The organism is Bradyrhizobium sp. WSM2254 (genome assembly GCF_000472645.1).
Lineage (GTDB): Bacteria > Pseudomonadota > Alphaproteobacteria > Rhizobiales > Xanthobacteraceae > Bradyrhizobium > Bradyrhizobium niftali.
The window spans coordinates 166,860-222,661 of record NZ_AXAB01000013.1 but is presented as its reverse complement, the minus strand read 5'-3'; the positions used below and the strand labels follow the sequence as shown (position 1 = coordinate 222,661).

The following is a 55,802-nucleotide window of genomic DNA, read 5'->3' as shown; positions in this document are numbered from 1 at the left end:
TCGGCGCCGCTGCTCGCCGAAACCCACCGCGAATGGTCTGCGCGCACCGGGCACGCGGTGCTCGAGCGCTACGGCATGACCGAGACCAACATGAACACGTCGAACCCCTATGACGGCGAGCGCGTGCCCGGCGCGGTCGGCTTTCCCCTGCCCGGCGTCTCCGTGCGCGTGACCGATCCCGAGACCGGCAATGAGCTGCCGCGCGAGGAGATCGGCATGATCGAGGTCAATGGCCCGAACGTGTTCAAGGGCTACTGGCGCATGCCGGAGAAGACCAAGGCCGAATTCCGGCCCGACGGCTTCTTCATCACCGGTGACCTCGGCAAGATCGACGGCAAGGGCTACGTCCACATCCTCGGCCGCGGCAAGGATCTCGTCATCTCCGGCGGCTTCAACGTCTACCCGAAGGAAATCGAGAGCGAGATCGATGCGATGCCCGGCGTGGTCGAGTCCGCCGTGATCGGCGTGCCGCATGCCGATTTCGGCGAGGGCGTCACCGCGGTTCTCGTCTGCAACAAGGGCGCCGACGTCAGCGAAGCTTCGGTGCTGAAGGCGCTCGACGGCCGGCTCGCCAAATTCAAGATGCCCAAGCGCGTCTTCGTCGTCGACGAGCTGCCGCGCAACACCATGGGCAAGGTGCAAAAGAACGTGCTGCGGGATACGTACAAGGATATTTACGCGAAGAAGTAGGCACGCTCGTCGCGACCGCGCTCTCGGCGCTGCTGCGATCAAGACGAGTTCGTCACCACACAACAGGCTGTCATGCCCCGGCTTGACCGGGGCATCCAGTGCGCCGCGGCCTCTCGGCTCAATCACTGCTGTCTCTGGGATACTGGATCGCCCGCCTTCGCGGGCGATGACAGCGGAGTGGGTGGCGCAGGCTTCGCCTCAAGCCATCACTGCCCGCCCACGAGGCTCATCACAAACCTGCTTCCGACAATAAACAGATAGCACCCGAACGCCGCTTCCAGCGTCCGCTTCGACATCGCATGCGCGGCTCTCACGCCGAGCGGCGCGGTGACGAGACTCATCGGCATCACCAGCACGGCGCCGATCAGCGAGACATAGCCGAGCGCGAACGGGATTTGCAGCGCTGCGACGGCCGGATAGGTCCCTGCTGCCGGCCAGCCGGCATAGACGTAGCCAATTGCGCCGGGGATCGAGATCAGGACGGCGAGTGCCGACGAGGTCGCCACCGCCTGATGAATTGGGCGGCCGTAAAAGGTCATCAGGAGGTTGGAGAACAGCCCGCCGCCGATGCCCATCAGCGTCGACAAGATGCCGACGCAGAAGCCGTAGATTCGCATCAACGGGCCGTTCGGCAGATCGTCACCGAGCTTCCAGGCCTCGCGCGCGAAGATGAGCCGCACCGCGGCCGACCAGGCGACACAGACGAACACGATCTTGAACAGCCGCTCCGGCGCGTAGCGCGCGACGACGCTGCCGGCGGCGACGCCGATCACGATCGGCAGCCACCAGACGCGCAGGATCGCCATGTCGACGGCGCCGCGCTTGTAATGCGCCTGGAACGAACGGATCGAGGTCGGGATGATCACGGCGAGCGAGGTGCCGACGCAGAGCGGCATGCGCACCTCGAGCGGGACGCCGGCAATGCGAAAGCATTCGTAGAACACGGGCACGAGAATCGCGCCGCCGCCGATGCCGAACACACCGGCCAGGAATCCCGAGAGCGCGCCGGTTGCAATCAGCAGCAACGCGAGTTCGACGATCTCCTTGATATCAAGTCCCGCCATCGGCACGCCCAAAACCTGTCCTGAAGGACAGGGATAGACCCTTTCGTATTGCGCTACTATCGGCGAAGTTGGGCAGACTATCTTGCTGAAAACGGAAGGATGGCCATGGACCAGCTCGCGGCAATGGCGACCTTTATCCGCGCTGTCGACACCGGCAGCCTGTCCGCGACGGCGCGGTCATTGCCATGCTCGCTGACGGCGGTGAGCCGGCAGATTTCGGCGCTTGAGCAGCACTTCGGCACGCGCCTGCTGGTGCGTACGACGCGGCAGCTGGCGCTCACGGACGAGGGCCGCATGCTCTACGAACGCGCCAAATCGATCCTCGGCGAAGTCAAGGAGATCGAGGAGGCGCTGGCAGGAAGCCGCCGCGAGCCGTCGGGACGCCTGCGCGTGAGTGCGCCGACATTGATGGGGCGCCTGCTGATCGCACCGCTGCTGGGCGACTTCCTGCGCGCCTGTCCCTCGTCATCGGTCGATCTGCTGCTGGTCGATCGCAACGTCAATTTGATCGAGGAAGACATTCATCTGGCGCTTCGCGTCGGGCGCATTCCCGATTCCCAGCTCGTGACGCGGAAACTCGCGGAGGTGCAGATGATCCATTGCGCCTCGCCCGGCTATCTCGCACGCCGCGGCGAGCCGCAGAGCCCGTCCGATCTGCCGCAGCATGATTGCCTGGTGTTCTCCGATGCGCCCGGCGCAGCGACCTGGCGATTCGGCCGCGACGCGAAGGGCGGATCGAGAATCCGGATAGCGGGACGGCTCTGGGTCAACAGTCTCGACGCGCTCGCCACCGCCGCAGAGAACGGCGCCGGCATCGCCCGCGTGCCGTCATGGCAGGTCGAAAGGCAACTTGCCGATGGGCGCTTGCGTCGTCTGTTGCGTGAGCATGAACCTGCTCCGGCCCCGCTCCATGCGCTCTATCAGCCGTCGCGCCTGGGGTCGGCGAAGATTCGCGCATTCATCGATTTCCTGGTCGAGCGATGGCACGGGAGTAACCCCCTCGGCCGGTGATTCCTGCGGTGGGGTGGGATGCAGGCTGCGCATATCCACCCGTCATGCGAAAATCCGGTGCGCGTCGCGGAAATTGGACGTGGCTCGTCGGCCATTCGTGGCGGCTCGGGGCGTCATGAACTGACTGGTTCGAACCGTGGCTGGCCCGCGGCGGCCTAGAGCCGTTCCAATAGTAATTTCAATGCGCCTCGCCCGTCGCCGCAAAGGATGAATATGTATTCTATTCTTAGTCGGCACACCATCGCTCTGGTATACCAAGCCCCTGATTGGCCTTGTTTCATCAACGCTGTAGCGCTGAACCACGGTTCGATTTATGGCGATTTGGTGATTGCGCAGGCCAAATCGACTCCGTAAATAGAGCCGACCTTTCGCGATCCCCGCGCGCCCCCTGCTGGGCCGCTACACAACATCAAAGCCCATGACCGCACGGATCGAACGACCGCTTTCACCACACATGCAAGTCTACCGCTGGACGTTGACGATGGCGCTGTCCATCGTCCATCGCGCCACCGGTATCGCCCTTTACGTCGGAACCCTGATGCTGGCCTGGTGGCTGATCGCTGCGGCCTCCGGCCCGGCCGCCTATTCCCACGTCCAGGCCTTCACCGGCAGCGTCATCGGCCGGCTGATCATGTTCGGCTACACTTGGGCGCTGATGCACCATATGCTGAGCGGCATCCGGCACTTCGTGTGGGACCTCGGCTACGGCTTCAAGGCCAATGAGCGCGAAGCGTTGACCTGGGGCGCACTGATCGGCGGCATCGCGCTGACGGTGCTGATCTGGATCATCGCCTACGCGATCGGAGGTGGACGATGAGCACGGCCGATACGCCGAAGCGCAGCATGCGCACCCCGCTCGGCCGCGTCCGCAACCTCGGCGCGGCGCATTCTGGCACGTCCGATTTCTGGCGCCAGCGCCTGACTGCGGTGGCGATGGTGCTGCTGATGATCCCCGTGGTCGTCGTCATCATGATGCTGCTCGGCCGCAACCAGGCCTATGCCAAGCAGATCCTCGGCTCGCTGCCGATCGCCATCATCATGGTGCTCTTCATCATCGCCAGCGCCTGGCACATGAAGATCGGCATGCAGGTCGTGATCGAGGACTACGTCCACAACGAGAAGCTGAAGCTCGCTTCGATCATGCTCAACAATTTCTTCTCGATCGCGGTTGCGCTCGCCTCGATCTACGCGATTCTCCAACTGTCAGCCGGAGTGTAACCCATGGCCAACGAGACGAATGGCAAGGGCAACGGCGCTCCCGCCACCAACGGAAAAGCCTATCCGATCGAAGACCACACCTATGACGTCGTCGTTGTCGGCGCCGGCGGCGCGGGACTGCGCGCCGTGGTCGGCTGCGGCGAGGCGGGCCTGCGCACGGCCTGCATCACCAAGGTGTTTCCGACCCGTTCGCACACGGTGGCGGCGCAAGGCGGCATCTCCGCCTCGCTCGGCAACATGCACAAGGACGACTGGCGCTGGCACATGTACGACACCGTGAAGGGGTCGGACTGGCTGGGCGACCAGGACGCGATCGAATACATGGTGCGCAACGCGCCCGACGCGGTCTACGAGCTCGAGCATTGGGGCGTGCCGTTCTCGCGCACCGAGGATGGCAAGATCTACCAGCGCCCGTTCGGCGGCATGACCACCGAGTTCGGCAAGAGCCAGGCGCAGCGCACCTGCGCCGCCGCCGACCGCACCGGCCACGCCATGCTGCACACGATGTACGGCCAGTCGCTGCGCCACGCGGCCGAGTTCTTCATCGAGTTCTTCGCCATCGACCTGATCATGGACGACCAGGGCACCTGCCGCGGCGTCATCGCGCTCAAGCTCGATGACGGCACGCTGCATCGCTTCCGCGCCCAGACCGTGATTCTCGCGACCGGCGGCTATGGCCGCGCCTACGCCTCCTGCACCTCGGCGCACACCTGCACCGGCGACGGCGGCGGCATGGTGCTGCGCGCCGGCCTGCCGATGCAGGACATGGAGTTCGTGCAGTTCCACCCGACCGGCATCTACGGCTCGGGCTGTCTCGTCACCGAAGGCGCGCGCGGCGAAGGCGGCTATCTCGTCAATTCCGAGGGCGAGCGCTTCATGGAGCGCTACGCGCCGTCGGCCAAGGACCTCGCCTCGCGCGACGTCGTCTCGCGCGCGATGACCATCGAGATCCGCGAAGGGCGCGGCGTCGGCAAGAAGAAGGACCACATCTTCCTTCATCTTGACCATCTCGATCCCGCGGTGCTGGCCGAGCGGCTGCCGGGCATCTCCGAATCCGCAAAGATCTTCGCCAATGTCGACGTGACGCGCGAGCCGATCCCGATCGTGCCGACCGTGCACTACAACATGGGCGGCATCCCCACGAACTATCACGGCGAAGTGCTGACCAAGAAGGACGGCGACGACAACGCCGTCATCCCCGGCCTGATGGCGATCGGCGAAGCGGCCTGCGTCTCCGTGCACGGCGCCAACCGCCTCGGCTCCAACTCGCTGATCGACCTCGTCGTGTTCGGCCGCGCCGCCGCGCTGCGCCTCGCCGAGAAGCTCACGCCGAACGCCAAGCAGCCCGAGCTGCCGGCGAACTCCGCCGAGCTCGCGCTCGGCCGCCTCGACCATTACCGCTACGCCTCCGGCGGCACGCCGACCGCAAAGCTGCGCGAAGGCATGCAGCACGTGATGCAGAACAACTGCGCCGTGTTCCGCACCGGCGAAGTCCTGAGCGAAGGCCAGAACCTGATCGAGAAGGTCCACAGCGGCATCACCGACATCGCCGTGTCCGACCGCTCGCTGGTGTGGAATTCGGACCTCGTCGAGACGCTGGAGTTCGACAATCTGATCGCGCAGGCGGTGGTGACGATGAACTCGGCCGCCAACCGCACCGAGAGCCGCGGCGCGCACGCCCGCGAGGATTTTTCCGAGCGGGACGACAAGAACTGGATGAAGCACACGCTGGCCTGGCTGGACGATGCCGGCAAGGTCAAGATCGAGTACCGCCCGGTTCACGACTACACCATGACCAACGACGTGCAGTACATCCCGCCCAAGGCGCGCGTGTACTGATCATTGCTTGTCATTGCCGGGCTTGACCCGGCAATCCATCCCTCAAAGATGGATGCGCGGGTCAAGCCCGCGCATGACGGAAGAAACCAGAGGCAGCACTTATGGTTGAATTCGCACTTCCGAAGAACTCCAAGATCACCGGCGGCAAGACCTGGCCGAAGCCCGCGGGCGCGACCGAGGTTCGCGAGTTCAAGGTCTATCGCTGGAATCCGGACGACGGCAAGAATCCGAGCGTCGACACCTATTACGTCGACACCCATGATTGCGGTCCGATGGTGCTGGACGGCCTGATCTGGATCAAGAACAACATCGACCCGTCGCTGACCTTCCGCCGCTCCTGCCGCGAAGGCGTCTGCGGCTCCTGCGCCATGAACATCGACGGCCAGAACACCCTCGCCTGCACCCGCTCGATGCACGACGTGAAGGACGGCGCGGTGAAGATCAATCCGCTGCCGCACCAACCGGTCGTGAAGGACCTGGTCCCCGACCTCACCAATTTCTACGCGCAGTATGCCTCCGTCGAGCCGTGGCTGAAGACGACCTCGCCGACGCCGCAGAAGGAATGGCGCCAGAGCCACGAGGACCGCGAGAAGCTCGACGGCCTCTACGAGTGCATCCTCTGCGCCTGCTGCTCGACCTCGTGCCCGAGCTATTGGTGGAATAGCGACCGCTATCTCGGCCCCGCCGCGCTGCTCCAGGCCAACCGCTGGGTGTCCGATTCGCGCGATGAAGCGACCGGCGAGCGGCTCGACAATCTCGAGGACCCGTTCCGGCTCTACCGCTGCCACACCATCATGAACTGCGCCAAGGCCTGCCCGAAGGGCCTCAACCCGGCGGAAGCCATCGCCGAGCTCAAGCTCAAGATGGTCGAGCGGCAGATCTAGACGCCATTCACGCCTCGTCCCCGGCCGAGATGGCCGGGGCTCTCCACGGCCGGCGTCAATTTGAGTAGATTTTTTCATCACCCCGCGCCGCGGGCGATTCCTGGGGAATACAACCACCGGTTCCCGTCATAAGCGGCTTCCTTCCCAGCGGGAAATTCAGTTAAGCTCAGGTCCGGGGACCGGAGCGACTGTGCAGGGTGCGCAACGCAATTCGTTGAAGCTGTTGCAGTGGATGATGGCGGCATCCCTGGCATTGCCGATTGCCCTGTTCGCGATCGCCGCCACGATCTCCTACACATCGACCAAAGATATCGCCGACCGGGAGATCGAGCGCACGCTCGACGTCGCGCATGAGCATGCGCTCAAGGTGTTCGAGACGATCGACCGGAGTCTCGCCGAACTCAACGAGGTCGTGCGCGGCCTTCCCGACGACCTTGTCCGGGCGCGCGAAGCGGCGCTGCACCGCCGCCTGAAGCGGCTGGCCGATTCGCTGCCGCAGCTCAAATCGGCCTGGATCTTCGATGCGGAGGGAAAGGCGCTGGTCAACAGCCTCGCCTCGCCGCCGCCGGAGCTGAGCTTTGCGGACCGCGACTACTTCTACGCCCATGTCGACCAGACCATCGGCACGTTCATCGGCATGCCCTTGACGCCGCGCCCGCCCTATCAGGGCGCCCGCTTCTTCGGCGTGAGCCGCCGCCGCGACTCCGACGACGGCAGCTTCATCGGGGTGATCCAGGCCTCCGTCCTGCCGGAATATTTCGAGAGTTTCTACGCCAGGATCGGCTCCGATCCCGGCAGTTTCTTCGCGATGGGTCGCACCGACGGCGTGGTGCTGACGCATTTTCCGCGGCTCGAGCGCGACCTCCGGCTCGATCCCGGCGGGCCGGTCGGCCGCGAGATCGCCGCCCACCCCGCGCACGGACTCATGACCATCGTCTGGCCGTCGGACGGGATCGAGCGCCGCATCGGCTACAGGCGTATCGCCGAATATCCGATCTATGTCAGCGCGGGGTTCGAGACCTCGGCGATCCGCGCACGCTGGTTCGCCACCATGGGCCAGCATCTGGTGTTCGGCATTCCCGCGACCGCATTGCTGTTTCTGCTGCTCGCCTTCGCCTTCCGGCGCACCCAGCATCTCCAGACCGAAGCTGCCAAGCGGCGCGAGGCCGAGGAGGCGCTCAAGCACAGCCAGCGCCTGGAGGCGCTGGGCCAGCTCACCGGCGGCGTCGCGCACGACTTCAACAATCTGCTGACCGTGATCCGCGCCTCCGTCGACCTCTTGAACCGGCCGCAACTGACCGAGGAACGGCGGCAGCGCTACATGACCGCGATCGCGGATGCGGTCGCGCGAGCCGCCAGGCTGACGTCGCAGCTGCTCGCCTTCGCGCGGCGCCAGACCCTGAAACCGGAGGTGTTCGACGTCGGCGAGCGGATGCGGTCGCTGCACGACATGCTCGCCACGCTGCTGGGCCCCGCGATCGAGATCGCGACGCAGCTGCCGGCGGAGCCGTGCCTCGTCAATGCCGATGCCAGCCAGTTCGAGACGGCGCTGATCAACATGGCGACCAATGCGCGCGATGCCATGCAGGGCAAGGGCCGGATCAGCTTCAAGGTCGAGGCGGCGACGACCGTTCCTGATGCGCTGGCGCATCTTCCGGGCAGTCGGGGCTTCGTCAGCGTCGTCGTCAGCGACACCGGAATCGGCATTCCGGCCGCGCGGCTCGGGCGCGTCTTCGAGCCGTTCTTCACCACCAAGCAGGTCGGCCACGGCACCGGTCTTGGCCTTTCCCAGGTGTTTGGCTTTGCCCGGCAATCCGGCGGCGAGGTGACGGTCGCGAGCGAAGTCGGCCAGGGCAGCACCTTCTCGCTCTACCTGCCGCGCGTGCCGGCGGACCTGCTGCCGCAGCAGCAGGCACCGAACACGGCACCGGCGGTGCCGGGCAGCGGCATGTCGGTGCTGGTGGTCGAGGACAATATCGAGCTCGCCAACTTTGCCGCCGATGGACTCACCGAGCTCGGCTACAGCATCACCCTGGTCGACAATGCCGCCGACGCGCTCGCCGAGCTGGTCGTGGACACGGATCGCTTCGACGTCGTGTTCTCCGACGTGGTCATGCCCGGGATGACCGGGCTCGAACTGGCGCGCGCGATCCGCGATCGCGACATCGGCGTGCCGGTCGTGCTGACCACCGGCTACAGCGAGGCGCTGACGCAGGACGGCAACCACGGTTTCGACCTCGTGCAAAAGCCCTATTCGATCGAGGAGCTGTCGCAGATCCTCCACCGCGCCGCGCGGGTGCGCGATGGCGCGGCCGAATAGCCCAGTCCCGGAACCGCAGGGAACCGACTGATTTCCCTTGCGTTGTCCGGCCATGCAGAAACCGGCCGGGAAGCGCGAACAGGGCAAGAAACCGCCCATCGTCGAAATCGAGGGCGAGACCGGCGAGGAGATGGCTCCGCCGCCGCCCGAGGTGGTCGAACCCGATCCCGAGCTGTCACCTGAAGAGGTCGAGCAGGCCCGCAAGGATTATCTGCTGACCCGCTTCTGGATCAGCGCGCGTGGCTTCTGGGGCCGCAAGGGTGATCGCCTCGCCTGGCCGTTCTCGATCGGCCTCGGCCTGCTGATCGTCCTCACCGTCGGCTTCCAGTACGGCATCAATGTCTGGAACCGCGCGATCTTCGACGCCATCGAGCAGCGCGATGCGACCAGCGTGTTTCACCTCACCGCGGTGTTCTTTCCACTTGCGATCGGCAGCATCGCGCTCGGCGTGGCGCAGGTGTTCGCCCGCATGGGCATCCAGCGGCGCTGGCGGGCATGGCTCACGGCGAGCGTGCTGACGCGGTGGCTCGCCAACGGCCGCTACTACCAGCTCAACCTCGTCGGCGGCGACCACCAGAATCCCGAATACCGGATCGCGGAGGATCTGCGCGTCGCGACCGATGCGCCGGTCGATTTCCTCGCCGGCGTCACCTCGGCACTGCTGTCGGCCGTGACCTTCATTGTCGTGCTCTGGACCATCGGCGGCGCGCTCACGATCGCGCTCGGTGGATCGACCATCACCATTCCCGGCTTCCTCGTGATCGCTGCGATGCTCTACGCCGCGATCGCATCGAGCTCGATCCTGGTGATCGGCCGGCGCTTCGTGCAGGTCTCCGAAGACAAGAACCAGGCCGAGGCCGATCTCCGCTACACCCTGACGCGCGTGCGCGAGAACGGCGAAAGCATCGCGCTGCTCGGCGGCGAGGAGGAGGAGCGCGGCGGCATCGACCGCAATTTCACCAACGTGCTGCGGCAATGGGCGCGGCTCGCCGGCCAGCACATGCGCACCACGCTGGTGTCACAGGGATCGAACCTCGTTGCACCGGTCGTGCCTCTGCTGCTCTGCGCGCCCAAATTCCTCGACGGCAGCATGACACTCGGACAGGTGATGCAGGCGGCGTCCGCCTTCACCATCGTGCAGAGCGCGTTCGGCTGGCTGGTCGACAATTATCCGCGGCTCGCCGACTGGAATGCCTGCGCCCACCGCATCGCCTCGCTGATGATGTCGCTCGACGGTCTCGAACGCGCCGAGCAGGGCGATGGCCTCGGCCGCATCAAGCGCGGCGAGACCAGCAACGAGGCGATGCTGGAGCTGAACGACCTCTCCGTCACGCTCGACGACGGTACGGCCGTGGTCGGCGAGACCGAGGTGGTGATCGAGGCCGGCGAACGCGTGCTGGTCGCCGGCGAATCCGGCACCGGCAAGAGCACGCTGGTGCGCGCCATTGCCGGGCTGTGGCCGTGGGGCGGCGGCAGCGTCAATCTCCACCCCGACCGGCGGCTGTTCATGCTGCCGCAGCGGCCTTACGTGCCCTCCGGATCCCTACGCCGCGCGGTCGCCTATCCCGGAGCCGAAGACGACTGGACCCTCGCAGAAATCGGGGAAGCCCTGCACAAGGTCGGCCTCGACCATCTCAAGGAGAAGATCGAGGAAGAGGGACCGTGGGACCAGACGCTGTCCGGCGGCGAGAAGCAGCGCCTCGCCTTCGCGCGGCTTTTGCTGCACAGCCCCGACATCGTCGTCCTTGACGAGGCGACCTCGGCGCTCGACGAGAAGAGCCAGGACAAGATGATGAAGATGGTCACCGACGCGCTGCCGAAGGCGACCATCGTCAGCGTCGCGCACCGCGTCGAGCTGGAAGCCTTCCACAGCCGCAAGATCGTGCTGGAGCGTCGCAAGGGCGGCGCGAAACTCGTCAGCGACATCGACCTGATTCCGCGCAAAGGCAGGCGCCGGCTGCTCGGCCGCTTCCTGCACCAGCGCAAGGCTCCGCCAGGAAAGGCGGCGTGAAGCACCCTCCGTCGTCCCGGACAAGCGCAGCGAAGCGGAGCGCCGATCCGGGACCCATACCCACAGGGAGATCTTTGGCGAAGACTCGGAGTGAGAGTTTGGCGTCACAACTCCTCCCTGTGGTTATGGGTCCCGGGCTCGCTTCGCGCCCCGGGACGACACCGGTGATCGAGCGTTGGAGTCCCCGGCAAAACCGGCTATGCATGCGCCGCTTGCAACGAGGACCACCTGCTTGACGCCCGACAACGCCCCTTCGTCCGCGCCATTCGGCACATATGCGCCGAATGCGGCGCAGGCCGCGATCATTCGCCTCGCGACGCAATCGGGGCTGAAGCGCGGCGCGTTCCGGCCCTGGCTGTCGCGGCTGGTCAATTTGCTGCGCGGCGGTCCGCTCGACGTGCAGTATCAGGGCGCCTCGTTCCGCTTCTACCACCAGGGCAGCGCGACCGAGCGCGGCGCGCTGTTCAACCCCGACTACAATCTCGACGAGCTCGACTTCCTGCGCCAGCACACCCCGCTGGGCGGCGTGTTCGTGGACGTCGGCGCCAATGTCGGCACGTTTGCCCTGGTGATGGCGCGGCAGGTCGGGCCCGCGGGCAAGGTGATCGCGATCGAGCCGCATCCGCTGACCTTCGGACGTCTCTCCTTCAACCATGCCGCATCGAAGGCGACGCAGGTCCGCCTGGTGCAGGCCGCAGCAGGCGACAGCGACGGCGAGCTGATGATCGAGAGCGGCGGCGGCAATCTCGGTGCCACCCACGTCGTCACCGGCGCGGCCAGCGCCGATGCGATCAAGGTCCCGTCGCTGCGGCTGACACGCATTCTCGACGAGGCCGGCGTCACGCAGGTCGATGCGCTCAAGATCGACGTCGAAGGCTTCGAGGACCGCGTGCTGATCGGCTTCTTCCGCGACGCGCCGCAGTCGCTGTGGCCACGCGCGGTGGTCATCGAGCATCTGTCACAAAAGGAATGGCAGCAGGATTGTATTGCCGACATGGTCGCGCGCGGCTTTGCGATCGCACGCAAGACACGAAGCAATACGTTCCTGTCACGCTGATAGGGGTGAACAACGGAGGTTGCGATGATCGACCATTTGGGTTTCTCCGTCTCTGACTATGAGCGCGCGAAGGCGTTCTATGCGAAGGCGCTGGCGCCGCTCGGCTACAGCCTGATCATGGAGGTCACGGCGGAGCAGACCGGTCACGATCCGGCCGCCGGGTTCGGCGCCGATGGCAAGCCGGATTTCTGGATTGGCGGCGAAGGCGCCATGAACAAGCCGGTGCATGTCGCGATCGCGGCCAAGGACCGCGCCACGGTCGACGCCTTCTACAAGGCGGCGATCGCGGCCGGTGGACGCGACAACGGACCGCCCGGCATCCGCCCGCACTATCATTCGAATTATTACGGGGCCTTCGTGCTGGACCCTGACGGCCACAACATCGAGGCCGTCTGTCACGCGCCGGAATAGGCGCGCATTCCGGGACGACGCGACAGGGAACATCGGCACGGCATCATCGTTGTCGTTCTCTGGACAACCGAACTCGATGATGCCGATGCCGATCGAACCGCCCGAGATTCCACCGGCAACACCGGGGACTCCCACGGAGCCGCCGCCTGGAATTCCGCCGGGCAATCCGCAGCCCGAAATCACGCCGCCGGTGCGCGAGCCCGGCGAATCACCGCGGCCCGACGAATTGCCGGGCCGCATGCCTGAAGAGATTCCATCGCGCGCGCCGAACGGACCGCCCGGCCCTGCGACGGACGTAGCTCCGCGATGGGATCACACATGAGGCGAACCATCACATGTGAGGCGATTGCAACCCACGCCTGAATGCGCAATGAACGTCGGCATAATGAGGTGATTTGCGTGCAGAAATAAATCAGGCCGCGCCCGCTTCGCCCGCCACATTCCGGCCTAACGCGTAGCTGTTCATCCCACCACTTCGTCAAAGAACCTTCCGGGGAAGTTCACCACTATGACCAATCTTCGTTTCGTGCTGCTTGCCACCACGGCCCTGACCGCGATGCAATTGGCAAACACCGCATCGCATGCGCAAGGCGCTTCGCCGCTCGTGATCGCGCAGGCCCAGCCTCAAGAGACGGGCCCTGACGGAAAACCGAAGCAGCCGCCGAAGGGGCCGCCTGCGGCCGCGCCGCCTGCAGCGCCCGCACGCCCGGCCGCACCGCCGCCTGCGGCTGCGCCGCCCCACCCGCCCGCTGCGCCTCCGCCGGCTGCCGCACCGCCGCGCCCTGCGGCACCGCCTCCACCACCGCCTCCCCCTGCGGCACGTCCCGCGCCGCCGCCGCCACCACCGCCGCCTGCTGCTCCGAAGCAGCCGTCGCCGCCCCCGGCCGCGGCCCCGCAGCAGCACGCCCCGACACCGCCGCCTCCCGCACCGCCTGCGGCACGTCCGGCGCCCGCGCCGCCTCCCGCCGCGGCTCCGCAGCACACGCCGCCGACCCCGCCTCCTCCCGCGGCACGTCCGACTCCGACGCCTCCGCCTCCGCCGCCTCCTGCGGGCCCCGCGGCGCGGCCCACGCCTGCGCCCACACCTGCGCCCACGGCGACGCCCGCGGCTCCTCCGCCCGCAGCGCCGACGGCCCGACCCGGCGCGCCTGCGCCGGCAGCCACTCCGACGCCGACACCCGCACCGACAGCAACACCTGCGCCGACCGCGACGCCGGCTCCGGGCAGCACGCCCGGCGCTCCGCCGGTTGGACGCCCCGGTGCACCGCCGCCCGGCGTACGTCCCGGTTCGCCTCCGGCGGCAGGATCGCCGCCAGCTCCAGGCGCTACGCCCGCTCCAACGGCCACGCCGGCTCCCGGCGGTGCTCCAACCCCGCCGCCCGGACGTCCGGGATCGGCGACGCCGGCCCCCGGCGCGACCCCAGCCCCGACGGCTACACCGACCCCAGGCCAACAGGGCGGAACGCCTCCTGCTGGCGCGCCCGCGGCCGGAACTCCGGCTGCCCCGCCCCAGGCCGGCGGCCTCCCGGCCCGGCCCGCGGCCGGTGCCGCAACGCCGAGCACAGTGCCGGGTTCGGCGGCCGCAACGCCGCCACCCAACAGGGCGCAATTCGCAGCACCGACGGTTACGCCTGCCTTCCAGGCCGCGCCGACAGTCGTCGCACCGCTGCCACCTCCGCCGCGGCCGCCGCAGCGTGACCTGACACCGCTCGCGATCGGTGCAGGCGTCGTGGCTGGCGCAGTGATCGGCGCGACCATCGCCGACTACCGCAACCAGCGACACGAGAGCATCGAGGGTGGCCGCACCATCTACACCGAACCGGATCGCATCATCATCCGCGATCCGGGCGGGCAGGCCTACGTCCGCGGCAACGATCTCTATCGCTTCCGCTACGGCGCCCGAGATATCCGCACCGACACCATCGGCGGCGATACCCGCACCGTCGTGATCCGTCCCGATGGCAGCGAGATCATCACGGTGGTCGGTCCGGACGGTCGGTTGCTGCGGCGAATCCGCAGGGACCCCGCCGGACGCGAGATCATCATCATCGACAACAGCTACCGCGATCCGCGGTCGGTTGGCGGTTTCTATGTCGATGCGCCGCCGCCGGTCGTGAATATTCCCTACGATCGCTACATCGTCGACGCCCAGGAAGCGTCGCCGGACGTGATCTACCAGACGATGGTGGCACCGCCGGTGCAACGGATCGATCGTCGCTACACGCTCGACGAGATCCGCTACAGCCCCAATGTTCGCATGCAAATGCCGAGCATCGACGTCAACACGATCAACTTCGAAACGGGATCGTGGACGATCCCACCGGATCAGGCGGAGAAGCTGCAGGCGATCGCCGACGGTCTCAACCGTGCGATCCAGGCCAATCCGCGCGTGGTGTTCCTGATCGAAGGTCACACCGACGCGGTCGGCAACGAGGTCGACAATCTGTCATTGTCGGACCGTCGTGCGCAGTCCGCGGCCGAATTGCTGACCCAGCAGTTCAACGTGCCGTCGGAGAACCTGACGTCGCAGGGCTATGGCGAGCAGTATCTGAAGGAGCAGACGCAAGGGCCGAGCCTGATCAACCGGCGCGTCACCATCCGCAACATCACGCCGCTGCTCAACGGCGGGCAGGCCTCGCTGCCGCCGCCCCCGCCCGGCACCGCGCCGCCGCGGTAAGGCGACCCACAAAATGCAAAATGGCCGGGAGCAATCCCGGCCATTTTTGTTTGAACCGCGCGGGGTGGCTAGTGCCCGGCGGCGAGCCCAAGCGCTTCGACCATGACGCGAAAGACTTCGGTATTGTCCATCGAGCCGTGCACGCGCTCGCTGCCCGGCCCGGTCGCCGTCAGGATGACATCCTCGCCCGAATGCACGCTGGCACCGATCATCGCCGACAGATTGCCGGGACGCAGCACTGCTCCCGGGACATCCTTGTATTTGTCGTTGGCCTTGAAGGTCCCGTCGTCACCGGCCTTGACGGTCGGCTCGTTGGGATTGTCGAGCTTGGGGCGGAAGGTCTCATAGTGGTCCGGCAGGCTGGCCGAGAAGATGGCGAGCCGGCGGCTCACATCGACGCGTGACGGATAGCCCTCGGCATCCGGAGCCGGATAGTTCGGGAATCCGGCCTGCTCGTAGACGCCGACGCGCTCGCGCAGCGGCACGTTGGGCGTCGTGCCCATGTCGTCGTTGACCGTTCCGACAAGGCTGTTGGGGTGATTGTGGTCCGCCAGCACCAGGATGAGGGTGTCGTCGCCGCGCGCACGCGCCCATTCGCGCGTCTGGCGCACTGCATTATCGAGCATGATCGTATCGTAGACCGCCCGCTCCATGTCGAGCAGATGCGCGTATTTGTCGATCAGCCCGGATTCGACCATCAGGAAGAAGCCGGTGTCGTTTCTCGAGAGGATGTTCAGCGCGGCCTGCACCTGCTCGGTCAGGTCGGGCTGCTCCGGAAACTTCTTCACGCCGCCGCCCTTGAGGAATTTGCGGTCGAGCACGCCGTCCATGTTTCCGGTGGCGAACAGCCCGAGCAGCCTGCCCGTCTCCGGCTTTGCGGCAGAAACGCCGAGCTCGCTTGCGGTCGTCGCGACCTGATAGCCTGCGTCGCGAAACTTCGCGATGTAGTCGGCCTCGTCCTTGCGTTTGGAGCCTGTCGCGGACTTCGGCAGGAAATTCGCGCTGCCGCCGCCCAGCAGCACATCCGGCTTCGCGGCGAAGAGCTGTTCGACGATCTCGTCATAGGCGGCGCGCCGGCGCGTGTGCGCTACCATCGCAGCCGGCGTCGCGTCTTCGATCTCGGTGTTGGTGACGATGCCGATCGCCATGCCGTTACGTCTCCGGGCAAGGCTGGTGATGGTTTCGACCCTGGGATCGTCGAACGGGCTTGTGGTGCGGTCCGCATAGACGCCTAGCGCGTTGACGGCGCTCTTGTGGCCGGTCGCATAGGCACTGGCCGAGTTCGCGGAATCGGTGATGATGGAGTCCGAGCCAGCGGTCGCCACCAGCGCCATATGGGGCATGTCGTCAATCGCGAGCTTGCCGCGGCTCTTGCCCTCCGCAATGCCCTTGGACAGGATTCGCGCTGCGACCCGATGCGCCGGCGACATGCCGTCGCCGATGAACAGGATGACGTTCTTCGCCTTGCGCGGACCGGTCTCGTAAACCGTCCACGCGATGCTGCGCTGATGCGTGCCGTCGCTCACGTCCACCGTGACACTGCCCGGCTTGGTCAGCGCGACGTCGCGCAGGATCAGCGCCGACTGGTCCTTGCCGTCCTCGCGCTCGACGAAGGTCCCGGCGCGGCCGAACATTTCGGCATAGTCCGCACCGTTCACCGTCACCTTCAGCCTGGCCGGATCGACCGGCCCGGGAAATTCAACCTTGAAGTCGAATTGGGCGCCGGCCAGAATCTCGGCGCGATCTATCGGATAGATCGTCTGCGCCGACAATGACGACGTCCAACAGAGGACGATGAGAGAGGCTAGTGCCGATCCCTTGACCATGCTCGATGCTCCGCGATTCCGTTCCGGACAGGAGCAGGAAGCCTAGCGATCGCGCATGACACCGTCATTAAACCGTGCGTCGCCCGGTCGGGCGACCAAAGGCCTCAGCCCTTGTCGTTCTCGAGCCGGAAGATCTGCGAGCCTTCGCTGCCCGAGAGCAGGCCAGTGTCGCTGTAGAGCTTCAGCTTGGTGCGCGTATCGGCGATGTCGAGGTTGCGCATGGTGAGCTGGCCGATGCGGTCGGCCGGCGAGAAGGCAGCGTCCTCGACCTTCTCCATGCTGAGCCGCTCCGGCGCATAGGTGAGGTTCGGGCTCTCGGTGTTGAGGATCGAATAGTCGTTGCCGCGGCGCAGCTCCAGCGTGACCTCGCCGGTGACGGCACGCGCGACCCAGCGCTGCGCGGTCTCGCGCAGCATCAGGGCCTGCGAATCGAACCAGCGGCCCTGGTAGAGCAGGCGACCGAGACGCATGCCGCTGATGCGGTACTGCTCGATAGTGTCCTCGTTGTGGATGCCGGTGACGAGGCGCTCATAGGCGATGTGCAAGAGCGCCATGCCGGGCGCTTCATAGATGCCGCGGCTCTTGGCCTCGATGATGCGGTTCTCGATCTGGTCGCTCATGCCGAGGCCGTGGCGGCCGCCGATGGCATTGGCTTCGAGGAACAGCGCAACGGGATCGCTGAAGGTCTGGCCGTTCAGCGCCGTCGGCTGGCCTTCCTCGAAGCGCACCACGACCTTCTCGGCCTTGACGTTGCAGTCGTCGCGCCAGAACGGCACGCCCATGATCGGGTTGACGATCTTGATGCCGCTGTCGAGGCTCTCGAGATCCTTGGCTTCATGCGTGGCGCCGAGCAGATTGCTGTCGGTCGAATACGCCTTCTCGGCGCTCATCTTGTAAGCGAAACCCTGGGCGGTCATGAACGCCGACATCTCGGCGCGGCCGCCGAGCTCGTCGATGAACTGCTGGTCGAGCCAGGGCTTGTAGATGCGCAGGCTCGGATTGGTGAGCAGGCCGTAGCGATAGAAGCGCTCGATGTCGTTGCCCTTGAAGGTCGAGCCGTCGCCCCAGATGTTGACGCCGTCCTCCTTCATCGCCGCGACCAGCATCGTGCCGGTGACGGCACGGCCGAGCGGCGTGGTGTTGAAATAGGTGATGCCACCGGTCGAGATGTGGAAGGCGCCGGACTGGATCGCGGCGATGCCTTCGTGGACGAGCTGCATGCGGCAATCGACCAGTACGGCCTTCTCGGCACCGAATTCCTGCGCCTTGCGCGGGATCTCGTTGTAATCGGCTTCATCGGGCTGGCCGAGATTGGCGGTATAGGCGTAGCAGCGCGCGCCCTTCTGCTTCATCCAGAGCAGTGCCGCGCTGGTGTCGAGACCGCCCGAAAACGCGATGCCGACTTTCTCACCCTTGGGCAGGCTTTTCAGGATCGTGGTCATGGGGCTTCCAATCGGGTCTCAAGGGGCTGATGGCGGTTGCGGGTTGACCGGGCGAATATCAAATTTCGCAGGGCTCGGCACGCATTTAATGGCTCAAACTGACGGCTCGGGACCCGTCTTGCGGCCAAACAGGCGCTGGCGGAGCCGGTAGCCGGGCGAGGCCAGCCGCGTCAGGGCGGCATCGACGGCCGCGTCCGAGAACCGCGTCCGCGGCCAGCGGTAGATCAGCGCGTAGGCGAACCAGATCACGACGAAGGTGACCAGGCCGGCGATCGAGACGTCGGTGAAGAAGTGCCCGCCGAAGGCCATGCGCAGCCCTGACGTCACAAGACCAAACACCACGGCGCCGGCATAGGCGAGCGGCCGCCATGCCGGCGGGGCCAGCGCGGCAGGGGCCAGCGTCCAGAACGCGGTCGCGCCCTCGCCCGAGAAGAACGAGCAGTTGCGCGCGCAGCCGCCGCGCGGATCCCACCACGGCACGAACTGCTGATCGCCGGCAAACTGCGTCACCACCACCGGGCGCGGCCGGCCCCAATAGGTCTTGAAGGTGAGGTTGGTGAGGATTCCGGCCGACAGCGTGATCGTCACCAGCAGGAAGATCACCGCGCGCCCCGACACCATCAGCGGCCGGTCCGGGCGGAACAGCTTGACCACGAGCGCCACCAGCGAGGGCAGCACGAACGCCCAGGCGATCCACATCGCCGCATCACGCGCGACGCCGGCCCAGCCGCTCGATTTGAGCGGAAAGGTCCTGGTTGCGGGATCGAAGAACAGCGCGGCGAGCTTGAGATCGAGTTCGGGATAGAGGCCGAAAACGACGCCGATCACGAGCCACAGCGCCAGGGCGATGAAGAGTCCGGTCCGGTTCATGCCGCGCGGTTTAGCGGAGTGGGGAGGGGATGAAAACCCCGGAATCGGTCGCGGCTGGTGGCGTAGGCGACAATGAATTTTGTCGGAACGAGATGGCTCTACACCGTCGTCCCAGCGAAGGCCGGGACCCATAACCCCAGGGAGTGGTTTGGCGAAGACTCGTCGTCCGGTACTGCTATCGAGCCTCCACGGATAGACCTCGCGGTATGGTCCCGGCCCCCCGTGCGCAATTGCGCACTAGGCCGGGACGACACTGAATATGTGGCGCGTTGCGTCGCGTCTCAGTGAGGTGCGCCAGTCACCGCGCATCCGGCCGCGAATGCGACGGCAACGGCGGAGGCGGCTTGTGCGGGGGCGGCGGATTGCGCCAGGCGCCGGCGTTGCGGCCGGCGATCAGCCAGTAGACCACGCCGGCGACGATGCCGGCGCCGGTCATGATCTCGAGGTGACGCCGCACGACGCCTTCGAACTGGAACGTGTCGGAGTGAAAGGGAACGAGGCCGAGGTAGCAGGCGAGCCCCACGAGGCCGCCGCCGACGGCGTAGGCCAGCGCGCTGCGGATGTAGAGCGCTTCGGTGATCGCGACGATCACCGCCGCCGGCACCAGCGCAAAGCCGGAGACGAAGATGAAACCGAATCCGAGCAGGACGTCGATCGTGCCTTGATCGACGGGACCGGCGCCAAGATCGGCGAATTCCGGAAACAGCAGCGCGACGACCACGATCATGCCGCCGACGAAGCAGGCGGCGAGAAAGCCGATGAAGATGACGACGAGGCGGCCGATGAGTGCCATGAATAAAACCTATCCTTGCGACCTCAGCTCGCCGGCTCCGCTCGTCCCACCTTGCGCCATAGGCCGGCCGTGCGCCCTGCAATCAACCAATAGGCAGCGCCCGCAACGATCCCGGCGGCGACAATCGCGATGGGATAGGGTCTAATGAGTCTTGGCGTGTTGTGCCCCGGCGGGATGAGTGTCTCCTCAAACGGAGCGACCACCAAATAGCAGACAAGGGCTGTCGCCGTACCGGCAACGAGATAGACCCATAAAGCGCGCCGATCCGTCAGTTCCGTGATCGTCACCGCGACGATTGCAGGCAACACTGTCGCGCCACATAGCACCTTGAAACCGAGGCCAAGCAGCACGCTCATATCTTTCAGAAGGTGCAGGTGTGCGAGCCTTCCAAGCGCCAGAAACGCTTCATATTCCAGGACCACGATGGCGTAGAAGATCTCCGCGATCGTGCAAGCGGCCAGAAACGCGAACGCGATGATCGGCAGGCGGCGGATCAGCGCCATCCTTAGTCCGTCATCGCCATGGCGCGCAGTGTCTGGCGTTCGCGGGCCGAGAGCTTTTCGGTCTCCGACTTGAGCTGGCCGCAGGCGGCGAGGATGTCACGGCCGCGCGGGGTGCGCACCGGCGAGGAATAGCCGGCGTTGAAGATGTATTCGGAGAACTTCTCGATCTGGTCCCAGTCCGAGCATTCATAGGCGGTGCCGGGCCAGGGATTGAACGGAATCAGGTTGATCTTGGCGTGAATGCCCTTGAGCAGCTTCACCAGCAGCTTTGCATCGTCGAGCGAATCGTTGACGCCCTTGAGCATCACGTATTCGAAGGTGATGCGGCGCGCGTTCGAGGCGCCGGGATAGTCGCGGCAGGCCTGCAGCAGCTCCTTGATCGGGTATTTGCGGTTGAGCGGCACGAGCTCGTTGCGCAATTCGTCGCGCACCGCATGCAGCGAGATCGCGAGCATGACGCCGATCTCCTCGCCGGCGCGCACGATGTTCGGCACCACGCCCGAAGTCGACAGCGTGATGCGACGGCGGGAGATGCCGATGCCTTCGTTGTCGCCGACGATGAGCAGCGCATCGCGCACGGCGTCGAAATTGTAGAGCGGCTCGCCCATGCCCATCATCACGATGTTGGTGACGCGGCGCGTGCCGTCCTCGCGATCGGCCCAGTCATTGAGGCGATCACGCGCAACCATGATCTGACCGACGATCTCGCCGGCGGTGAGGTTGCGCACCAGGCGCTGCGTGCCGGTGTGGCAGAACGAGCAATTCAGCGTGCAGCCGACCTGCGAGGAGACGCAGAGCGTGCCGCGATCGGTCTCGGGGATGTAGACGCACTCGACTTCATGCGCCTTCTCGACATTGTCGCCGCTCGGCAGCCGCAGCAGCCATTTGCGGGTGCCGTCGTTGGAGATCTGCTCGGCCACGACTTCGGGCCGGTCGACGGTGAAATGCTGTGCGAGCTCGGCACGAATGCCCTTCGAGATCGACGTCATCTCGTCGAAATTCTGGGCGCCGCGGAAATACATCCAGTGCCACAGCTGCTGCACGCGCATCTTGCGCTGCGCAGGTGCGACGCCGATCTCGCCGAGCCGGTCGGCAAGCTCGTTGCGCGACAGGCCGATGAGCGAGGGCCTCGCCGGCGGCACATAGGTTTCGAGCGGAGTCTTCTCCACCAATGTTGCGTTGTGCGGCTCGGTCGTCGTTTGCATCAGATGGGCCTAATTACTTGGTCGTTCCGGGATGGTCCGAAGGACCAGACCCGGAACCTCGAGATTCCGGGTTCGATGCTGCGCATCGCCCCGGAATGACGGAAAAACTTGGAACCGGCCCTATATAGCAACCGCAGCCGCCGATTACGACCGTAGAGCTACTGTCGGCAGATAAAGCCTTAACGCCGGCAATCCTGAGAGATCTTGTCGAGCGCCTGGGCAAGGCCCTTCAGCGAAAACGTGTCAGTCGTCTCCGTTCCCTTGGCCGAGACGCCTTTGACCACGAGATCGGCGGATTTGCGCATGGCTTCGACCATCCGCTCCTCCTCGGCCGCGTTCTTGATCCAGAGGCCGTCGCCCTGCGTGTACATGGCGAAAGCGGCGCCCCCGACCTCGACCGAGGATTCCGATCCCGGCTTCAGCGCGTAGCCGATCATCACCGAGACTTCGTTGTTCACCTTCTCGGCCGGCCGGGTCGAGACGAAGGCATAGGCGGGATCACGCGGCCGGTTCGGCGGATTGGTCTTCGACGACGAAGGCTTGGCCAGCGCAAAGCAGACCTTCTTGCCGTTGGGCGTGGCCGAATAGGCGCCCCAGGTGCCGAACTGGCCGATCAGGGTCGGCTCCGCGCCGCCCGCAACCGCCGTAGCCGGGGCCACCGGCTTGCTCTCGGGTTTCGTTGCGGTCTTTGCGGTCGTATTGGGGGCCGGCGCAGCCGCTTTCGGTGCAGCCTCTTTCGGTGCAGCCTCTTTGGGTGCCGACTTGGGCGCCGGTTGCGCCGTCTGAGCCCGCGCGGAATCGGTGATTCCCCACGCCGTCACGCCGGCCATCAAAGCCAAAAATAGCACCCGCCACATGCTGGAGTGGTTCCCTCAATATTGTGACTGGAAGATGGCCCGGCCGCGCATTGTCCCCGCGGCAGGGATAACCGGGAAAGTCCAATTTGGGAAGGCAGTTAGCGGGTTAGCAACAGCTAGCCTCGGGATCGCGCGGCGCGCTGGTCGGCCCATTGCGCGTCGGTCCAGCCGAGCAGGTCCTCGGCGCCCGAACTGCGCAAATGCGCGCCACCGTCGATCACCACCATCTCGCCGTTGATGTAGCCGGCGCGGTCGGAGACCAGGAAGCTGGCGAGATCGGCGAGCTCGCTGTGGTCCCCGGTCCGGCCAAGCGGGTTCCGCGCGGTCCAGCCGTCGTCGCGGCCTTCGGGACGGAGCTGTCCGGATGCTCCGGCGGTCGGGAACGGACCCGGCGCGATTGCGACAGTGCGGATGCCCTTCGGGCCCCACTCCACTGCCAGGCTTTTGGTCATCGCCAGCACCGCCGACTTCGCCATCGCGGACGGCACGGTGAAGGCGCGGCCGGTGATGGTCGAGGTCGAGAGGATCGAGAGCACGACGCCGCCATGCTTGCCGTCGATCCAGCGTTTGCCGGCAGCGAGCGTGCAATACATCGCGCCATGCAGCGTCGGCGCCAGGATCGCATCCGCGGCGCGGAAGGAGAGATGTTCGCTCTGGGCAATGAAGGTCGCTGCGGCATTGTTGACGAGAATGTCGAGCGGCGCCTCGCGCCAGATCGCGTCCATCATGCTCTCGACGGCGGCACCGTCGCGGATATCGCAGGCGATGGTCGTGACCTTGCCGCTGGTCTGCGCGCGCATCTCGGCTGCGGTTGCCTCGAGCCGGTCGAGCTTGCGGCCGCAGATCACGAGCTCGGCGCCGAGCGCGAGGAAGCGGCGTCCCATCGCGGCACCGAGGCCCGAGCCGCCACCGGTGACGAGAATGCGCTTGCCCCTCAGCAGACCCGTTTCAAACATCGTTTGAATCCTTCTTTTTTCTTTTTCGTCATTGCGAACGCACCGAAGCAATCCAGACTATTTCCGCGGCACGGACTCTGGATTGCTTCGCTGCGCTCGCAATGACGCAAGGATAGGCCTGCGCGCTCCCTTAGACAAAGAATCCGGATTGTAGGGCTGCGCTAAATCCGGCAGAAACGAGCCAACTATAATTCCACCTCGAAACGCCTGGGTGCCGCCATGAAAGCCATTCTCTGCTCGCAATATTGCCAGCCCGACGATCTCGTGCTCGCCGAGGTTCCGGATCCGGTGGCAGGTCCCGGCGAGGCCGTGATCGCGATCAAGGCGGCGGCGCTGAACTTCTTCGACATCCTGATGATTCAGGGCAAGTACCAGATCAAGCCGCCGTTCCCGTTCTCGCCGGCCGCGGAAGTCGCCGGCGTGATCGAGAGCATCGGCCCCGGCGTGACCGACCTCAAGGTCGGCGATCGCGTGGTCGCCTCCTGCGGCCACAACGGCGCGCGCGAGAAGATCGCGCTGCCGGCGGCATCGATCGTGAAGATCCCGGACAATCTCGATTACGACCGCGCGGCCGGCATCATCATCATCTACGGCACCGCACTGCATGCGCTGGAAGATCGCGCCAGCCCCAAGCCCGGTGAGACGCTCGCGGTGCTCGGCGCGGCCGGCGGCACGGGCCTTGCCGCCTGCGAGCTCGGCAAGCTGATGGGCCTCAAGGTGATCGCCTGCGCCTCGTCGGACGAGAAGCTCGAATTCGCGAAAGCCCATGGCGCCGAGCTCACGCTGAACTACGGCAAGGAAGATTTGAAGGAAGGCCTGCGCAAGCTCACTGATGGCAAGGGCGTCGACATCATCTTCGATCCGGTTGGTGGCGCGTATGCCGAGCAGGCGCTGCGCTCGATCGCCTGGGAAGGCCGCTTCCTCGTGATCGGCTTTGCCGCCGGCGACATTCCGAAGATGCCGCTGAACCTCGCGCTGCTGAAGGGCTGCGACATCCGCGGCGTGTTCTGGGGCGCCTGGACCCGGCTCAATCCCACCAAGAACCGCGCCAATCTCGAAAAGCTCGTGAAGTGGACCGCGGAAGGCAAGATCTCATCGCATGTCGATCGCACCTTCCCGCTGGCACAGACCGCGGACGCGCTGAAGGTGCTCGCGGGACGCCAGGCCATGGGCAAGGTGATCCTGCATCCGTGAGATGATGCGGGCGGCGGCGCGACGCTGTCGCTACGCACACACCTGTCATCGCTCGCCTTGCGCGCACTTGCGCACTGGGGCGGGCGATGCAGCATTCCAGAGGCGGACGTGATTGAACCGAGGGGCCGCAGCGTCCCGGATGCCGCGGTCAAGCCGGGGCAGCGGAGTGCGCGGCAGGCAGCGTGAACAACCCTGACTTCGCGCAAAATTGCGCGTCACCGCCTGGTAGCGCCTTCTCAACCATCACCGCCAAAATTGCGGTGCACTCCCCCGCGTCGCCCGAATCAAACCTAAATTTTTCCCGATTCGCCCCAACCGTTGTCGCTTTTTGGGCTGATTCAAATTGCGATTTACCGGTTCCAGATTGCAGGGCGCTCCTGGACAAAAACAAGAAAACTAAAACCGGCATTGCCCCGCGTTGTGTCAGTATTTGGGGGAAGCATCACCATGGAGACGACGGCATTCCGTCCGTCCTGGGGGTCGAGGGCGCTCGACTCCGAACAAGCGGCATCACATCCGTCCACCGCATCCTACATTCGTGCGCGCGCTGAACGGATCGATCCTTCATCGCACGATCCCATGCCACTGTTCTTGTCCGATCCGCTCAGCGCGCCGGATCCACGGGAATTCGCGCCATTGGCCGTGCGCACCAGGGCCAGAAGCGTCCGGCGCATTCTCGCTGCCGTCCTCGCCGCGTCGGTCATCGCGGTCCCGATCGCGCTGTTTTGGTCCGACATCAACCGGCTGCTCACCATCAACGGCACGTCGTGGATCGGCGCGGCCGCGAACGAGGCCGCGGCTCCCGCCAATCCGCCTGCCGCACGGCAGGGTCCGGTCAAGGATGCCGCGCGTGTGACCAACACGATGCTGGCGAGCGCTGACGCACAGGATGCTCCTGCACCGGCGACGCCGAGCCGCGAGGCGATCGCAACCGCCTATCAGAGCGCGCTCCAGGCTCAGGCACCCGCGCCTGTACCGACACAAGTCGCGGCACAGCCCGCGCCACCGCCGCCAGCCAGGAGCCTCGACGCCGACACGCTGGCCGGCTTGATGGCGCGCGCCAAGAGCCTGTTGACCGTCGGCGACATCGCCGCGGCGCGGCTGCTGCTCGAGCGCGCGGCGAATGCTCAGGATGCGACGGCGGCGTTCCTGCTGGCGCAGACCTACGATCCAGCCGTCCTGGGCACCAAGGACACGCGGAGCATCACCGCCGACGCCGTCGCCGCACGCGACTGGTACCAACGGGCCGCCAGCCTCGGATCGGCGGAAGCGCGAAAGCGCCTCACCCAACTCTCGAACTAGAACTCTTCAGAGGATATCATGCGTAACGCTTTGGGAATGGCGCTTGCCGCCATCATGACGATCTGCGCGTTCGCGGCACGCGCCGATCAGACCGAATACGATCCAGCCAAGGTCTCGGACAGCCTGAAGGCGATCTTCCAATTCGGCTCGACCTCGACCAAGCAGTCGCTGAACGCCAACACCGTCACGCTGATAACAGGCACGATCGGCGGCACCTATGTGCAGTTCGGCGCCGACCTCGCCTCGGTGCTCGACGACGGCAACAAGATCCGCGTGCTGCCGATCGTCGGCCGCGGCTCGGTGCAGAGCGTCGCCGACATCCTGTTCCTGCAAGGCGTCGATCTCGGCATCGTGCGTGCCGACACGCTCGACTATCTCGAGCGCAAGGGTTTTGCGAAGGATATCAAGAAGCAGTTCACCTATGTGACCAAGCTCTACAATGAGGAGATGCAGGTGATCGCGCCGAAATCGGTCGCGACGCTGAAGGACCTCGAAGGCAAGACGGTGAGCGTCGACCTGCCGAACGGCGGCACCTTCGTCACCGCGCTCACCGTGTTCGAGCGGCTCGGGATCAAGGCGAACTTCGTCTATGTCGAGCAGCGCATCGCGATGGAGAAGCTGAAGGCCGGCGAGATCGACGCCGTCATCGTGGTCGGCGGCAAGCCGTACAAATCGGTCTCGACCTTCGGCAATGACGGCCGCTTCCATCTTGCGAAGGTCGACTATGCAAAGCCGCTCCAGAGCGACTATCTGCCGGCAACGCTGACCGCAAAGGACTATCCGAACCTGATCAAGGAGGGCGAGAGCGTGGACACGATCGCGGTGCCTGCGGTGCTGGCGGCCTATAACTGGGCGCCCAACACCGAGCGCTATCGCAAGCTCGCGCTGTTCGTGGACGCGTTCTTCACGAAATTCCCCGCACTCCAGAACCCACCCTTCCATCCCAAGTGGAAGGAGGTCTCGCTCGCAGCGCCCCTGTCCGGCTGGAACCGATTGCCGGTGGCGCAGCAATGGCTCGACAAGCACGGCGTCGAGCCGGTGACACGCCAGCGCTTCGAGGCGTTCCTGAAGCAGAGTCCGACGGCCGCGAACGTATCCGATGCGGACAAGGAAAAGCTGTTCAGACAATTCCAGGCATGGGACGCGGAGAAGGCGCGAGCGCAGGCGGAGAAGAAGTAGTTCTCTCGGCGTCGTCCTGGCGAAAGCCAGGACCCATTACCACCGAGAGGAGTTTGGCGAAGACTCTGAGCGAGCACCGGCCGTAACCATTACCAAACGGGGTAATGGGTCCTGGCTTTCGCCAGGACGACACGGAGGATGTAGCGACGAGGCGTTGCGAGGCAACTACTCTCTCGCTTCCGCCTCGTCCACGCCCCGCTTCAGCGCGGCGCGGGCGGCTTCGCGGTGCTCCGTCGTGATGTGGCTGGCGACCATGCGGATGGCGGTGGCGAGCACGGCGGCATCATCGGTGAAGCCGAGGATCGGCATCACGTCGGGGACGAAATCGAACGGCAGAATGAAATAGGCGATCGCCCCCAGCAACGACGCCTGGACATGGCGCGGAGTCTGCCGGTCGAACGCGCAATAGTAGGCTGCGAGCAGGTCTTCGGCGAACGGCAGATGCGCGGCGACGCGCTTCAGCTTGCGCCAGAAGCGGCGGCGAACGCTTTCACGATCTTCCGCGAGCCGATCGGCCGGCTCAAAGCCGACGCTGTGTTCGGCAGCCATGCTCCAAAACTCCCCGTTCCGCCGGGAGCGGCGGATCGCCGCATCCCCTGCTGATCACAAGATGGGGATGCAGCCGGTCGCTGCAAGACGTCAGCCCGGTGTAAGCTTGGCGATGGCGTTCATCGCCCTGGCGAGCTCGATGTCGAGCGCCGTGACGCCGCCGGCGTCATGGGTCGACAGCACCACCTCCACGGTCTTGTAGACGTTGCGCCATTCGGGGTGATGATCCATCTTCTCGGCGACCAGCGCCGCGCGGGTCATGAAGCCGAAGGCTTCGTTGAAATCCTTGAAGACAAAGGTTTTCCCGATGGCGTCGCGGCCCGAAACTTCGGTCCAATCAGGTATTCCGCCCAGCGCCTGCTTGCGCGCCTCCATCGTCAGCCGTTCTGCCATGATCGTCTCCGTGCTTCAGGGGAACTTTACCCTAACACCGTGCTTACGCCCGGGTTCATGCGGGATTTGCCCCATCCGCTAACCATGACGGAGAAGTAACCCCGCCGGACAAGAAATTTGCTACAATTGCGGGCGTAAATCGCCGGCCAAGATGAAACTGAGCCTCAAGCGCCTGTTTGGGAGATCGATGACCGGGGGATTGGACCTGGCCGAAGCGCCCACCCCGCCTTCGCCGCGATCAACGGCGCGGAAGACGGCACTTGTGTCTCTGGCGCTGGTGCTTGCGATCATCGGCGCGCTCGTCGGCGGCTATTATTTCGCGATGCGCCCTGTGACGCTGAAGATCGCGGTCGGTCCGGCCAATAGCGACGACCTCAAGGTCGTGCAGGCGCTGACGCAGGCTTTCGCGCAGCACAAGAACTATGTGCGGCTACGCCCGATCCAGACCGACGGCGCCACCGCCAGCGCCGATGCGCTCGCGGAAAACAAGGTCGATCTCGCCATCGTGCGCGGCGACGTCGACGTGCCGAAGAATGCGCAAGCCGTCGCGACCCTGCAAGAACGTCGTGGTGCTGTGGACCGTCCCCGGCAAGGGCAAGAAGAAGGGCGCGAAGATCACCAAGATCGCGCAGCTCGCCGGCCATCGCGTCGGCGTGGTCGGCCGCACCCAGGCCAACGTCAATCTGCTCAAGGTGATCCTCCAGCAATACGGCGTCGATCCCGCCAAGGTCGAGATGGTGCAGTACCCGGCCAACGAAGCCGCCGAGGCGATCAAGGCCCAGAAGGCGGACGCCTATCTCGCGGCCGGACCGGTCAACAGCAAGATCACGTCGGACGTAATCGCGGCTTCCGCCAAGGACAGCGGCACGCCGACTTTCCTTGCGATCGATTCCGCGGATGCGATTGCGCAAAACCATCCCGTCTACGAAGCATCTGAGATTCCCGCAGGTACCTATGGCGGCTCGCCCGATCGTCCCGACGACGAGGTCAAGACCATCAGCTTCTCGCACCACATCGTGGCGCGCAAAAGCGTGTCCGACACCACCATCGCGGCGTTCACGCGCCAGCTCTTCGCCGTGCGCCAGCAACTGGTGGCGGAATTCCCGATGGCGGCGAAGATCGAGACGCCCGACACCGACAAGGATGCGGTGATTCCCGTGCATCCGGGCGCAGCCGCCTTCGTCGACGGCGAGGAAAAGACCTTCCTCGACAAATACAGCGATTACATCTGGTGGACCCTGATGGCGCTCTCGGCCATGGGTTCGCTCGGCGCCTGGTTCGCGGGCTACCTGAAGAAGGACGAACGCGACAACAACAGCCATTTGCGCGACCGCCTGTTCGACATGATCGCGGCGGCGCGCAAGAGCGAGACGACGGAAGAACTCGACCAGATGCAAACCGAGGCTGACGAAATCTTGCGCGACACGCTGCGCTGCTTCGATCACGGCGCGATCGAAGAGGGCGGGCTCACCGCCATCAACATCGTGCTCGACCAGTTCCACGCCGCCGTCGCCGACCGCAAGGCCGTGCTGTTCGCCATGCCGCAAAGCCTGCAGCGCGCAGGCGCGCAATTCAGGGCCGCCGGCAACGCGTAAACGCTTGCGCGCGTAATCGCTGCGTCACATTGTCTCAATATAGCTTTCGTTGTCATTCAGGAACGCGCGTAGCGCGAATCCGGAATCTCGAGATTCCGGGTCCGGTCCGTCGGACCGGCCCGGAATGACGACGCGAGATGCGCACGAGACAACCAGCGAAGCCGCCATGAACATCAAATTCTCCCGCCGCCGTTTTCTCACCACCGGGGCCGGTGCGCTCGGTGCGATCGCGATGCCGCACCTGTCGCGCGCGGCCGACCGGCCGGCGGTTACGCATGGCGTGCAGTCCGGCGACGTCACGGTCGACGGTGGCGTGGTCTGGGCGCGCGCCGATCGTCCGTCGCAGATGCTGGTCGAGGTGGCGACGACGGAAACGTTCAAGGACGCCCGCGCGCTGCCGCCGATCGCGGCACTGCCGGAGAGCGACTTCACAGCGAAGATGCTGATCGAGAACCTGCCGGGCGGACAGGACATCTTTTACCGCGTCCGCTTCCGCGACCTCTCGCACAGCGCGATCGAGGGCGAAGCCGTCATCGGCCGCTTCCGCACCGCGCCGGCCGACCGTCGCGACGTCAGCTTCGTCTGGGGCGGCGACGTCGCAGGGCAAGGCTGGGGCATCAATCCTGATGACGGCGGCATGCTCACCTTCTCCGCGATGCGCAAGCATCGCCCGGATTTTTTCCTGCACTCCGGCGACACCATCTACGCCGACGGCCCTATTCAATCCGAAGTCAAACTCGCCGACGGCAAGACCTGGAAGAACGTCACCATCCCCGAAAAGGCCAAGGTCGCGGAGACGCTGGACGAGTACCGCGCCGCGCACAAATACAATCTCACCGACGACAATGTCCGCGCCTTCAATGCCGAAGTGCCGATCTTCGTGCAGTGGGACGACCACGAGGTGACCAACAACTGGTCGCTGTCGAAGGAGTTGCCGGCGTCCTACAAGGTGCGCGACATTTCGCTGCTCGCAGCCCGCGCCGGCCGCGCCTTTCACGAGATGTATCCGATGCGCGAGAGCATCGCTGAGCCGGGCCGCGTCTATCGCCAGATCTCCTACGGCCCGCATCTCGACGTGTTCGTGCTCGACGAGCGCAGCTATCGCGGCCCGAACGGCGCCAATCTCGAAACCGCCTACGGCCCCGCCAGCTACTTCCTCGGCCCGGACCAGATCGCCTGGCTCAAGCGCGGCCTGCTCAACTCGCGCGCGACCTGGAAGGTGATCGCCTCCGACATGCCGCTCAGCCTCGTCGTCTCGGACACACCGAAGGGCGGATCGGAGGCGATTGCGCAGGGCGACGGCCCGGTGCGTGGCCGCGAGTTCGAGATCGCCGACATCCTGCGCTTCATCAAGATGGCGCCGATCAGCAACACGGTATGGCTGACCGCGGATGTGCACTACGCCGCCGCGCATTACTACGACCCGAACAAGGCGCAATTCCAGGATTTCGAGCCGTTCTGGGAATTCGTCTCGGGCCCGCTGCACGCAGGCACCTTCGGTCCGAACGAGCTCGACAACACGTTTGGGCCTGAGGTGCGCTTCGTCAAGGCGCCGGGCAAGGACAGCCAGAACCTGCCGCCGTCGGCCGGCATGCAGTTCTTCGGTCACGTCAAGATCGACGGCGCCTCCGGCCAGATGACGGTGACCTTGCGCGACCGCGCCGACGTTGCGCTGTGGTCGACCACGCTCGATCCGAAGCTCGCCTGAAGCCGCCTCAGCCAGAGCGGAGCGTCATGAACCGCGCGACCGCAGCGCGGCCTCGAGCGCATCGCTCGAGCACGGCTTTTGCAAACGCGGCCGGTTGACGAAATCGGGAGCGATCCGCGTCTCGTCGCCATAGCCGGTGACGAACACGAAGGGAATTTCCAGGGCCGCCAGCCGCTCGGCGACGGCAAAGCTTTTCTCGCGGCTGAGCTCGACGTCGAGCAGTGCGAAGTCGGGCGCGCGCGCCGCGATCGCGGCCAGCGCCTGCGCCACCGATCCCACGGTGCGCACGCTCGTCACGCCAAAGCCGAGCAGGCGATCCTCGAAATCGATCGCAATGATCGGATCGTCCTCGACGATCAGGACATCGGTGGGGACGGCGGACGAGCCGTCCGGGGAAGCAGGTATCATGATCCTGGCTATTGAGGGCTGCATGTTCTTACCGATCAAGGACAGCCTCATCCCGACGCCTGCGCCCAGCGCACCGGAGGGTTCCCGGAACGAAACTCACCACAGAACAGTTCTTACGTCTGTCCACTTGTGCACACAGCCGGCGATCGAGACTGGCTAGTGTTGAAAGGAGAGCAGGGGATTGACGATGGACGCGCGTATCGGGAAGGCGGCGGAGGTCGGCAGCCGGCCGGCCAACAATCTGCTGCGACGCTTGAGTCCGGCCGACTATGCGCTGCTCGCGCCACACGTCATCGTTGACGACGCCGCGGCCAACGAGCTGCTCTACAGTCCCGGCGACGATGTCCAGGTCGTGCACTTTCCCTGCGGGCCGTCGCTCGCGACCTTTCTCGTTCCCAACGAAGACGGCCGCGACGTCGAGACCATCCTGGTCGGCCGCGAAGGCGCGGTCGGCGGCATCGTCAGCGAGGGATTTCTGCCGGCCTACACCCGCATCTGCGTGAAATTCGGCGGGCCGTTTGCACGCATTCATGTCGGCAAGCTGGAGGCGGCCAAGCTGCGCTCGGCCTCGCTGCGCAACATCTTCGCCCGCTATGCCGACTGCATGCTGGCGCAGATCTTCCAGTCGACCGCCTGCAACGCCATCCACTCGATCGAGCAGCGCACGGCGAAATGGATCCTGGCGGCGATGGAGCGCACCGGCGACGAGAGCAGCGTGCCGCTGACGCATGAGCAGCTCGCGACGCTGCTCGGGGTCGGACGCAGCTATGCGAGCCGCGTGCTCCAATCGTTCAGGGCCGAAGGCATCCTCGACACGCGGCGCGGCTCGATCCTGGTCCGCGACCGCGACCGCCTGCGCCAGCGCGCGTGCCTCTGCAACGAGGCGGTGAAAACCCATTTCGAGGAAGTGCTGCGCGGCGTCTACCCGACGGAGGAGGCGAGCAGCACCGGCTAACCTCTCCGGCGTGCTGCCCCCTGAACTCCCGCTCCATGGCAGGGCTATCGCATATGGAGAAAACCGTGGCCGGCAGCTTGCCTGCGGCCCATCCTTCGAGACGCCCGCCTACGGCGGGCCCTCAGGATGAGGTCACGGTTTGCGGCGAGACATCAGACCCTCATGGTGAGGAGCCCGCCAAAACGGGCGTCTCGAACCATGCAGGCCGAGCTCATCCGGCAGCCTCTCTCTGTGTCATATGCAATAGCCCTCCCCCACCATGAAAGGATGCCGGCGTACGACACCGCACGTCCGCCGTGCTATACCCGCTCCGCATGAGCGGGGCATTCCTTCACACTGTCTTCGATGTTGCGGCGTGGCTGGCGGCAGGTGCGGCGGTCTACTGGCTGTCGCGACAAGGCTTGCGGTTTCCGGCGCAATCCTTCGAGCTGCCCTACATCGCCGCGCTGGTGTTCGGCGCCGGCCTTGGCGCCTATCTGTTCGGATCCGCCAATCTGTGGCTGTCGGGCGAGAGCGGCGTTGCGCGCTCGGTCGAGGGCGCGCTAGCCGGCGGCATCGTGGCGGTCGAGCTCTACAAATGGACCGCCGGCATCGCCTTGCGCACAGGCGCCCGGTTTGCGCTGCCGCTGGCCCTTGGCATCGCGATCGGACGGCTCGGCTGCTATTTTGCGGGCCTCGACGATTTCACCTACGGCACGCCGACGGCATTGCCCTGGGGCCATGATTTCGGCGACGGCGTTCTCCGCCATCCCGTGCAGCTCTACGAGAGCGCCGCGATGGGCGTGTTCGCGCTGCTCTACGTGCTGGCGGTCTTGAACCGGAGCGCGTTCGCGATCACCAATGGTTTCTACCTGGTTCTGCTCTACTATGGAGCGCAGCGCTTCCTGTGGGAATTCCTCAAACCCTATGGCACGCTGATCGGCCCCCTCACGCTGTTTCACCTGCTGTCGCTGTCCATCCTGCTCTACGCCGCAATCATGCTGGCGACGGCGCCCAAAGCGAGACCTGTGCATGAACGCGCCGTTGCGTAAGTCGCGCCCCTACATCTTCTGGGGCCAGACCCAATCCCTTTGCGAAATCTGCCTGAAGCTGGTGCCGACCAAGATCCAGATCCTCGACAACGAGGTCTGGTACGAAAAGCGTTGCAGGGAGCATGGTGTCCAGTCGACGCTGGTTTCCACCGACGCGGCCTATTGGCGCCTGTGCAAGGACTTCATCAAGCCGGGCGACCGCCCGATGCAATTCCAGCACCGCACCGAATTCGGCTGCCCCTATGATTGCGGCCTCTGTCCCGACCACGAGCAGCATTCCTGCCTCGCGTTGATCGAGATCACCGAGCACTGCAATCTCACCTGCCCGGTCTGCTTCGCCGAATCCGCGCCAACGCGAACCAAATTCACCCCGCTCGCGACGGTCGAGAAGATGCTCGACGCGCTGGTTGCCAGCGAGGGCGAACCCGACCTCGTGCAGATTTCCGGCGGCGAGCCGACATTGCACCCGGATTTTTTCGAGATCCTGGACGCCGTGCGCGCCCGCCCGATCCGCCATGTCATGATCAACACCAACGGCCTGCGCATCGCCCGCGAAAAGGATTTCGTGGCGCGGCTCGCCGAGAACAAGCGCGGGCTCGAGGTCTATCTCCAGTTCGATTCGCTGCAGCGCGATGCATTGGTCAATCTGCGCGGCGCGGACCTGCGCAAGATCCGCCAACAGGCGCTGGAGAACCTCGAGCATTTCGGCGTGTCGACCACGCTGGTGGCGACCATCAAGCGCGGCGTCAATGACGCCGAGATCGGCGACATCGTGCGTCACGCGCTGACCTGGAAATGCGTTCGCGGCGTCACGCTCCAGCCGGTGCAGGATGCCGGCCGCAACGAGAATTTCGACAAGACCACCGACCGCATCATGCTGTCGGAGATTCGCAAGCGTGTCGTCGAGACCGGCGTGTTCGGCGACAAGGACATGATCCCGCTCCCCTGCAACCCCGAGAGCATCTCGATCGGCTACGGCCTGCGCAATGGCGAGAAAGTGCTGCCGCTGACGTCGCTGATTCCGCAGGAGCAGCTGGTTGCGGTGATGCCCAACACCATCAGCCCGGAGAAATATCCGGTGCTGCGGGAAAAATTCGTCGACCTGTTCTCGCTGTCGTCGGGGCCGCTCAACACCTCCGAACGGGTCTGCGAATTGCTGTGCTGCCTGCCGAGCTTCGAGGTGCCGGAAGGACTTTCTTACGAGAACGTGTTCCGCGTCACCATCGTGCAGTTTCTCGATCGCTTCAATTTCTGCGTCGGCAACGTCAAGCGCTCCTGCATCCATTTCGTGACGGAGCAGGGCGCGATCATTCCGTTCGACACCTACAATCTGTTCTACCGCGACGGAAAGATCGACGGCATCCGCGCTGCACTGGCCGGGCAGACGTATCGGGACGTGAGGCAGGGCGAAGAGGTGCCGCGGTGAGCGATACCGGTGCGCCTCCTCCAAGTCCGAAGCCGCCGCTTCAAGCGGACGCGCCTCCGCTAGCGCCGCCACGGCGCGACGGTTGCCTGACCGCTTTCATGGTGGTCGCCGGCGTGGTGCTGCTTTTCCCCGGCCTATGCTTCCTGGCATTCGGCGGCCAAGGCGCCCCCTTTGTCCTGATTGGGTTTGTCCTGATCGGAATTGCGGTCTTCCTCTTCATCCGCGCGGCGACCCCACCCAAGCCCCGGCAGTAGCGTCGCATCATCATGAGCAACATCGAACCCCCGTCCCCTCCCCCGCTTTCGCTGCCGCCGCCGAACCAGCGCGGCGGCTGCCTGACCGCCCTGATGGCAGGCTTGGGCGTCCTCATGCTGCTGCCCGGCCTCTGCGCGCTCCTGTTCGGCGGAATGTCGGTGCTTGAGGACGGCAGAATCGGCTCCGACATGGCGCCACTGGTCTTCCTGGGACTGGTCGTCGGCATCGGAGGGGTCGCCCTGATCTGGGCGGCCATTAAGGGGCGGAAGGCCCCCACCCATCCCGGAACCGAGCCTTAACCCCCGGAGATTCCCGGACAAAATTCAGTCAACCAACCGGCAAAGAACACATTGTTTTTTGGCGTTTTTTGCATATATTGCGCCGCAACGCGCAGGGTGCCCGGTCGATATGGCCGGGCTTCCCTTTTTGGGCGGAAAGCGCCCGTTTCCAGTCTTCCAGCGTTGTTTCGAGAAGAGGTCCCGGTCTGACCGGCGAGATCGCGCTTAACCCATTGTTCGAACGCAAAGAAGCTCACTCATGAACCTCCGCAACGTCGCCATCATCGCCCACGTCGACCACGGCAAGACGACCCTGGTCGACAAACTCCTCCAGCAGTCCGGCACGTTCCGCGAGAACCAGAAGGTGACCGATCGCGCCATGGACTCCAACGACCTGGAGCGTGAGCGCGGCATCACCATTCTGGCCAAGGCGGCCTCGGTGCAGTGGAAGGACACCCGCGTCAACATCGTCGACACCCCCGGCCACGCCGATTTCGGCGGCGAGGTCGAGCGCATCCTCAACATGGTGGACGGCGCGCTGGTGCTGGTGGACGCCGCTGAAGGCCCGCTGCCGCAGACCAAGTTCGTGGTCTCCAAGGCACTGAAGGTCGGCCTCAAGCCGATCGTCGTCATCAACAAGGTCGACCGCCCCGACGCGCGCCCGACCGAAGTCATCAACGAGGTGTTCGACCTGTTCGCGGCGCTCGACGCCAGCGAGGAGCAACTCGACTTCCCGATCCTCTACGGATCGGCCAAGCAGGGCTGGATGGCCGAGAGCCCCGAGGGTCCGCAGGACAAGGGCATGGAGCCGCTGTTCGACCTGATCCTGCGCCACGTCGCGCCGCCGACGGTCGAGGAAGGTCCGTTCAGGATGATCGGCACCATCCTGGAGGCCAACCCCTATCTCGGCCGCATCATCACCGGCCGCATCTCCTCCGGAGTGCTCAAGCCGAACCAGCAGGTCAAGGTGCTGCATGCCGACGGCAAGCTGGTCGAGACCGGGCGCATCACCAAGATCCTGGCGTTTCGCGGCCTCGAGCGCACGCCGCTCGATGAAGCCGAAGCCGGCGACATCGTCGCCATCGCGGGCCTGACCAAGGGCACCGTCGCCGACACCTTCTGCGATCCGACCGTCGAGGTGCCGCTGCCGGCACAGCCGATCGATCCGCCGACCGTGTCGATGTCGTTCATCGTCAACAACTCTCCGCTCGCCGGCACCGAAGGCGACAAGGTGACGAGCCGCATGATCCGCGACCGTCTGCTGCGCGAAGCCGAGGGCAACGTCGCGCTGCGCGTCGTCGAAGCCGCCGACAAGGACGCGATGGAAGTCTCGGGCCGCGGCGAATTGCAGCTCGCGATCCTGATCGAGACCATGCGCCGTGAGGGCTTTGAGCTCTCGGTGTCGCGCCCGCGCGTCGTGTACCAGAAGGACGAAGCCACCGGCGCCGCCATGGAGCCGATCGAGGAGGTCGTGATCGACGTCGACGAGGAGCATTCCGGCGTCGTCGTGCAGAAGATGAGCGAGCGCAAATCCGAGCTGGTCGAGATGAAGCCGTCCGGCGGCAACCGCCTGCGCCTGGTGTTCTACGCGCCGACCCGCGGCCTGATCGGCTACCAGGGCGAGCTGCTCACCGACACCCGCGGCACCGCGATCATGAACCGCCTGTTCCACGGCTACGCCCCGTACAAGGGCGAGATCCAGGGCCGCCGCAACGGCGTCCTGATCTCCAACGACCAGGGCGAGGCCGTGGCCTACGCCATGTTCAAGCTGGAGGATCGCGGCCCGATGATGATCGAGCCGGGCTGGAAGGTCTACAAGGGCATGATCGTCGGCGAGCACACCCGTGACAACGATCTCGAGATCAACGTGCTCAAGGGCAAGCAGCTCACCAACATCCGCACGACGTCGAAGGACGAAGCCGTGCGCCTGACCCCGCCGATCCGCATGACGCTGGAAAAGGCGCTCGCCTATATCGAGGACGACGAGCTCGTCGAGGTCACCCCGAAGTCGATCCGCCTGCGCAAGAAGCACCTCGACCCGAACGAGCGCAAGCGCGCGGAGAAGTCCAAGGAAGCGGTGGCGTAAAGCCACCGCACGCCGTTGTGCAGTAGGGTGGGCAAAGCGTAGCGTGCCCACCACTTGAAGTCCCGGTCGGCAATGGTGGGCACGGCGCAAGAGCGCCTTTGCCCACCCTACGAAGCTACTGTCTCTGGAATACTGGATCACCCGCTTTCGCGGGTGATGACAGCTGTGCACGTGGTGACTTCAGCACCCCCAGCGAACGTGCTAGAGCCCGCCCATGGGCTCCCTTCCCTCCTCCGTTGATGTCGCAATCATCGGCGCCGGTGCCGCCGGGCTTGGCGCGGCGCACGCGCTGGCGGGCTCCGGCCTCTCCGCCATCGTGCTGGAGGCCCGCGACCGGCTCGGCGGCCGCGCCTGGACCGTGCAGGCCTCGCCCGAGGTGACGTTCGACGTCGGCTGCGGCTGGCTGCATTCGGCGGACCAAAACTCCTTCGTCGCAATCGCAAAGCAGCTCGATTTCGAGCTGAACAAGGACCTGCCGCCCTGGCGCGAGCGCGCCTTCGGCAACGCGTTTCCGCAAAGCCAGCGCGACGAGTTCATGCGCGCGATGGACGCGTTCTATGAGCGCCTCTGGCAGGCCGCGCAAAAGGGCAAGGACGAGCCCGCGAGCCTGAGCCTCGAGCCCGGCAATCGCTGGAACCCGATGATCGACGCGATCTCGACCTACATCAACGGCTGCGAACTCAAGGACATGTCGACGCTCGACTGGGATGCCTATGAGGACACCAACTTCAACTGGCGCATCCGCCGCGGCTACGGCACGCTGGTTGCGGCCTATGGCGCGCCCTGCCCGGTGGCGCTGAACTGCATGGTCACGCTGATCGATCATTCCGGCCAGCACATCCGCCTTGAGACGTCGCAGGGCACGCTGACCGCCGGCAAGGTGATCGTCACCGTACCGACCAATCTGATCGCCGATGAGGCGATCCGCTTCTCGCCGCAGCTCCCGGCCAAGCTCGATGCCGCAGCCGGCCTGCCGCTCGGCGTTGACGACAAGGTGACGCTGGCGCTCGGCGATGCCGAAGCCTTCCCGAAGGAAGGTAATTTGCGCGGCGCCACCATGCGCACCGCGATGGGCACCTACCACATCCGCCCGTTCGGCCAGCCCTGCATCGAAGGCTTTTTCGGCGGCAGTTTTGCAAGAGAGCTGGAGGACGCCGGCGAGGGCGCGATTGCCGCGCAAAGCATCAACGAGATCGCGAGCTTTCTCGGCAACGACATCCGCCGCAAGCTGAAGCCGCTGTACGAGTCGCGCTGGGCGCGTGATCGCTTTGCCCGAGGCTCCTATTCACATGCGCTGCCCGGCCATGCTGGCGACCGTGCGGTGCTGGCCGCGCCGGTCGATGGCCGGCTGTTCTTCGCCGGGGAGGCGACGTCGCCGAACTTCTTCACGACGGCGCATGGGGCAAGAGACAGCGGCGAGCGGGCGGCGAAGGAAGTGCTGGGGGCGATTGGGAAGCGCTGACTAAACGCCGTCGCTGCGGCGTCATACTCCAACGTCGTCCCGGCGAAGGCCGGGACCCATACCGCGTGATTTCTCGATGAAGCGCGGTGCTTGTACCGCGGATTGATCCCCTCACTTCTAGTCTTCGCCAAACTCCGCCCTGTGGTTATGGGTCCCGGCCTTCGCCGGGACGACACCGAATTCGTGGGGCCGCCGTCGCGTCACTCGATCACCCGCGCCCGCAACTCCGCGTCGGGCACGAAGCAGGCGTCATACTTCCCGAAGATGCGATAGCGGTTGCGGGCGATGAGGCTGTACACCGCATCGCGCAGTGGCTTGGGCACGGCGAATAGCATGCGCACCCAACCCCATCCCTGCAATTGCGACAGCACGGTCAGTGCGGCGTCGGATTTCATGAGCGCCTCGCCGCCGTGGATCACGGCGTTGGTGTCGGGATCATCAGGATCGATGCCGAACGTTCGTGCGAGCCGCGTTCCATAGTCCGACTGGATCGGCGTGAAACGAAACCGCCTCGACGTATCGCGCTTTGCCACGAACCGCACCCAGCGCGAGCAGAAGATGCAGACGCCGTCGAACAGGATCACGTCATCGTCGGGCCATTTGCTCATCAGATTCTCTTTTTGACGCGTTTTCTTCACGCGAACCGGGATCCACTTCGCTCGAAAACGCTATCGATTATCCAACATCAGAAGCGCGACGAGCATCAGCACGATCGCCGGTCCCGTCTTCACAAGCGCACCAAGTGGCTCGATCCAGAGATCGGGCGTCAGGGTCGCTGCGCCGAACATGTAGCCGAGCGAGGCGGCGATGCCTGCAACCAAGCCGATCGCCGCGGTGCGGCGGAAGGCGATCAGCACGCCGATGCTCATGTCCATCAGGCTGGTGCCGATGGTGATGGGATCGACCAGCGCCGGCGGAAAATTGTGCGCGCTCAGAATGCCGGCGGCGGCGCGGTAGGAGACGAACAGCGCGATGAAGCCGGAGACGACCCAGAACGCGACCAAGCTCGCGAAAATGAGCGCCTTGACCAGGAACAGCCGCGCGAACCATTTGTCCTGGATGGTGGCGGGGTGGCGCCCGATCGTCTCGGTCAGCGTCTTCGGCACGATGCCCGTGGCGGCAATCCACGCCGAAGGATCACCTCGCACGCCGCGGCGCAGCTCGGCGATGGCGGTGGAGCGCATCGGCGGCATCCAGCCGAGATGGCTGGCGAGATCGCCAATTTTCGCGCCGAGATCGAGCATCAAAGACGGCATCGCGACGCGCGGCCAACCAGCCGTGCCGAGCGCGAGCCGAAAATGCTTGATGATTCCGGCCATTGTGACCGGCTCTGATAGCATCAGGTCCCAGCTTACGGCCTTCACGGCTGCATCGTCGCTGTCGCGCGCGGCGAGCCAGGCGATGGTGGCAGCGATGTCCCCGACCGCGACGGGCTGGAACGGCATCGCCATCTCCGCACGCGGCAAGTCGAGTGGAAAGGCCGCGAGCGCGCGCAGCATGGCGCTGCCGCCATAGGCTGACGGTGCGACCACGAAGCCGGGCCGCAGGATGGCGTGGTCAATGCCGGAGGCCGCGATCAACCGTTCGGCTTCGCGCTTGGTCGTGGCGAAAGCGGTGCGGTCGGCTTCGGCCATTCCCGGAATCGAGATGTGCACGAGGCGGATCGCGCGGTCGCTGCCGCCGATCGCCTGAAGCAGACGCGCGACGAAATCGCGATGCACCGCGCCTGTGTCGCTGCCCGGCCCATCCTGCAGCACGCCCAGACAATTCACGACGACATCCACGGCCTGCTCGCGCAGCAGGCGCGTCAGCGCGGCTGCATCGAGCGAAAGGATCGGCAGCTCAATGTCCAGCGCGCTCATCCTCTGCGCTTGCGACAGGCTGCGCGCCACGCCGACCACGCGAAAGCCCCGCTCGCGCAGATCGTCGGTGACGAAGCGGCCGATCAGGCCGGAGGCACCGAGCACCAGGATGGTTCGCTGGTTCATCATTTCCTCAAAACGGCTTGGCGACCATCAGCCAGAGGATCAGCATCGTCGCGCCGAAGCCGGGGAAGCCGAACGCGAACCAGCGGCGGAACAGGATGAAGTAACGCTCCGGCAGGGCGGCGCGTTGCTCGGAAGCCTTGCGCGCGAGATCGCGCATCTCGATCTGCATGAAGACGACGGGGATCCAGAACAGGCCTGCGATGGCATAGAGCGCGAGCGAAACGAGCAGCCAACGCTCCGTGAACGACGTGGCCGAGAGCATCATCAGCAGGCCGCCGCTGACCGGCTGCAAGATCACCGCTGACAGCGTGAAGATTGCGTCCGCAATCACCACCACCGAAGCGGTGCGCGCAATGAAGTCCACATCGTTCGTGCGATGCGCCATCAGCATGAAGAAGGCGATGCCGGTGCCGGTGCCGAGGATGACGATGGCGCCGAGCACGTGCAGGTATTTGACCAGGAAATACAGCGTCATGGTTTCTTCGCCAACGCCGGCTTCAGCGCGCGCTCGAGCTCGCTGCTGGCGGCTTTGACGCCGGCTTCGGTTTCGATCATCCAGTGCCCCTCGCTGCCCACCGCGGACAGTGCGCGGAAATCGACCTTGCCGCCACCGCCGCGAAATGCATCTGCCAGCGACTTCGAAAATGCCGGCGGGAAATAGCTGTCATTGCCCGCAACGAGCCATGTGACGGGAATGCGCGCCGCCTTGCCGAATTCAGCGGCAGCCGCGAGAAGCGTGTGTGGCGCACAGATCCGGTTCGGTTCGTCATTGGCATGGCCGCCGCGCCCCGGCGCAAACACTGTGATCGCCGAGATCGTCTTCGGATCGGCATTGGCGAGGCCCAGCGCGCCCCAGCCACCGGCGGAATGGCCGACCACGATCGCGGCATCCTGGCGGATGAAATCCTGCTTTCGCAAATGGTCCAGTGCCAGCGAAATTTCTCCGGCCGTCGCACGACCCGAGCGCGCGTAATCCGCTTCGTCGCAGCCGCCCTGGTCCTCGACATAGCGACCACCGGTTGCTCCATGGCCGAGCCGTTCCGGCACCAGCACGGCAAAGCCGCGCGCGACAAGGAAGGCCGTGAGCGCGCGGTATTCCGGCTGCGGCATTTGTGCGCGACGCAACACATTCTGCGTCGAGGCATGCGCGATGACCGCAAGCCGGAATGGCCCGGGTCCGAACGGGCGAAACAGCAGCGCATGCGCGGCAATGTCGCTATCCGGCGACGGCACACGCCATTCCTGCCGGCGAAACGGCTCGCCTTCCTCGCCCGATGCACCGAACGTGACCTGAGCGCACAGAGGCGGCGCGGTCAGCAAGGCCAGCAGAGGCAGGAGCGCAAGGATGTTGAAGAGCCGCATGAATTGCCGGAGGCGAACACGGACAGCGAGGGCCACACTAACGGGAACGAATCATCCTGGGCGGACTTTCTGCGTTGCCATCGCCGTTCATTGGTTGCCGCAACAGAGTTTTGCACCGACACATGGCAGTTCGTTGCCGTTCAAGGCAGCGCCTTGTCCTCTTTCGGTACAACAACCGTTAAATACTGATGCAGAAAGTCCACAGGTTAACCGATAATTAACGTTAGGTCTTGCCGCCGACGCGGCGACTTGATTTGATCGTGTCCATGAGCACAACCCTGATCGAGGTCCGGCCGGCCAAAGCCGCAGATGCAACTGCGGTGGCGTCAACCCATGACGAAGCCTGGCGCTCAGCCTATCAGGGCATCATTCCCGGCGCCGAGCTGGAGAAGCTGATCAACCGCCGCGGTCCGCAGTGGTGGGACAGCGCGATCCGCAAGGGCAGCCGCGTCAGCGTATTGGTGTTCGGCGACAAGATCGCAGGCTATGCCAATTACGGCCGTAACCGTGCCCGCAGCCTGCACTTCGACGGCGAGATCTACGAGCTCTATCTGCGCCCCGAATTCCAGGGCCTCGGTTTCGGCCGTCGCCTGTTCGCCGCCGCCCGCCGCGACCTGATGCAGAGCGGGCTGAAGAGCATGGTTGTGTGGGCGCTCTCGGACAACGATCCGGCGACCGAGTTCTACCGGGCCCTGGGCGGCCGCATGGTGGCGCGTTCCTCGGAGCGATTCGGGCCGAAGTCGCTCGACAAGGTTGCCTTCGCTTGGACCAATTGAGCTGCTGAAAGTCTAGCCGGCAGCGTTTCCCATCCGTCGATACCGTTTGCCGCTTGAGCCGGTGATCGCTGGATTCATTATTTCACAAAAACACGATGGATTGGGGGGCCAAGCCCGCGTATGACAGCGCCAAAATCGCTGCCGGGCGCGATTTAACGTCGGCAACAACGGAGCCTTGAATGCGTATCGATGCGGTCTCGATCGGGAAAAACGTCCCACAGGACGTCAATGTCATCATCGAAGTCCCCGTGGGCGGTGAACCGATCAAATACGAGATGGACAAGGAGGCCGGCACGCTGGTGGTCGACCGCTTCCTCTACACGCCGATGCGTTACCCCGGAAACTACGGCTTCATTCCGCACACGCTGTCGGACGACGGCGATCCCTGCGACGTCCTGATCGTCAACACCCGCGCCATCATCCCCGGCGCCGTCATGAGCGTGCGCCCGGTCGGCGTGCTGTTCATGGAAGACGAAGCCGGCGGCGACGAGAAGATTCTCGCCGTGCCGTCGTCGAAGCTGACGCAGCGCTACGACAAGGTGAAGTCGTACTCGGACCTGCCGGATATCACGCTGCAGCAGATCCAGCACTTCTTCGAGCACTACAAGGATCTCGAACCAGGCAAGTGGGTGAAGATCTTGCGCTGGGGCGGCCCGGAGGAAGCGCACAAGCTGATCCTCGAAGGCATGGACCGCGAGAAGAAGAAGAAGGGCTGAGATCTGCTCCCTCGCCCCGCTCTTGTCCGCCGAAGCCTTTGGCGAAGGCGGATGCGGGGCCGCGACGAGCTTCGCTCGCGCTGAGAGGGTCGGGGTGAGGGGGAGTCTCCGCAAGGACAGTGAGAGTTGGACTCGCGGAGAGTCCCCCTCACCCGGAATTCAAGCTACGCTTGAATTCCGACCTCTCCCCGCAAGCGGGGAGAGGTGAAGAAAACCTACACCGCCGGCTTCGCCAGCCCCGCGATCGCGCAAGCGGCGCGCAGCGTATTCACCAGCAAGCATGCGACCGTCATCTGGCCGACGCCGCCCGGCACCGGCGTGATGGCGCCGGCCACCGCGAGCGCTTCCTGATAGGCGACGTCACCGACGAGGCGCGTCTTGCCGTCGTCCTTCGGGATCCGGTTGATGCCGACGTCGATCACGGTTGCGCCCGGCTTCAGCCAATCGCCGCGCACCATCTCGGCTCTGCCGACCGCGGCGTAGACGAGATCGGCGCGCCTCACGAGGCCGGGCAAATCGCGCGAGCGCGAGTGCGCGATCGTCACCGTGGCGTTCTCGTTCAGCAACAACTGCACCAGCGGGCGGCCGACCAGGTTGGAACGGCCGATGACGATGGCGTTCATACCCTCGAGCGAAGCGTGCACGCTCTTGGTCAGGATGATGCAGCCGAGCGGCGTGCAGGGCGACAGCGCCTCCAAGCCGCCGGCAAGCCGGCCGGCATTGTTCGGATGCAGGCCATCGACGTCCTTGGCGGGATCGATGGCGTTGATGACGGCCTCGGTGTTCAGACCCTTCGGCAGTGGCAGCTGCACCAGAATGCCGTGCACGGCCGGATCGCGATTGAGTTTTGCGACCAGCGCCAGCAGATCGCCTTGCGACACATCGGCCGGCAGCTTGTGCTCGAACGAGGCCATGCCGGCGGCCTGGGTCTGGGTCTGCTTGGAGCGGACATAGACCTCGCTCGCCGGGTCGTTGCCGACCAGGACCACCGCAAGGCCCGGCACCAGATTGTGCTCGCGCTTGACGCGGGCGACCTCGTCGGCCACGCGCGCCCGGAGTTCCGCGGCTATGACTTTTCCATCGATGATCTTGGCCGTCATGTCAGTTCCCTTGGTCTGTCGATTTGGCCGAAGCCAGCCGGCGCAGGGCTTCGCCAAGCCGCGCCGGATCGCCGTCGACCGCGATCTGCTTCAGCCGCGAGGTCGCTCCGGACAGGAGTTTTACGCTGGCCTTGGAGACGCCCAGCGATTTCGCCAGCAGGACCAAGACGGCCTTGTTGGCCTCGCCGCCATCGGCGATCGCGCGCACTCGCACCTTGAGCACGCTGCGGCCATCGGCCAGCCGCTCGATCCCGTCGATGTCGTCGCGGCCGCCGCGCGGCGTCACCCGCAGCGCGATGCTGATGCCCGCGGCCGAGTAACGCCAGGGTTCCTTGCAAGCGTCGTTGGCAATCAAGGCGCTCCAGCCTGCCTAGATCACGTTCGGGTAGATGTAATACAGGATCACCCGCTCGATGAACATGATGAGCAGGATCAGGATGATCGGCGAAATATCGAGCCCGCCGAGGCTGGGCAGGAAATTGCGAATCGGCGCCAACAGCGGCTCGGTGATCCGGTAGAGGAACTCCGCCACCGCCGAAACGAACTGGTTGCGGGTGTTCACCACGTTGAAAGCGATCAGCCAGGACAGGATCGCGGAGGCGATCAGCAGCCAGACGTAGAGGTCGAGCACGATGATGACGATGTCGAGAACGGCACGCATGGCTTTTGATGACTCTGGCTTTTGAAAACTCTGGCTGCGGTCGGGATTGACGCCTTTTGCTAGATATCGGTTCCCCCCGGCCCAAACAAGGGAGGTTCGGGCGCCGGAATGGCTAAAACCGCGTTACGCCCGTCCTTGACTTGACCTTGGCAGGGACTTAAATGGCGCCCGGTTGTCGGCCGCATTTACCAGAGCGGCCAGCAAACGGGGCCATAGCTCAGCTGGGAGAGCGCGTCGTTCGCAATGACGAGGTCGGCGGTTCGATCCCGCCTGGCTCCACCAGCCTTCGCAGGCTGCGCCTGCTTCGGCTCGGCAAGCCGCTTCGTAGCGAAGGCTGCCGCGCCATAGCCCGAAGGGCGACGGCGGGCTCCCTCCGAATCCTCCCCCTACCTCCCCGTAAACCGCGGCGGCCGCTTCTCCATGAAGCTCGCGACGCCTTCCCGGAAATCGCTGCCGCCCAGCGCCACCATCATCTCCCGGTTGGCGTCGATCGTGGCCTCGGCCAGCGTCTGGAACGGCACCTCGTAGAGCTGGCGCTTGATCACGGCCATCGCGCTCGGCGAGACGAAATCGGCGAGGTCGCGCGCATAGGCGTAGGTCTCCTCGCGGAGCTTCTCCGGCGAGCACAGACGGTTGACCAGCCCGATCCGCAGCGCCTCGTCGCTCGAAACACGGCGCGCCGAGAGCAACAGATCCATCGCGTTGGCATGGCCGACGATGCGCGGCAGCATCCAGCTGATGCCGTGCTCGGCAATCAGGCCGCGTCGCGCGAAGGCGGTGGTGAACACGGTATTGTCGGCGGCAAAGCGCAGGTCGCAATAGAGCGCGTGCACGAGGCCGATGCCCGCGGTCGCGCCGTTGAGCATGGCGATGACGGGCTTTCCGATCGACGGATAGAAGCCGTAGCGTGTCTGCCAGTCGGGCCGGCGATTCATGTCGAAGGGCGGCAGGTTCGATGCGCGCCTGACGTTGTCAGGGTCGAGCCCTTTCAACGCATCCATGTCGGCGCCGGCGCAGAAGGCGCGGCCCGCGCCGGTGAGCACGATGACGCGGACATTGTCGTCGGCGCTCGATGCTTCCATCGCATGGCGCACGTCGCGCTCCATCGTCGGCGTCCACGCGTTCATGCGGTCCGGGCGATTGAGCGTGATGGTCGCGACCTTGTCGCTCACCTCATAGAGAATGTGTTCATAGACCATGACGCTCTCCCTTCTCTGCCGGCGCAATTTCGCGCGCGTTCGTTGGGAGCGAGCCTAGCATATCCAGGGATGAAGCAAGGGCCTGCGCGCTGTCTGCGCGATCACTCGGCGGCTTGCGCCAGCAGCGGCCGGCGCGCCAGCCAGCCATTGATGAAGTGATCGAGCCAGGCGCGTTCTGCGACATCGTACACGGCACGGTCCGCGAAATGATGATGCCGCTCGCGCGCACCGGGCGCGCTGAACCCGTCATAGCCGCGCGTGGTCCAGCGATGCATCATGGCGTAGGTCACGTCGGGATGAAACTGCACGCCGAAGGCATTGCCGGCGCGGAACGCCTGCACCGGAAAATCATCGCCTTCCGCAAGCAGCTCAGTGCCATCAGGCAGTTCGAATCCCTCGCGGTGCCAGTGATAGACCTGCGCCGGCCAGGCCGGGCAGAGTGCGTGGCCCGCGGCCGTCGGTCGGATCGGGTAGTAGCCGATCTGGGTCAGCGCCTCCGCATGCGGTGCGACGCGGGCCCCGAGCTGCATCGCCAGCATCTGCGCCCCGAGACAGATGCCGAGGAACGGTCGCTGTTCGCGAAGCGGAATTTCGATCCAGTCGATCTCGCGGCGAATGTAGTCGTCGGGATCGTTGGCGCTCATGGGGCCGCCGAAAACCACGGCGCCGGCATGCTGATCGAGCGTCTGTGGAAGGGGATCGCCAAAGCGGGGACGGCGGATGTCGAGGCGATGGCCGAGCGCGCGCAGCGCATTGCCGACACGGCCGGGCGTCGAGGATTCCTGGTGCAGGACAATCAGAACCGGCAACCGGGCTTCAGGACGAGCAGCAGATGCGCCAAGGGCCCTTCTCTTCGGGAAGGGGACCAATTCCGCGCCACCAAACCTGTCCGTCCGGAACGACATTGCCTTTCCAAATGCTATCGGTTCAGACCGCCAGCATAGCTAAGCGATGGTTAACATCGTGTGAGTTCGCGCACGCACGACACCGATTAAGGAAGCAAGCTCCGGGCCACGACGGGTGCTTCGAGCGTTCTCTAGTGCCTCTGCCGCTGGAAGCGACTGGTGGCGGACAAAATGAAGCCGCGCGGGAAGAAACGCAGCGCGAATGGCACAATCTTGATGCCGAGACCGGGCAGCACTGCCCGTTTATTTGCCATCAGCCCGCGATAGGCCTCCCGCGCAACATCGGAGGCAGGAACATTGAGAAGGGCCGTATTATGTCCGGATCCAACGCCGGCGCGCGCCTGGAATTCAGTAGGCACCGGACCCGGGCAAAGTACGGTGACGCGGACGCCGCGCGGCGCGAGCTCCGCCCGCAGGGCCTCGGTGAGAGAAATCACATAGGCCTTGGACGCGTAATAGACCGCCATGCCGGGGCCGGGCAGGAAGCCGGCGATCGAGCCGACATTGAGAAGACCGCCCTTGTTCCTGACGAGCTGATCGGCAAATCGCAGCGACAGATCCGTCAGAGCCCGGACGTTGACATCGACGATGCCAACCTGCTCGTCGCGATCGCACTCGATTGCATCGCCGAACACGCCGAAGCCGGCATTGTTGACGAGATGGTCGAGCTCGACACCCTCGGCGGCGAGCGCTGCCGCGATCTTTTCTCCGGCGTCTGCTTCCTGAAGATCGCAGGCGATGACGATCGGCTTCTTGCCGCCCTTGGCGGCGAGCTCGTTCGCGAGCGCCTCGAGCCGGTCCGCGCGCCGCGCCGTCAGCGCGAGACGGTGTCCATTCGCGGCGAACACCCGCGCCAGCTCCGTGCCGATGCCCGCCGAGGCACCGGTGATCAACGTTACCCGCTCAGTCACGATCGAAGTCTCTTGAATTGAAGTTTTTTAGTCCTGCAATGCCGGAACGAGAGCATAGGCCGTACGCGACAGGCAAGCGGGCTGACAGCATGGCCGCTTGAGTGGGCACCAGGGAGGGCAGAAAACCCACAGATTTACGGGCAAATCCGGGACAAGGCGGCCGGGGGCTACATTAAAGTTTCGTCATGTGATCTGCACAACCGGCCATCCGCCGTGTTGGACGCGATCAGCCGCCGACGGCGCCGTCCTTCACCTGGCTACCGGCGCGGTCCGCCACGGCGTGCTTCAGGTCGATCCGGTCGCGCTGGGCAATCCCGAGCAGGTCGGAGGCGCGCCAGACCACGTTGTCCTCGAACTCGGAGACCTGGCCGTCGGCATAGACCAGCTCCCACATCATCTGGACGATGCGCTTGCGGCCCGCTTCATCGAGCGAGCGCATGATGACGCTGGTAAAGTGATAGAGGTCGACCGCCTCGCCCTCGACCTGGGTTGCATCGGCGATCAAACGATCGGCGGTGCCGCGATCAAGCCCGAAATGGCTTTCGATCAGGCTGTGCAGCTTGCGCTGCTCGGCCGCCGTCGGTTGGCCGTCCAGCGAGACCACGTGAACCAGCAACGCGGTCGCCGCCAGCCGATAATCGCTGTCGCCGAATGCGCGGTCCTGGGCTTGAGAAGCCACAATGTCGGCGATGAATTGGCGCAAGCCGTCCAGCATGAAGTCCTACCGAAAACAATGACGCCGCGGGGGCGCGGCGCCTACCAGCATTATATGTGCGGGAAACTCAACCGGCGCAACGTGTGTCAGTTCCGCGCGCGGCATTACGTTTCGGCAATCTGAGGGGTGTGATTTTGGCGTAGAGCAAGCCAAGTCCTCAGATGTCGTCCCGGCGAAGGCCGGGACCCATAACCACAGGCTGTGGATTGGCGAAGACTTTTGGCAACGACCGGCCTGCCCGTTTCAGAAATCACGCGGTATGGGTCCCGGCCTTCGCCGGGACGACACCAACTACGGTATCTCGTACACCACCATCTTGTCGGCGATGCCGCGCAATGCAGCCTGCTTCTGGATCGGCTTGATCGCGCGCTGCTCCAGCACTTCCGCCACGGCCGGCGCATCCAGCACCGGTCCGGTGATGTGGATCTCCTGTGCGGTCGACAGGCTCTGCACGCGCGCGGCGATGTTGACGGTCTGGCCGAAATAATCCTGACGCTCGTTGAGCATCACCGCGAGGCACGGCCCCTCATGGATGCCGATCTTGACGATGAGATCGCCGGTGCCGCGCTGCTTGTTGAGCTCGTCCATCGCCGCGCGCATCCGCAGGCCCGCGACGATCGCGTGCTCGGGACGGATGAAGGTCGCCATCACGGCATCGCCGATGGTCTTCACCACCGCGCCCTTCTCGGAGGAGATGATCTCGAGCAGCGCATGGAAATGCGCGCGCACGAGATCGAAAGCGGCGAGATCGCCGACCCGCTCGTAGAGCGCCGTCGATCCCTTCAGGTCCGTGAACAGAAATGTCAGGGACGTGATCTGGAGCCGCTGGTCGACACTGAGATTGTCCGCCTTGAACACATCGCGGAACGTCTGGTTCGACAGCATCCGCTTGGCGGTGAGGAACGGCTTGCGCTTGCCGATGAGGTGATGAAGCGCCTCGGCCGCGATGAACACCGACGGCAGCACGCGTATGCCGGCCTGGTTCTCCAGCGACAGCCGCAGCGGGCCCGGCCGCAGTGTCGTGGTGCCCGTTGGTGCCTGCACCCTGTTGTACATGATGGCGAACTGCTGGCGATCCTTGGTCGGCTCGCCCTGCACGTCGATGAAATGAGCGGCGTGCGTCACCGGCTCGAAGATGATGATGAAGTCGTTCGGCAGCTGCAGCGACATGGTCGCCTTCTCGCCAGCCGGCAGCTCCATCGTATCCAGCGTCACCTCGTTGGCCAGCGTCGCAAACGACTCCTTGTTGAAGTCGACGCCGGAGCTCCAGAACACCTGCTTGAAATATTCCCACACCGGAAGCGTATCCGGGTCGTGCGCCGCGATGCGCCGGACGCGCGGATTCACGGTGAAGGAAACCTCGACCTGATCGTCCACGGAGGCCTTGTAGCCGCAGGCACAGAGTGCGCAGTGATAATCGTCCGGCTTGAGCGCCTTCAGCGTCGCGTGAGCACCGAGCACACCACCGCAGCCCGGACACAGCACGTTCCAGCCGAGATCGAACAGCCCGAGCCGCGCCGCATGCAGGAAGGCGGAGATCGCGCGCTCTTCGTCGACACCATGCTGCCTGGCGAAATCGAGGACATTGACGCGGTTGAGCTCGTGATCCTCTCCGTCCTCGATGAGGCGCGCAATTTCATCGACCGCCTTCGGATCGGCGGTCTGCTTCAGAACGGAAAACTGGGCCTGGATGTCGCTCATGGCCTAACTCTATCTAGGGTCGATCACGCCATTGGCCAGGCGATTGCCTGTCACCGACGCGTGATGCGGAACATGGGTGAACGATCCGGCTGGGTCGTGACGACGCCATGCGGGATCACGGGAGCCGTATCGACCAGCTCGACGCGGAACGCACCGATCAGCCGGGCCAGCGCCAGCACGGATTCGGCTTGCGCAAACGGCGCGCCGACGCACACGCGCGGACCCGCGCCGAACGGCAAATAAGCGAAACGGTCGGGTACTTCAGTCGACATGAAGCGCTTTGGAACGAACGCGTCCGGCTGATCCCACAGCTTTTCGTGCCGGTGCAGCAGCCAGGGCGCGATCATGATGATGTCGCCCCTGCCGATCTCGATTCCGGCCACACTGTCCTTGTCGCGCGCGGCACGCGCGATGAGGAAGGCGGGCGGATAGAGCCGCATGGTTTCTTCGATCACCGCGCGGGTGAATTTCTGGCGATCGATGTCGGCCATGCTGTCGAGATGTTCGCCGCGGGTCTCGGAGGCCACCTCCTCCTGCGTATCGGGATCGAGCGCGAGCAGATAGAGCGCCCAGAACAGCGCGGTCGCCGTGGTTTCGTGACCGGCGAGAATCATGGTCGCGACTTCGTCGATGAGCTGCGCGTCGGAAAAGCCCTTGCCCGTCTCGGGATCGCGCGCCTCGTCCATGAGGTCGAACAGGTCGCGCGGCGGCGCGCCGTCCTTTTTCCCGGCGGCGCGCCGCTCGGCGATCAGCATCGCGACGAATTCGGTCCAGCGCTTGCGGAATCGGGCGCGGGCAAAATCCATCGGGCTCGGCCAGGACACCGGCAGCAGCATGTCGAGGAAATAGGGCCGTCCCAGCCGTTCGCCATATTCCATGACGAAGTTGCGCAAGGTGGGGCCATGCCGGTCCATGCCGAAGGAGAACATCGTGCGCCCGGCGATCTCGAGCGTCATGCGCTGCATGGTCTCGCGCAGATCAACGGTCTCGCCGTTGCGCGCATCCAGCTTCGCGATGGTCTCGTCGAGCACCGCAGTCATGTGCGGAACGAGATTTGCGGTGGCGCGCGGCGTGAAGGCTGGCGCCAGCGTGCGGCGCTGGAACGTCCAGGCATGACCTTCCGCAATCAGAAGGCCTTCACCGAGCACGGGACGCAGCATGCGGATGCCGGCCGGCGTGCGCGTGTAGTTCTCGTAATTGCTGAGAAGGACATGCCGGATCGCGTCCGGACGGTTCAGGATGAAGCTCTTGTGGAGGAAGAAGCGGCCCTCGAGAACGTCCTCCTCATAGGCGCGCTGCCCCCAGGTTGCGATCATGTTCTGCCGGATCACCGCGACCCGGCCGAAGAACGACATGTCGTCCGGCGCACGCGGCGGCGTCGGAGGGACGATGGGCCGACGCACGCTGGCGATATTCATGGCTCTCTCCCGCAGATGTGACGCAGGCAAATAGCTAGTAAGTCAGCTCGGCGACCGCAATCCTGTTCTCGGAGGCAGGCCAGAGGCGTGCCACAATCCGTTCTTCGCCGAACTGGGCCACGATGTTACGCCCGATCTCGCTGGCCGGAAGCCGCAATGTTGCTGCCGAATCCGTGGGCACGCCCGGCTTGACGTCGGCCGGCTCCTTGCCGTCGAGCAGAACGACATCCCGCGGCAGGCCGAAATAGCCGCGCGGACGTGACATGATCACGACGGCGCCGGCGTCCTTGTCCGCCGGCCCGAGCGGACGCGCGGCGCGCAGGTGGACGACGTCGGACGAGCGCGGAAAGGGCGAGCGATAGATATGCGTGGTCGGCGCATCCGGCGACGCGAGGGCGAACTCGAGCGACCAGGAGGATTCGACCTGCGCCGGCCCCCAGCGGCCGTCGGCGCCGGTCTTCGAGCTGTGCACCGCATTGCCCTTGCGCTCACCGGTATCAGGGTCGACGCGGAAGATATCGACGGTTGCGCCCGCCACCGGACGATTGGTCGGCACGCCGCCGGGCGTTCCCGTGACGAGGCCACTCAGCCTGACGCTCGGTTCCGGCACAATCGCGAGGCGCGTCGGCTCGCGGCCGGCGATGAACTTGTAGATCTCGCGGAAGGCGCGCGGGTGAAACGCCACCTCGCGATGATCGAGCACGCCGAGCACGAGGTTGGTGGCCCCCTGCAGCTCCGGCCCCTCGGTGGTGACACCGGTCGGCGTGCCGGGCTTGCCGATGAAGCGGCCGTCGGCTTGCGCGTATTTGTCCATGCCATCGCTGCGCAAGGTGAGGAAAGCCGTGCCCGGCGTCACCTCGCTCTCACCCTCGTTCAAGCCGCGCAGGAATGGACCGCGGCCGTTGAACTCGTTTCCGAGCTGGTCGTCGGTCGCGAACACGCCGTGATTGGGCGTGCCGCACAGGACGGCGTGGCTGACGTCGGCCGCACCGCCGTTCCTGATGACGTTGCGGATCGCATTGCCGCCGCGCGAGCTGCCGACCAGCGCCACGCGCGGTGCGCCGGTGCGGCGCTTCAGTTCAGTGATGGCGGCAGTGAGCTCGCGGCGCTGGTCCTCGGTCGAGGAGCGGTTGGCCTGTTCGACCTTGTCGTCGCTCCGCGCCAGGGGATCGGTGAAGTTGATCGCCAGCATGCGATCGCGCGCAACGCCATTGGATTCCATCCGCCACATCGTGGTCATCCAGAGCGCGTCGTAGTCGCCATTGCCGTGGACGAACAGGATCGGCGGCACCTCGGCGCCCTGCGCCGCGGGCGTGGTTTGAGCGAAAGCGTCCATCCGGATGCTCGCAAGCGCAAAAGGCAACGTGCCGGCACCCAGCAAGATCGTCCGTCGCGACAGCTTCATCTGTTCCTCCCCGGCAAAACCGCCTCTTTGCACCGCTTATAGCGTCCTAAACACTGGACAGCGAAGGACTTTCGCGGGCATCACTGAATTTGCCGGAATCACCAGGACCACTTCTGCCAGCCCTTTTGGAAGGGGATATGACCGAGCAGCCGAACCGTCAGAGAATCGCGGCCGACGGCATCGCCGCGCCGCTGCGGTACACCGTTTTCCGCCGCATCTGGCTCGCCAGCCTGCTCTCCAATCTCGGCCTGCTGATCCAGGGCGTGGGCGCCGCCTGGGCGATGACGCAGATGGCGGCCTCGGCCGACAAGGTGGCGCTGGTGCAGACCGCGCTGATGCTGCCGATCATGCTGATTTCGATGCCGGCCGGCGCCATCGCCGACATGTATGACCGCCGCATCGTCACGCTGGTCTCGCTCATGATCGCGCTGACCGGCGCGACCGCGCTCACGATCCTGGCCGGGCTCAAGCTGATCACGCCGGAAACGCTGCTCGCCTTCTGCTTCGTCGTGGGCAGCGGCAACGCGCTGTTCGGCCCGGCCTGGCAATCCTCTGTCAGCGAGCAGGTGCCGCCCGAAGCATTGCCGTCGGCCGTCGCGCTGAACGGCATCAGCTACAACATCGCGCGCAGCTTCGGTCCCGCGGTCGGCGGTGTCATCGTCGCCGCGCTCGGCGCGGTGGCGGCGTTTGCCTGCAACGCGATCCTCTATCTGCCGCTGCTGGTCGTGCTGCTGCTGTGGCGGCGCAGCACCGAGCCCTCGCGCCTGCCCCGGGAGAAGCTCAACCGCGCCATGGTCTCGGGCTTCCGCTACATCACCAATTCGCCGCCGATCAAGATCGTGCTGCTGCGCACGCTGGTGATGGGCCTGATTGGCGGCGCCATCATGGCACTGATGCCGCTGATCGCGCGCGACCTGCTGCATGGCGGCGCGCAGACCTACGGCATCATGCTCGGCGCCTTCGGCATGGGCGCGGTCGTCGGCGCGCTCAACATCCACGAATTGCGTAAGCGCATGAGCGGCGAGTCCGCAATCCGCGCCTGCACCATCTCGATGGCCTTCGCGATGGCCGCCCTTGCCGTGAGCACAGAACCGGTGCTGACGGCGGCCGCGCTGGTGCTGGCCGGCGCGGTCTGGATGGCCGCCGTCGCGCTGTTCAATATCGGCGTGCAGCTCTCGGCACCGCGCTGGGTCGCAGGCCGGTCGCTGGCGGCGTTCCAGGCCTCGATCTCCGGCGGCATCGCGATCGGCGCCTGGGGCTGGGGCCATCTCACCGACTATGCCGGCGTCGAGGTCGCGCTTCTGGTCGCGGCAGGCCTGATGCTGGTCTCGCCGTTGCTGGGAATCTGGCTCACGATGCCGCGCGTCGGCGCCCGCAACGAGGACGCCGAGGTGCTCGCCGATCCCGAGGTCAGGCTGTCGCTCACCGGCCGCAGCGGACCACTGGTGGTCGAGATCGAATACCGGGTGTCTCAGGAGAACGCGCGCGCC

General features: G+C 65.2%; 53 protein-coding genes, 1 tRNA gene and 1 pseudogene (2 of these 55 cut by a window edge). 28 read left to right on the top strand and 27 right to left on the bottom strand.

What is annotated here, in order from left to right; all coding sequences use genetic code 11:
• Window positions 1-690: the end of a malonyl-CoA synthase gene (locus A3M7_RS0110605; protein ID WP_027543906.1), read on the top strand. 840 nt of this gene lie to the left of the window's left edge; only the last 690 of its 1,530 coding nucleotides appear in the window; its start codon lies beyond the left edge, outside the window; its stop codon occupies window positions 688-690.
• A gap of 206 nt (window positions 691-896) precedes the next feature.
• Here A3M7_RS0110605 and A3M7_RS0110600 read toward each other — a convergent pair whose 3' ends face one another.
• On the bottom strand, window positions 897-1,754 hold the full coding sequence (locus tag A3M7_RS0110600; RefSeq protein WP_049823323.1) for a sulfite exporter TauE/SafE family protein: 858 nt from the start codon (window positions 1,752-1,754) through the stop codon (window positions 897-899).
• 105 nt (window positions 1,755-1,859) lie between these two features.
• Here A3M7_RS0110600 and A3M7_RS0110595 point away from each other — a divergent pair, with 105 nt between their 5' ends.
• The 11 genes from A3M7_RS0110595 to A3M7_RS46360 all read left to right on the top strand — a co-directional run bounded on the left by A3M7_RS0110595 (window position 1,860) and on the right by A3M7_RS46360 (window position 15,182).
• Complete coding sequence (locus A3M7_RS0110595; protein ID WP_027543904.1) at window positions 1,860-2,765, top strand: LysR family transcriptional regulator; 906 nt, start codon at window positions 1,860-1,862, stop codon at window positions 2,763-2,765.
• 418 nt (window positions 2,766-3,183) lie between these two features.
• Window positions 3,184-3,582, top strand: coding sequence for a succinate dehydrogenase, cytochrome b556 subunit (gene sdhC / locus A3M7_RS0110590; protein ID WP_027543903.1), 399 nt, complete (start codon window positions 3,184-3,186; stop codon window positions 3,580-3,582).
• Window positions 3,579-3,983, top strand: a complete 405-nt coding sequence (gene sdhD, locus A3M7_RS0110585; protein WP_027543902.1) for a succinate dehydrogenase, hydrophobic membrane anchor protein — start codon at window positions 3,579-3,581, stop codon at window positions 3,981-3,983. The genes sdhC and sdhD overlap by 4 nt, the downstream gene beginning before the upstream one ends.
• Window positions 3,984-3,986: 3 nt before the next feature.
• Entirely contained in the window at window positions 3,987-5,822 is a 1,836-nt protein-coding gene (sdhA, locus tag A3M7_RS0110580; protein ID WP_027543901.1) for a succinate dehydrogenase flavoprotein subunit, read from the top strand.
• Window positions 5,823-5,923: 101 nt separating this feature from the next.
• Window positions 5,924-6,706, top strand: a complete 783-nt coding sequence (locus tag A3M7_RS0110575) for a succinate dehydrogenase iron-sulfur subunit (protein ID WP_027543900.1) — start codon at window positions 5,924-5,926, stop codon at window positions 6,704-6,706.
• A 190-nt stretch (window positions 6,707-6,896) separates the two neighbouring features.
• The gene (locus A3M7_RS0110570; protein WP_027543899.1) at window positions 6,897-9,026 is read left to right on the top strand and encodes an ATP-binding protein; all 2,130 of its coding nucleotides are present in this window, start codon (window positions 6,897-6,899) and stop codon (window positions 9,024-9,026) included.
• A 52-nt stretch (window positions 9,027-9,078) separates the two neighbouring features.
• Complete coding sequence (locus tag A3M7_RS0110565; protein ID WP_027543898.1) at window positions 9,079-11,037, top strand: ABC transporter ATP-binding protein/permease; 1,959 nt, start codon at window positions 9,079-9,081, stop codon at window positions 11,035-11,037.
• A 232-nt stretch (window positions 11,038-11,269) separates the two neighbouring features.
• A complete protein-coding gene (locus A3M7_RS0110560) occupies window positions 11,270-12,094 on the top strand; it encodes an FkbM family methyltransferase (RefSeq protein WP_027543897.1) in 825 nt (274 codons plus the stop codon).
• Window positions 12,095-12,118: 24 nt separating this feature from the next.
• Entirely contained in the window at window positions 12,119-12,505 is a 387-nt protein-coding gene (locus tag A3M7_RS0110555) for a VOC family protein (protein ID WP_027543896.1), read from the top strand.
• An 85-nt stretch (window positions 12,506-12,590) separates the two neighbouring features.
• The gene (locus A3M7_RS50415) at window positions 12,591-12,827 is read left to right on the top strand and encodes a hypothetical protein (protein ID WP_245284223.1); all 237 of its coding nucleotides are present in this window, start codon (window positions 12,591-12,593) and stop codon (window positions 12,825-12,827) included.
• Between the two features lie 186 nt (window positions 12,828-13,013).
• Window positions 13,014-15,182, top strand: coding sequence for an OmpA family protein (locus tag A3M7_RS46360; RefSeq protein ID WP_084301967.1), 2,169 nt, complete (start codon window positions 13,014-13,016; stop codon window positions 15,180-15,182).
• Window positions 15,183-15,250: 68 nt separating this feature from the next.
• Here the strand turns inward: A3M7_RS46360 and A3M7_RS0110540 are convergent, their stop codons facing one another.
• The 8 genes from A3M7_RS0110540 to A3M7_RS0110505 all read right to left on the bottom strand — a co-directional run bounded on the left by A3M7_RS0110540 (window position 15,251) and on the right by A3M7_RS0110505 (window position 23,634).
• Window positions 15,251-17,008, bottom strand: a complete 1,758-nt coding sequence (locus A3M7_RS0110540) for an alkaline phosphatase (RefSeq protein ID WP_027543893.1) — start codon at window positions 17,006-17,008, stop codon at window positions 15,251-15,253.
• Between the two features lie 104 nt (window positions 17,009-17,112).
• A complete protein-coding gene (gene argG / locus A3M7_RS0110535; protein ID WP_027543892.1) occupies window positions 17,113-18,450 on the bottom strand; it encodes an argininosuccinate synthase in 1,338 nt (445 codons plus the stop codon).
• Between the two features lie 93 nt (window positions 18,451-18,543).
• On the bottom strand, window positions 18,544-19,320 hold the full coding sequence (locus tag A3M7_RS0110530) for a phosphatase PAP2 family protein (RefSeq protein ID WP_027543891.1): 777 nt from the start codon (window positions 19,318-19,320) through the stop codon (window positions 18,544-18,546).
• A 298-nt stretch (window positions 19,321-19,618) separates the two neighbouring features.
• Window positions 19,619-20,113 carry a hypothetical protein gene (locus A3M7_RS0110525; protein ID WP_027543890.1) on the bottom strand — a complete coding sequence of 165 codons (495 nt, stop codon included), beginning with the start codon at window positions 20,111-20,113 and terminating at the stop codon, window positions 19,619-19,621.
• A gap of 23 nt (window positions 20,114-20,136) precedes the next feature.
• Window positions 20,137-20,616, bottom strand: a complete 480-nt coding sequence (locus A3M7_RS0110520; protein WP_027543889.1) for a hypothetical protein — start codon at window positions 20,614-20,616, stop codon at window positions 20,137-20,139.
• A 2-nt stretch (window positions 20,617-20,618) separates the two neighbouring features.
• On the bottom strand, window positions 20,619-21,821 hold the full coding sequence (gene rlmN / locus A3M7_RS0110515; RefSeq protein ID WP_027543888.1) for a 23S rRNA (adenine(2503)-C(2))-methyltransferase RlmN: 1,203 nt from the start codon (window positions 21,819-21,821) through the stop codon (window positions 20,619-20,621).
• Between the two features lie 179 nt (window positions 21,822-22,000).
• Window positions 22,001-22,678, bottom strand: a complete 678-nt coding sequence (locus tag A3M7_RS0110510) for an invasion associated locus B family protein (RefSeq protein WP_027543887.1) — start codon at window positions 22,676-22,678, stop codon at window positions 22,001-22,003.
• A gap of 116 nt (window positions 22,679-22,794) precedes the next feature.
• On the bottom strand, window positions 22,795-23,634 hold the full coding sequence (locus A3M7_RS0110505) for an SDR family oxidoreductase (RefSeq protein WP_027543886.1): 840 nt from the start codon (window positions 23,632-23,634) through the stop codon (window positions 22,795-22,797).
• A 219-nt stretch (window positions 23,635-23,853) separates the two neighbouring features.
• Between A3M7_RS0110505 and A3M7_RS0110500 the strand changes: the two genes are divergently transcribed.
• From A3M7_RS0110500 to A3M7_RS0110490, 3 genes are all read left to right on the top strand, one after another.
• A complete protein-coding gene (locus tag A3M7_RS0110500; protein ID WP_027543885.1) occupies window positions 23,854-24,828 on the top strand; it encodes an NADPH:quinone oxidoreductase family protein in 975 nt (324 codons plus the stop codon).
• 579 nt (window positions 24,829-25,407) lie between these two features.
• Window positions 25,408-26,130: a hypothetical protein gene (locus A3M7_RS0110495; RefSeq protein ID WP_245284222.1), complete on the top strand. Its 723-nt coding sequence runs from the start codon at window positions 25,408-25,410 to the stop codon at window positions 26,128-26,130.
• Window positions 26,131-26,148: 18 nt separating this feature from the next.
• Window positions 26,149-27,309 carry a TAXI family TRAP transporter solute-binding subunit gene (locus A3M7_RS0110490; protein WP_027543883.1) on the top strand — a complete coding sequence of 387 codons (1,161 nt, stop codon included), beginning with the start codon at window positions 26,149-26,151 and terminating at the stop codon, window positions 27,307-27,309.
• A gap of 165 nt (window positions 27,310-27,474) precedes the next feature.
• Here the strand turns inward: A3M7_RS0110490 and A3M7_RS0110485 are convergent, their stop codons facing one another.
• Together A3M7_RS0110485 and A3M7_RS0110480 are read right to left on the bottom strand one after the other, a co-directional pair.
• On the bottom strand, window positions 27,475-27,858 hold the full coding sequence (locus tag A3M7_RS0110485) for a YkvA family protein (protein WP_027543882.1): 384 nt from the start codon (window positions 27,856-27,858) through the stop codon (window positions 27,475-27,477).
• Between the two features lie 90 nt (window positions 27,859-27,948).
• Window positions 27,949-28,251 carry a 4a-hydroxytetrahydrobiopterin dehydratase gene (locus A3M7_RS0110480; RefSeq protein WP_027543881.1) on the bottom strand — a complete coding sequence of 101 codons (303 nt, stop codon included), beginning with the start codon at window positions 28,249-28,251 and terminating at the stop codon, window positions 27,949-27,951.
• A gap of 151 nt (window positions 28,252-28,402) precedes the next feature.
• On the opposite strand from A3M7_RS0110480, the pseudogene A3M7_RS0110475 reads away from it, so the two are divergent.
• Both A3M7_RS0110475 and A3M7_RS0110470 read left to right on the top strand, forming a co-directional pair.
• A pseudogene (locus A3M7_RS0110475) lies at window positions 28,403-29,846 on the top strand (TAXI family TRAP transporter solute-binding subunit).
• A 166-nt stretch (window positions 29,847-30,012) separates the two neighbouring features.
• The gene (locus A3M7_RS0110470) at window positions 30,013-31,554 is read left to right on the top strand and encodes an alkaline phosphatase (protein WP_027543880.1); all 1,542 of its coding nucleotides are present in this window, start codon (window positions 30,013-30,015) and stop codon (window positions 31,552-31,554) included.
• Between the two features lie 24 nt (window positions 31,555-31,578).
• Here A3M7_RS0110470 and A3M7_RS0110465 read toward each other — a convergent pair whose 3' ends face one another.
• Window positions 31,579-31,962, bottom strand: coding sequence for a response regulator (locus tag A3M7_RS0110465; protein ID WP_027543879.1), 384 nt, complete (start codon window positions 31,960-31,962; stop codon window positions 31,579-31,581).
• 187 nt (window positions 31,963-32,149) lie between these two features.
• Here A3M7_RS0110465 and A3M7_RS0110460 point away from each other — a divergent pair, with 187 nt between their 5' ends.
• From A3M7_RS0110460 to A3M7_RS0110440, 5 genes are all read left to right on the top strand, one after another.
• Window positions 32,150-32,917, top strand: a complete 768-nt coding sequence (locus A3M7_RS0110460; RefSeq protein ID WP_027543878.1) for a Crp/Fnr family transcriptional regulator — start codon at window positions 32,150-32,152, stop codon at window positions 32,915-32,917.
• A gap of 314 nt (window positions 32,918-33,231) precedes the next feature.
• Window positions 33,232-33,948: a prolipoprotein diacylglyceryl transferase gene (locus A3M7_RS0110455; protein ID WP_027543877.1), complete on the top strand. Its 717-nt coding sequence runs from the start codon at window positions 33,232-33,234 to the stop codon at window positions 33,946-33,948.
• Window positions 33,929-35,374: a radical SAM protein gene (locus tag A3M7_RS0110450; RefSeq protein WP_027543876.1), complete on the top strand. Its 1,446-nt coding sequence runs from the start codon at window positions 33,929-33,931 to the stop codon at window positions 35,372-35,374. The genes A3M7_RS0110455 and A3M7_RS0110450 overlap by 20 nt, the downstream gene beginning before the upstream one ends.
• Before the next feature lie 98 nt (window positions 35,375-35,472).
• Window positions 35,473-35,628, top strand: a complete 156-nt coding sequence (locus A3M7_RS51215; RefSeq protein WP_371090170.1) for a hypothetical protein — start codon at window positions 35,473-35,475, stop codon at window positions 35,626-35,628.
• Window positions 35,629-35,640: 12 nt separating this feature from the next.
• The gene (locus A3M7_RS0110440) at window positions 35,641-35,928 is read left to right on the top strand and encodes a hypothetical protein (RefSeq protein WP_027543875.1); all 288 of its coding nucleotides are present in this window, start codon (window positions 35,641-35,643) and stop codon (window positions 35,926-35,928) included.
• Here the strand turns inward: A3M7_RS0110440 and A3M7_RS48420 are convergent.
• Window positions 35,925-36,164: a hypothetical protein gene (locus A3M7_RS48420; RefSeq protein WP_156936853.1), complete on the bottom strand. Its 240-nt coding sequence runs from the start codon at window positions 36,162-36,164 to the stop codon at window positions 35,925-35,927. The two genes, A3M7_RS0110440 and A3M7_RS48420, sit on opposite strands and share 4 nt — an antisense overlap.
• Before the next feature lie 2 nt (window positions 36,165-36,166).
• On the opposite strand from A3M7_RS48420, the gene typA reads away from it, so the two are divergent.
• Together typA and A3M7_RS0110430 are read left to right on the top strand one after the other, a co-directional pair.
• Entirely contained in the window at window positions 36,167-37,993 is a 1,827-nt protein-coding gene (typA, locus tag A3M7_RS0110435; RefSeq protein ID WP_027543874.1) for a translational GTPase TypA, read from the top strand.
• A gap of 214 nt (window positions 37,994-38,207) precedes the next feature.
• Entirely contained in the window at window positions 38,208-39,455 is a 1,248-nt protein-coding gene (locus A3M7_RS0110430) for an NAD(P)/FAD-dependent oxidoreductase (protein ID WP_027543873.1), read from the top strand.
• 200 nt (window positions 39,456-39,655) lie between these two features.
• Here the strand turns inward: A3M7_RS0110430 and A3M7_RS0110425 are convergent, their stop codons facing one another.
• Genes A3M7_RS0110425 through A3M7_RS0110410 form a run of 4 tightly spaced genes read right to left on the bottom strand, consistent with a single transcriptional unit; the run spans window position 39,656 to window position 42,805 of the window.
• On the bottom strand, window positions 39,656-40,063 hold the full coding sequence (locus A3M7_RS0110425) for a thiol-disulfide oxidoreductase DCC family protein (RefSeq protein ID WP_027543872.1): 408 nt from the start codon (window positions 40,061-40,063) through the stop codon (window positions 39,656-39,658).
• A 60-nt stretch (window positions 40,064-40,123) separates the two neighbouring features.
• Window positions 40,124-41,443, bottom strand: coding sequence for an SDR family oxidoreductase (locus A3M7_RS0110420; RefSeq protein WP_049823320.1), 1,320 nt, complete (start codon window positions 41,441-41,443; stop codon window positions 40,124-40,126).
• 7 nt (window positions 41,444-41,450) lie between these two features.
• Entirely contained in the window at window positions 41,451-41,918 is a 468-nt protein-coding gene (locus tag A3M7_RS0110415; protein ID WP_027543870.1) for a DUF2269 domain-containing protein, read from the bottom strand.
• A complete protein-coding gene (locus A3M7_RS0110410; RefSeq protein WP_027543869.1) occupies window positions 41,915-42,805 on the bottom strand; it encodes a dienelactone hydrolase family protein in 891 nt (296 codons plus the stop codon). The genes A3M7_RS0110415 and A3M7_RS0110410 overlap by 4 nt, the downstream gene beginning before the upstream one ends.
• Before the next feature lie 266 nt (window positions 42,806-43,071).
• On the opposite strand from A3M7_RS0110410, the gene A3M7_RS0110405 reads away from it, so the two are divergent.
• Complete coding sequence (locus tag A3M7_RS0110405) at window positions 43,072-43,581, top strand: GNAT family N-acetyltransferase (RefSeq protein ID WP_008136728.1); 510 nt, start codon at window positions 43,072-43,074, stop codon at window positions 43,579-43,581.
• A 179-nt stretch (window positions 43,582-43,760) separates the two neighbouring features.
• Complete coding sequence (gene ppa, locus A3M7_RS0110400; RefSeq protein ID WP_027543868.1) at window positions 43,761-44,297, top strand: inorganic diphosphatase; 537 nt, start codon at window positions 43,761-43,763, stop codon at window positions 44,295-44,297.
• A 215-nt stretch (window positions 44,298-44,512) separates the two neighbouring features.
• On the opposite strand, the gene folD is transcribed toward ppa, so the two are convergent.
• From folD to A3M7_RS0110385, 3 genes are read right to left on the bottom strand one after another with little or no spacing between them, the layout of a single operon-like run.
• A complete protein-coding gene (folD, locus tag A3M7_RS0110395) occupies window positions 44,513-45,397 on the bottom strand; it encodes a bifunctional methylenetetrahydrofolate dehydrogenase/methenyltetrahydrofolate cyclohydrolase FolD (protein WP_027543867.1) in 885 nt (294 codons plus the stop codon).
• Window position 45,398: 1 nt separating this feature from the next.
• Window positions 45,399-45,752 (bottom strand): DUF167 domain-containing protein, encoded by a 354-nt coding sequence (locus A3M7_RS0110390; protein WP_027543866.1) that lies wholly within the window; start codon window positions 45,750-45,752, stop codon window positions 45,399-45,401.
• Window positions 45,753-45,767: 15 nt separating this feature from the next.
• Window positions 45,768-46,058, bottom strand: a complete 291-nt coding sequence (locus A3M7_RS0110385; protein ID WP_008539240.1) for a YggT family protein — start codon at window positions 46,056-46,058, stop codon at window positions 45,768-45,770.
• 206 nt (window positions 46,059-46,264) lie between these two features.
• Between A3M7_RS0110385 and A3M7_RS0110380 the strand changes: the two genes are divergently transcribed.
• Window positions 46,265-46,340, top strand: a tRNA-Ala gene (locus A3M7_RS0110380).
• A gap of 104 nt (window positions 46,341-46,444) precedes the next feature.
• On the opposite strand, the gene A3M7_RS0110375 is transcribed toward A3M7_RS0110380, so the two are convergent.
• From A3M7_RS0110375 to A3M7_RS0110345, 7 genes are all read right to left on the bottom strand, one after another.
• The gene (locus tag A3M7_RS0110375; RefSeq protein ID WP_027543865.1) at window positions 46,445-47,257 is read right to left on the bottom strand and encodes an enoyl-CoA hydratase; all 813 of its coding nucleotides are present in this window, start codon (window positions 47,255-47,257) and stop codon (window positions 46,445-46,447) included.
• 101 nt (window positions 47,258-47,358) lie between these two features.
• Complete coding sequence (locus A3M7_RS0110370) at window positions 47,359-48,162, bottom strand: glutamine amidotransferase (RefSeq protein ID WP_027543864.1); 804 nt, start codon at window positions 48,160-48,162, stop codon at window positions 47,359-47,361.
• 131 nt (window positions 48,163-48,293) lie between these two features.
• Complete coding sequence (locus tag A3M7_RS0110365; protein ID WP_027543863.1) at window positions 48,294-49,073, bottom strand: SDR family oxidoreductase; 780 nt, start codon at window positions 49,071-49,073, stop codon at window positions 48,294-48,296.
• Window positions 49,074-49,299: 226 nt separating this feature from the next.
• The gene (locus tag A3M7_RS0110360) at window positions 49,300-49,788 is read right to left on the bottom strand and encodes a TerB family tellurite resistance protein (protein ID WP_027543862.1); all 489 of its coding nucleotides are present in this window, start codon (window positions 49,786-49,788) and stop codon (window positions 49,300-49,302) included.
• Window positions 49,789-50,079: 291 nt separating this feature from the next.
• The gene (locus A3M7_RS0110355; RefSeq protein ID WP_027543861.1) at window positions 50,080-51,489 is read right to left on the bottom strand and encodes an adenylate/guanylate cyclase domain-containing protein; all 1,410 of its coding nucleotides are present in this window, start codon (window positions 51,487-51,489) and stop codon (window positions 50,080-50,082) included.
• Between the two features lie 50 nt (window positions 51,490-51,539).
• Window positions 51,540-52,907 (bottom strand): cytochrome P450, encoded by a 1,368-nt coding sequence (locus A3M7_RS0110350; protein WP_027543860.1) that lies wholly within the window; start codon window positions 52,905-52,907, stop codon window positions 51,540-51,542.
• A gap of 34 nt (window positions 52,908-52,941) precedes the next feature.
• Window positions 52,942-54,312 carry a hydrolase gene (locus tag A3M7_RS0110345; RefSeq protein ID WP_027543859.1) on the bottom strand — a complete coding sequence of 457 codons (1,371 nt, stop codon included), beginning with the start codon at window positions 54,310-54,312 and terminating at the stop codon, window positions 52,942-52,944.
• 137 nt (window positions 54,313-54,449) lie between these two features.
• Here A3M7_RS0110345 and A3M7_RS0110340 point away from each other — a divergent pair, with 137 nt between their 5' ends.
• Window positions 54,450-55,802, top strand: the 5' portion of a protein-coding gene (locus A3M7_RS0110340) for an MFS transporter (protein WP_027543858.1). 330 nt of this gene lie beyond the right edge of the window; the window shows 1,353 of its 1,683 coding nt (coding positions 1-1,353); the start codon lies at window positions 54,450-54,452; the stop codon falls past the right edge of the window.

What these genes read in the sequence shown, in the direction of transcription:
- A3M7_RS0110600 (WP_049823323.1), bottom strand. Translation starts at nt 1,754, where the DNA reads ATGGCGGGACTTGATATCAAGGAGATCGTCGAACTCGCGTTGCTGCTG.
- A3M7_RS0110595 (WP_027543904.1), top strand. Translation starts at nt 1,860, where the DNA reads ATGGACCAGCTCGCGGCAATGGCGACCTTTATCCGCGCTGTCGACACC.
- sdhC (WP_027543903.1), top strand. Translation starts at nt 3,184, where the DNA reads ATGACCGCACGGATCGAACGACCGCTTTCACCACACATGCAAGTCTAC.
- sdhD (WP_027543902.1), top strand. Translation starts at nt 3,579, where the DNA reads ATGAGCACGGCCGATACGCCGAAGCGCAGCATGCGCACCCCGCTCGGC.
- sdhA (WP_027543901.1), top strand. Translation starts at nt 3,987, where the DNA reads ATGGCCAACGAGACGAATGGCAAGGGCAACGGCGCTCCCGCCACCAAC.
- A3M7_RS0110575 (WP_027543900.1), top strand. Translation starts at nt 5,924, where the DNA reads ATGGTTGAATTCGCACTTCCGAAGAACTCCAAGATCACCGGCGGCAAG.
- A3M7_RS0110565 (WP_027543898.1), top strand. Translation starts at nt 9,079, where the DNA reads ATGCAGAAACCGGCCGGGAAGCGCGAACAGGGCAAGAAACCGCCCATC.
- A3M7_RS0110555 (WP_027543896.1), top strand. Translation starts at nt 12,119, where the DNA reads ATGATCGACCATTTGGGTTTCTCCGTCTCTGACTATGAGCGCGCGAAG.
- A3M7_RS50415 (WP_245284223.1), top strand. Translation starts at nt 12,591, where the DNA reads ATGCCGATCGAACCGCCCGAGATTCCACCGGCAACACCGGGGACTCCC.
- A3M7_RS46360 (WP_084301967.1), top strand. Translation starts at nt 13,014, where the DNA reads ATGACCAATCTTCGTTTCGTGCTGCTTGCCACCACGGCCCTGACCGCG.
- A3M7_RS0110540 (WP_027543893.1), bottom strand. Translation starts at nt 17,008, where the DNA reads ATGGTCAAGGGATCGGCACTAGCCTCTCTCATCGTCCTCTGTTGGACG.
- argG (WP_027543892.1), bottom strand. Translation starts at nt 18,450, where the DNA reads ATGACCACGATCCTGAAAAGCCTGCCCAAGGGTGAGAAAGTCGGCATC.
- A3M7_RS0110530 (WP_027543891.1), bottom strand. Translation starts at nt 19,320, where the DNA reads ATGAACCGGACCGGACTCTTCATCGCCCTGGCGCTGTGGCTCGTGATC.
- A3M7_RS0110525 (WP_027543890.1), bottom strand. Translation starts at nt 20,113, where the DNA reads ATGGCACTCATCGGCCGCCTCGTCGTCATCTTCATCGGCTTTCTCGCC.
- A3M7_RS0110520 (WP_027543889.1), bottom strand. Translation starts at nt 20,616, where the DNA reads ATGGCGCTGATCCGCCGCCTGCCGATCATCGCGTTCGCGTTTCTGGCC.
- rlmN (WP_027543888.1), bottom strand. Translation starts at nt 21,821, where the DNA reads ATGCAAACGACGACCGAGCCGCACAACGCAACATTGGTGGAGAAGACT.
- A3M7_RS0110510 (WP_027543887.1), bottom strand. Translation starts at nt 22,678, where the DNA reads ATGTGGCGGGTGCTATTTTTGGCTTTGATGGCCGGCGTGACGGCGTGG.
- A3M7_RS0110505 (WP_027543886.1), bottom strand. Translation starts at nt 23,634, where the DNA reads ATGTTTGAAACGGGTCTGCTGAGGGGCAAGCGCATTCTCGTCACCGGT.
- A3M7_RS0110500 (WP_027543885.1), top strand. Translation starts at nt 23,854, where the DNA reads ATGAAAGCCATTCTCTGCTCGCAATATTGCCAGCCCGACGATCTCGTG.
- A3M7_RS0110495 (WP_245284222.1), top strand. Translation starts at nt 25,408, where the DNA reads ATGCCACTGTTCTTGTCCGATCCGCTCAGCGCGCCGGATCCACGGGAA.
- A3M7_RS0110490 (WP_027543883.1), top strand. Translation starts at nt 26,149, where the DNA reads ATGCGTAACGCTTTGGGAATGGCGCTTGCCGCCATCATGACGATCTGC.
- A3M7_RS0110485 (WP_027543882.1), bottom strand. Translation starts at nt 27,858, where the DNA reads ATGGCTGCCGAACACAGCGTCGGCTTTGAGCCGGCCGATCGGCTCGCG.
- A3M7_RS0110480 (WP_027543881.1), bottom strand. Translation starts at nt 28,251, where the DNA reads ATGGCAGAACGGCTGACGATGGAGGCGCGCAAGCAGGCGCTGGGCGGA.
- A3M7_RS0110470 (WP_027543880.1), top strand. Translation starts at nt 30,013, where the DNA reads ATGAACATCAAATTCTCCCGCCGCCGTTTTCTCACCACCGGGGCCGGT.
- A3M7_RS0110465 (WP_027543879.1), bottom strand. Translation starts at nt 31,962, where the DNA reads ATGATACCTGCTTCCCCGGACGGCTCGTCCGCCGTCCCCACCGATGTC.
- A3M7_RS0110460 (WP_027543878.1), top strand. Translation starts at nt 32,150, where the DNA reads ATGGACGCGCGTATCGGGAAGGCGGCGGAGGTCGGCAGCCGGCCGGCC.
- A3M7_RS0110455 (WP_027543877.1), top strand. Translation starts at nt 33,232, where the DNA reads ATGAGCGGGGCATTCCTTCACACTGTCTTCGATGTTGCGGCGTGGCTG.
- A3M7_RS0110450 (WP_027543876.1), top strand. Translation starts at nt 33,929, where the DNA reads ATGAACGCGCCGTTGCGTAAGTCGCGCCCCTACATCTTCTGGGGCCAG.
- A3M7_RS51215 (WP_371090170.1), top strand. Translation starts at nt 35,473, where the DNA reads ATGGTGGTCGCCGGCGTGGTGCTGCTTTTCCCCGGCCTATGCTTCCTG.
- A3M7_RS0110440 (WP_027543875.1), top strand. Translation starts at nt 35,641, where the DNA reads ATGAGCAACATCGAACCCCCGTCCCCTCCCCCGCTTTCGCTGCCGCCG.
- typA (WP_027543874.1), top strand. Translation starts at nt 36,167, where the DNA reads ATGAACCTCCGCAACGTCGCCATCATCGCCCACGTCGACCACGGCAAG.
- A3M7_RS0110430 (WP_027543873.1), top strand. Translation starts at nt 38,208, where the DNA reads ATGGGCTCCCTTCCCTCCTCCGTTGATGTCGCAATCATCGGCGCCGGT.
- A3M7_RS0110425 (WP_027543872.1), bottom strand. Translation starts at nt 40,063, where the DNA reads ATGAGCAAATGGCCCGACGATGACGTGATCCTGTTCGACGGCGTCTGC.
- A3M7_RS0110420 (WP_049823320.1), bottom strand. Translation starts at nt 41,443, where the DNA reads ATGAACCAGCGAACCATCCTGGTGCTCGGTGCCTCCGGCCTGATCGGC.
- A3M7_RS0110415 (WP_027543870.1), bottom strand. Translation starts at nt 41,918, where the DNA reads ATGACGCTGTATTTCCTGGTCAAATACCTGCACGTGCTCGGCGCCATC.
- A3M7_RS0110410 (WP_027543869.1), bottom strand. Translation starts at nt 42,805, where the DNA reads ATGCGGCTCTTCAACATCCTTGCGCTCCTGCCTCTGCTGGCCTTGCTG.
- A3M7_RS0110405 (WP_008136728.1), top strand. Translation starts at nt 43,072, where the DNA reads ATGAGCACAACCCTGATCGAGGTCCGGCCGGCCAAAGCCGCAGATGCA.
- ppa (WP_027543868.1), top strand. Translation starts at nt 43,761, where the DNA reads ATGCGTATCGATGCGGTCTCGATCGGGAAAAACGTCCCACAGGACGTC.
- folD (WP_027543867.1), bottom strand. Translation starts at nt 45,397, where the DNA reads ATGACGGCCAAGATCATCGATGGAAAAGTCATAGCCGCGGAACTCCGG.
- A3M7_RS0110385 (WP_008539240.1), bottom strand. Translation starts at nt 46,058, where the DNA reads ATGCGTGCCGTTCTCGACATCGTCATCATCGTGCTCGACCTCTACGTC.
- A3M7_RS0110375 (WP_027543865.1), bottom strand. Translation starts at nt 47,257, where the DNA reads ATGGTCTATGAACACATTCTCTATGAGGTGAGCGACAAGGTCGCGACC.
- A3M7_RS0110370 (WP_027543864.1), bottom strand. Translation starts at nt 48,162, where the DNA reads ATGTCGTTCCGGACGGACAGGTTTGGTGGCGCGGAATTGGTCCCCTTC.
- A3M7_RS0110360 (WP_027543862.1), bottom strand. Translation starts at nt 49,788, where the DNA reads ATGCTGGACGGCTTGCGCCAATTCATCGCCGACATTGTGGCTTCTCAA.
- A3M7_RS0110355 (WP_027543861.1), bottom strand. Translation starts at nt 51,489, where the DNA reads ATGAGCGACATCCAGGCCCAGTTTTCCGTTCTGAAGCAGACCGCCGAT.
- A3M7_RS0110350 (WP_027543860.1), bottom strand. Translation starts at nt 52,907, where the DNA reads ATGAATATCGCCAGCGTGCGTCGGCCCATCGTCCCTCCGACGCCGCCG.
- A3M7_RS0110345 (WP_027543859.1), bottom strand. Translation starts at nt 54,312, where the DNA reads ATGAAGCTGTCGCGACGGACGATCTTGCTGGGTGCCGGCACGTTGCCT.